A 57,671-nucleotide genomic window follows, 5' to 3' on the forward strand; every position below is an offset into this window, starting at 1 on the left:
TTCGAAGCTCTGGAATGCCATACTTGCTGCACAAGAATACACTTTTTGTATTGATCTGAAAAATACGATCCCACTCTTCAGCGCTTGTTTGTTCCACAGTCTTAGGCATGATCATGGCAGCATTGTTGACGAGTACATCCAATGCTCCGAAATGCTCTAAAGTAGTATGCACCATATGGATTATTTGTTGTTCATTCGTAACATCCGTTTCTACCGAAATGGCTGATCCGCCTTCGGTTCGAATGATATCAACGGTCTCCATAGCCGCCATTGGGTTTAAATCAGCAATCGTTACAGAAGCCCCTTCCTTGGCAAAAGACACAGCGACCGTACGTCCGATACCACTGCCGCCACCCGTTACGATTACAGTTTTCCCTGAAAACCGCATCTTATTTCCTCCTCGTTAAAGGCATCCTGCCAATTTAAAACCAACCATGTTTATAGTAGGATTCCAATGGATGGACACCGTTCATTACATCATTGCGGACATGATTTTCCGTGCTGACAAGGGTTTCCGCTTGCTTTAACACTTCATAGGCAATATTCTGTGGAACGACAAGCACGCCATCTTTATCTGCCACAATGATATCCATGGGATGGATGTCTACGTTCTTGATTCGTATCGGTACATTATATTCTTTCAGACACCAACGGCCTACGACGTCAGCAGGCGTTGTATACAAATGGAAAACTGGCAAATCTAATTTATGAATATAACCAACATCACGTATGCCGCCATAAATGACCGCTCCGACCCCACCCCTAGCTTTAATCGTTGTGGCAGATAATTCGCCAAGATGGGAGCACGTATCGTCATTTGCTTGCGTTACCACGACATTATACTGCTGTACATCACCCAGCATTTTCAGCAAGGGGACAAAAATCTCGTTTGCATCATCCACATGTGTCGCTTCGCCTCGCACGGTAAGCGCAGTTCCTACAAACTTGGCATCAGGAGTCAAACCCTTCAACTCTTTAGGCAGAACCTGATTCCGATATCCCATCTGATCTAACGAATCGGAAATGGCGCCTGTATAAACTTGAGAAAATCTACTTATTAGTTCATCCATCGTTATACTTTCATTGTTGCCGACTACAGTCTGGTTATTTGTTTCCATTTCTTCAACACCTGCCTATTAAGAGTAAGGGTCGCATGCTCTGCCTGGCTTATACGGAATTGCATATTCTTTGTGTCCTAGCGCTTCCGCTTTCGATTGCTGACCATTTGCCACATTGTAAATGAGTTCCAGTAAAGATTGCCCCACAGACTCCACCGAGTCTGTGCCTTCAATGATACCGCCTGCTTGAATATCTATGTCATCCGCCATACGTCTACATGTTTGCGGATTGCCGCACACCTTTAATACCGGAGCTAGCACAGATCCAACCACACTGCCACGGCCTGTCGTAAAAATAAGCATTTGTGCACCTGATGCGAGCAACGTGACCAATCCGTCACTGTCGTTTTCCTCGTAAAGGGTCAGCTGGTTCGTATCGAGCAGACCCACTTTATCGAGTACATACAACCCAGCTTCAGAAGGCCTTTGTGCTGGTTTCAGAATGCCTTCAATCGGCTTTGTCCCAGCCTTGCACAGAGCACCAAGCGATTTCTCCTCGATGGTCGTCAGCCCTCCTTCTTCATTACCGACTGAGACCGCGAATGTTTTCAATGCGTTCCCAAGCCCTCGCGCACGCTCTAATCCATCTACAAGCTGTGACCTTACACCTTCATTTGAACAGCGATCTAATAAGTAATCATTGCAGCCAAGTAGCTCTGGCAATTCACTAAAAACCACCCTCGCTCCCTGCTCAATAAGACGATCAACTGCCCAGCCAGTTGCAGGATTGGCAGACAAACCCGACGTCGCATCTGAACCTCCACATTCTACCCCAATGATCAAATCTTTTAAGTCAATATTAACTTTGGGATAGGCTTCAGCTTGTTCGATCATACCCGTCGCTAATTTCTTGCCAAGTTCAATAGATGCCTTCGTACCGCCAACCTCTTGAATATGGATTTTTTCAACACTCTTACCGCTTTCAGAAATTTTGGATACTAGCAAATCGACATCAGTACTCTCGCAGCCCAGCCGTACCACGATGACACCTGCCACATTAGGATGTCGCCCTAACTCTACTAAGATTCTGAACGCATATGGATCTTGATAGCATCCAGCAAAACCAAATACCTCGCAACCATCAACACTTCGAGCGATCTGATCCGCTACATGATGTGCACACTCCACGGTATATATAATCGCAACATTATTACGTATTCCGATTCTTCCATCCAATCTCAGATATCCCTTCATCCTTGTTATCCTCCTGTTGCAGACTTCGCAAATTATGCAAATGAATATGTTCTCCGATCGCGATATCCGAGATAGCCTTACCGATTGCAACGCCGTACTTGCGTACAATGGTCCCTTTGGGTATAGGGTGAATAGCAAATTTGTGGCCAAATTTGATATCCTCTTTTAATAAAACCGGTTCACAATTGCTCAGTAGAGCTATCCCATCTTTTTCAAGAAAGGCAAGCGCTGTCGCGCAATTATCTTTGGCGTGCAAGAGGATGGCTTTTTGATTTATGTTGTCGATATCCATATTCCCACTCCCACTCCATTTTTCATAATAGTATTTCTGACCTAGATATATACAATTAAGTTAGATCAGCCTCAAATCTGAGACTTTCTCCCTTATCGGTTTTTAAGGAAATAATCTCTCCTTCTAGCACGTTCTTGCCAGATGAGCTAGTCACTATTACTTTCCCTGCCCATGGATTATACAATTGCAAGCCAGAGCCTTGCTCACTTATGATCTCAATCCACTGGACATGGCCGTCCTTTAAGCTGGCGCTCACGAGAAAGCCGCCAACGGCGCGAAGCGTCGCATACGCTGCGTCTTGTTGCTTGGGCCAGTTCGGGAAAAACCGCAGGATGCCAGTATAACTTTGCAAAAGACATTCGTTAATGACAACGGGAAGTGCAAAGTTCTCGACCCAAATCCCCATATTAGCCATAAAATCGAACGCCAGCGAATCATCATATCTTCCGCCTGTCTGCAAAACCATATCCGCACAAGTACCGTTCGGAAGTAAGCAGTATTGGATTCGTCGTTTGAATTTCTCTATGTCCAACACACCGAGTCGCGCGCCTTGCAAATGATAAAACACAAGTTCATTGCCGCCTTCTACTTGTTGATTGCGGTACGATCGAACTGACAATTCATACTCTGCCTGAGTGGAATGTAAACCAAACTCCTCGCCTGGAAACACCGGCATGCAGCTGTTGGGAACGTTATACACGATCTCCGGATTTTCGCCAGGCACGGAAACGAATACTTCTCCATGTTTCACCGACTGCGATTTGGGATAATCAGGGAAATGCTGCAGCAGGTATTCGACCTGATCTGTCAGTTCCCGCTCTTCGTATTCGACCTGTAAGATCTGGCAAGCTTGCAAATAGGCCCCAAATGCAAATTTGGTTAACGTGAGTGTTACGAGGCAATCGGCATTCATCTTAAATCCCGTTGTGAGCCCATAGAGCTCAGGGGTTACAGTCGGGAATATATGATGCTTATCATCTCCCCATTGTTCTCCGAAGGCTTCAGGTCGATTCATATAATCTACCATAAATAGTACGGCTTCCTTGATTGGTCCGAACGCTCTATCGCGTAGGAAGTCAACATCCAGTGTATACGTATAGTGCCACCATAAGCTTTGAACGGCCCATGGGGTAACGCATGTTTGCCACCCCCATGTTGGAACTGGGTAGGGATTCGTTTTCATTTCTAATGGATATACGGAAACGGGAATATAGGCTCCTCTTAAACCGTAATATTCCTTCGCCCATTTCTTGGAAACACCCATGATGTGGTCGATCATATCCACGTAGGGCTCATGTCGATCGATATGGTTACTAGAGAAAGCAACCCAGAATGGTTGTTGAGTATTATAGTCTAGGTGATAATCTCCATGCCACACGGAGCCGACTTTCATATAGCACCAGTTGCCATAGATGCCAGGGCATGTCACGCCAGGTTTCACTGAACAATAGAAAAAATAAAGATTGCGATACCACACGCGCTCCAGAAATTCATCTTCGAGTGCGACACCCGAGCGGTTCCAGAAATCATCAAGTTTCTTGCGCGTCAAATTTGATGCTTCATGAAAGCGATCGCTGGCCGGAGTTGGAAGTTCCGGGCAGCTAGGCGTAATCTCGACGCTTAAGCCTTCATCCAGCTGAATACAGGCAATAAACTGATTATGATCCGCGATTATTGCGTCCAAAGTATCCATCCTAAGTTGGGCGTCCGAGATCGGATCATCGCCACCCGTATGGACACCGGCATACAAATCAACCTCATCTTTAATGCTCAGCGTACATGAGGTTCTCGCCGATAAACGGAAAGCTTTGTCTTTGTCTGGCTGACCGCTCATTTCTTTCCAGCGTTCTCCATAGGGCAGCCGCTGCTTGAACGATAAGGTGTGAGTATGATACTCTGACGAAAATTCCGCTTTCGGCATATCCTGGGAGGCTACAGGATCTAGAATGAACCTCATTCTGTTAAATGGCGAAGACGTATCCTCTCCCTGTCCGTTCATCATTCTCATCCAAACCCGATCTTGATCCGGTTCAACGACAATCTGCAGCTTATGCTTCTCGTCCCCAACAAGAAAACTTACCTCACACAATCCGGTGGAAACATCCAGCCGATGTCCCAAAACTTCAGCTTCCCTACGATCAAACCCAAGGAGCAATGTGCCGCATGCCATTGGTCTAGGATACGGCTTCTTGTAGTTTTGACCCATCTTCTCGCAATATTCACGGAACCATGGATTGCTGGTCAGATTCTCATTGTTCTCGGAGATCAACATTATTTTTTCATAGATTTCCTGAAAGGTACCAATGTCTTCCGTATGCTCCTCTGCAATACGAATATCCCACACATTGTTATGTCCGAAATGAAGAGCTACCGCATCGGGACGGGTTGTCACTACAATGCCTAACCCTCCATTTCCCATTAAAGCGCCTTCAAAAAAATCGCTTGCCGGCCCTTGATGCGTTATCGGGTGCTTGGCAGCCTGTTCTACTGAATTAAGTTTATCTGATATTTGATGAAGCATTCTGAAATCCTCCTATAAATACGCCATCCACATGATATCCATATTCCTTTATGATATAAGCTTAGCCTTTAATTGCTCCTGCGGTCATGCCGGAAATAATATATTTCTGACCTAACAAATATACGATTAAGGTAGGGATTAACGTCAATGTCGCACCTGATAACAATAAATCCTGTCTGGAATAGTATTGGCCAATAAACTGATATAACAATAGAATAATTCCCCATTTATTAGATTGATTGATAAAATATAAAGGGAAGACGAAATCATTCCAACAGAGAACAAAATTAATGACCATCGCCGTAACTGAAACCGATTTCAATAATGGAAATATAATTGAAACAAACTTACGGATTGAATTTGCCCCATCAATGACGGCAGATTCATCCAAATCCACAGGTAAATTGCGAATAAAGCCATTGTACAGAAAAATTGTAAAAGGCATAAAACTTGCTGCGTATAGCAAGGTTACTCCGTAATAAGTGTTAATCAGATGTAGTGATTTCATCAACTTAAAGGTGGTTACAATATTCATCGGAGCAATCAACCCGATTAAAAATAAATTGAAAATTACCCCATTCACCCAAGTTCTTCTTCTTACCAACACATAGGAAGCCATTGATGAGAATACAGTAGAGATGACAATGGATGAAATGCTAAATATGGTACTATTCATAAACGCTCTTGGCAAATTGGCTGTTTTCAGCACTTCGCTATAGTTCTCAAAATGAAACACCGTGGGCAGCTTGGAGGTCATCAACTGCACTTCGGTCTGAGACTTCAATGAATTAACAATAACAAAATACAAGGGGATGAAAATCACTAGAGTCAAACACCATAGTGCCACTTCAATTAGGAAGTTAGATTTGGATTTCTTTTTCATGATACATCCACCTCGAACTTCTTGAATATGAAATTGATTCCAAGATAAGCAAGTGTGACAAACAAGAATAATATCAAGCCCAAAGCCGTCGAATAACCATACGAGCCTTTTGAAAATTCATTTAGAACCGTCACATTGAGTACTTCTGATGATCGTACGGGACCGCCATTGGAAATGACATAAACCAGATCAAATACTTTTAAACCGCTGATCATACCAAACAATGTGTTTAATACAATCGCGTTATATAAGTAGGGTAGTGTAATGTAGAACAACTTTTGAAATGTGGAAGTCCCGTCTATGTCCGCTGCTTCGTATATTTCCTTAGGAACGGTTTGTAAAGCTGCCAGAAATATCGCCATCGCAAATCCGGATGCTTTCCATACCTCAACTGTAGCAATAGACCAAATGGCGAGCTTCGGCTCTGCAATCCATGCATGTGCGTAATCGCTTAAACCGATAAGTTTCAAAATGTCATTTAAAAGTCCATCGGGACTATAGATTTCCGAAAACATGATGCCAGTAAGCACAACTGACATTGTGATCGGTAGAAAGAAAATCGTTCGAAGTATATTTTTAGTGCGGATCCCTTCATTTAATAAAAGAGCGAGAATTAAACCAAAAAATATTTTCAAAACAGTAGTATATACGGCGAATATGGTTGTGTTCTTAAACACGTCGCCATTGCCTGCAGCATGGCTGAATATCTCTTTGAAATTGTCCAAGCCAATAAATTTGACTACACTACTGTATGCATTCCAATTGGTAAAAGCATAATAAAAGCTTGCTAGATTAGGGACTAAGAACAGCACAAAATATACGACCAATGCGGGCATCAATAAATATTGGGGAAACATCTTCTTTGTTAATTTGCTTACATGCATGGCTCTCATCCTTTAATGTATTGAAACTCATTGCAGACCATTGCCACCTGCCTGCAATGAGTTTTCATTTTATTTAGCTTGAGCTGAGAATATTTTCTTGCGGTCATTATCAATAGCTTCAAGAACTTGTTTAGACGTTTTCTTATTCGTTAGGAATTCCTGTACGTAATTACCGACACTTGTACTGTCCCAATATTTAACACCGGTTTCCATAGTCGTGTAGACAGTTCCATCTGAGTTAGTTCTTAGTGATTTCTCAAGATCCCCTTGAATCGCTGGTAAAGCTTTAAAGGCAGGATTCAAACCCGAAGCGGCATAAAATTTAGCTAATACATCAGGTCTGCTAATGTAGCTTAAATATTGCTTCGCTGCATCAATGTTCTTGCTATTCTTATTAATTACACGAATAAGTGAACCATCGTAAACGGCTAGCGTTTTATTGTCTGCAAATGGAACTGGAAATTCTCCCCATTTGGAGAAATCGAAGTTTGGATACTGTGCTTTATTTGCAATGTCCATATTCGCTGTAGCCATAAACATCGCATATTGCCCAGATTGCAACGACGGAATCGCTTTGTCCCACGTATCCGAAAACGTATTTTTACCAAAATACCCTTTGTCATAGAGGGTCTTATATTGTGTTAAGAACGTTTCAAATTGGCTCACATCTGCAAAGTTACCCGTATTTTGATTCAGCTTGTCAAACAATCCAGCATTGTTTTTCTCTCCGGCCGGTCCCATTAATGCAAGCCAAATCCCTGAGTGCCAGGTATCTTTTAACGGTTCGTAGATTGGCGTTACACCGCTTGCCTTGATTTTTTCAGAAAGAGCTACAAAATCATTAAATGTTTTCGGTACCTCTAAACCGAGCTTGCTGAATAATTCCTTATTGTACATAACACCCCAGCCAGCATTTTCACCTTCTGGATTCCACCCAATGAATCTACCATTAAATGTTCCATCTCTTTTTGCTCCGTCAGTCAAGGTAGATACCCAAGGTTCTTTGGAAAGATCAAGGAAATTCTCATCAGGCAGGAACTGTGCGGCATTCGCTTGCGGCCAAATGAGGGATATATCTGACCCTTCATGGGCAGCAAGCTTGGACTTAAGAACGCTTGCATATTGATCAGCAGGAACGATCTGCAAATCAACTTTAATCCCTGTTTCTTTCGTGAAATCCGCAATAATTTCTTGGTCTACAGGCCTAATCCAAGTATTTCCGCTTGCCGATGTAATGGAAATCGTCACATCTTTTTTTGGAGCCGCTGTTGCAGATGCTGCAGGGGAACCTACAGGGGATGCTGTTGATTTATCCGTATTATTGTTTGTGCCGCTACCACAGCCAGCGAGTACTCCCATACATATCGTTAAAATTGTGAATGAACTTAAAACGGATAGACCTGTTTTGTTTCTCATATAAAACCCTCCTCTAATTTTCAAAACATGATGTAGTGATCTAGATATAAACTCCTCCGGAAGAGTTTACATTTCGCAAACGCTTACAACCTTAGTATAATGACAACAAACATCAGGGTAAATGTAGAAAAAAGATAGTTGCATGTGTAAATTTTTAACCGAATTCGACAAATAAAAATGGCAGCCCCCGCAAGCGACTGCCATTCCAACGTTATTAGGGCTATTTATAATTTTCCTTAAATTCTGTAGGAGTTATGCCAACATTATATTTAAATACTTTACTAAAATAGTGTTGGTCGAAATATCCTACCATTTCAGCAATGATTTTTAGATCAATTTCTTTATGTTCAATAATAAGCCGCTTAGCTTCCTCAATTCTCAGATTAATCAGATATTTTAAGGGCGTTTCGTTTTTATACTTCTTAAATATTTTAGTAAGGTAGGCTGAAGAGAAGTTAAATTGTTGAGCAAGCTCCTCGAAGCTTATATCCTCTGCGTAATGCTCCAAAATATAATGTTCAAGTTTATCTGAAATCTCTGCAGCTCCATCAATTATTGGTTTTTTTTCCAAAAAACATTCTAATATCCCCCATACATTGGAACATACAATTGCGTAGTCAACAGATATACTGATTGAATCAAGAATTTGAGCCTTCACATCATTCCATTCCTCTTCCCTCGATAAAAGGGTGTTCCTCCAAAATATATCCACTAGATCTCCAAGGCCCTTTTCAATTAACCTTTGGGGAAACGCAGCTCTTTCCCAGGATTCTAATAAATTAAATATGACAGGTCGCAGTAACTCTCTATTTCCCGCAACCAGGAGAGACGTGATTTTACTATTCATGCTGGCTGGAATCATTGAGGCAGAAGCTTCTTTCTTAATCTCCTTTGAGTTGCAAATGATACCTGATTTGCCTATCACCATTTCTTTCTCAAGCTGACTTCTAAGCTCTTGTGCCACCTCCCACAGTTCCTGAGAAGTAGTGTGGCCGGAATGGATACTGATATTCAAGGAATACGGCTCCACCACTGCAAGGAGTGAAGCTTTCAGCAATTCCGCTGAGAATTTAATATCTATATCCTCATTTTCTCCTGCAGCAATAATAAGGAATTTCTGGTTAGACAACATCTCATCAATTAGCCACCAGTTTTGCAATTCATATGGGAATTGTTCCACTGTTTGTTCCCAATCGATCTTTCCCCATAAATGAGAATAATGTTGGGCGCGATTAATAGAAGTCACATGATTGCATAAGTTCCCCAAACAAAGCAAGTACATTTGAAATCCGGAATGACTTAAAAAGGCGGATATCTCCAGATCATGGTTTTGACCCAGCAATTCGGAAGAAATGATACTTCTTTCGAGTAGATTACTTTTAGGAAAAACCACGTTGCTGATACGATTCAAAGCCTCCAATAGTGCTCCTGTTTCCAAAGGTTTTAGTAAATATTCCATAACTCCGAACCTCAAAGCCTGCCTAGCATACTCGAAATCGTCATATCCGCTTAAGATGATTATGGGCATATCAGGAAACAAGAACCTAACATTGCGAATAAGCTCAATTCCATCCATAATGGGCATCCGGATGTCGGTAATTATCATATCTGGTTTATGCTGTTTGATTAAGTCTAGGCCACTTTTCCCATTATACGCTTTAGCGATAACTTGGAAACCAGAATGGTTTTCTTCAATTTTCTTTATAATATTTTCCTGGATGATCGGTTCATCCTCAATAACGATGATTTTCAAGCTCTTTACTTGCTTCATGCCTTATCCTCCTTCGTATTTTTGTAGTCCTCCTATCGTCACGGAAGATCCTCCAGCTTTATTGTTTTTTATATCAAAGATCATCTTATCTTCATTAAAGATTTTAAGTCGCGAATAGATGTTGATAAGCCCCATTCCATTCATATTAATTTCTGGTATTCCTTTTAGACCATCAATTTCACGAAACTTATTGTTCAGCTCATGAATTGTTTCTGGATCAAATCCACTGCCGTTATCCGAAACCGTGATCATCCAACTATCCGAGAGCAGCTTTCCCGTAATGCGGATCACCCATGGGGGCTCAACATGAATCGCATATTTGATGCAATTCTCAACAAGCGGCTGAATGACAAGTTTAGGAATTTGCAAATCCATCATGGCTTCCGGAATATTCAATTGAAATTCGAGAAGCTCTCCATATCTTACTTGCATCAGAGAAATGTAATCCGCTGTATGCTTAATTTCATCAACTAAGTTGACTGCATTAAAATTAGTCGATGAAATATAACGAAGTATATTAGAAAGGTCCTTACAGAATCGAATGGCATCCTCATTTCTCCGTTCTTCACACAGAATACTGATAACAGATAGCGAATTGTGGAGAAAGTGAGGATTCATCTGGGCTTGCAACGCTAACAATCTAGATTGAATTTCGTGTGATCTAGCAGAAACCACTTCTTCCAGCGATTCCTTTAATCTATCACGCATCTCTATAAAGGTCTGATTCAATTCCTCAAGCTCATCAAAGCTACTGTTCAGGGCAGACATTTTTTTCGGGTATAGGGAATCTAACTCCAAATTCTTCAGTGACTTATTCATACTTTTAATTGGTCTTGATAAGCTTCTTGATACAAAGTAGGTCATAATTAATGTAATGAATAAAGCGATAACTCCTAATACAATTATATTTCTATTAAAAATGATGACGGGTTTGGTTAACGAGGCTTCTGACTCAAGTAAAAGGACTAGCCACCCAGAAAGATCTGATTGGGCATATACTCCGATGCTTTTTTCATGATCGATTGGGTTGATAAGGGAAATCTCTCCCACATTAGATGGCGACCTTAGCGCAATGTCACGTAAACTTTTGATAGTTTCCCTTGTTTTAACGTCATCTTTGTATGGAAAAATCACATTCCCCTGTTGATCAAAAACATAGACAGATTTGGTCTGCAGAAGATCAGAATTCGGAGAGATTACTGCTTTTTTTATAATATTCTCAAAAACACTATACTTTTGCTCAATTTCCACAATATTATTGCTTTTCATGCCATACACTTCTGCGAAAGACATGCTAACCGATATAATTGTTGTGGATGAAGGATCGCTCAAATCTTTATGTGGCGGGGATATATACCTTTTTCCGTTCTGATTTAAGGTTTCCTTTACCCATCCCTCTTGCACTAACTGTTGTTGATCTACAAATCTAGAGAAAAATTGATTCCCGTATTCAAACGTATAACCGTCATTTCGATATAGATTGAGTTTAAAGAAATTTGGCATGAGGCCATTAATCGATAATACAATACTGGCTAGATTATTAACTTGTATGCTCTGTTCAGCTGGATCATTGGTATTTTTAAAAAAAGCATCTTTTACCGGATTTGAGGAAATAACCTTTAGTGCTGTGGAATAGATGCTGTTAATTTCCAAGTCAAGTGTATCCAGTACATTTGCAGAAATTTGATGCATCGATTGAGAGGATTTCGATCTTAGAATAGGAGTCATATAATCACTGAATGCAATTAAAAAAATGATAATAATAGAAGCAATAAGAATTGAATAGCGAAAAAAAATTTTTGCATGAATTGTTTTTAATTTCAGCATTCTTTTACTCTCCATTATTTCATCCTGGTTTTCGTGGTTTTTTCTCTATGTTACCACACGATTTCGAATTTGCACCAGGCGTTTTCTAGTTTTCCACCCTATAAATAATGGTAAGCGATTTCCATTTATGCAATGCTTAAATCACAAAAACGGTAATATCATCTTTTTGTGATATGGCTCTTTTTGAGTTGTGATGCAAGAATATGTCTGGAGGCTAAGGATGAACTCCGCAAGTACTGGGAAAGCAACATAAAGTCATGAGATAATAAAATGGACGAAACCGCACAAGTTCAACCTGTGCGGCAGAAAAAATTTAATTTAACGAACATGTATTTGATCTGTTTTCTGTAAGAAGCCGCTCAATGAGCAATTTGTCCTCCATCGTACAACGATCGATCATACCCGTCGGATTTAAAATCAGATCATATGCCACAATTACGGGCGGAACTTCAAGGAACGATGTTACCAAATCCATATCGATTTGTAACCGGTATGCCTTCACGATGATGGCGAATGAGAACAAATTCCTCTAGCTCAAGATCATCAAGTTTCAAGAACTAGCATCTTCAGCTTCATAAGCATACATAGATCGTTCAAATTCATAATAAAACCCTCCCAAGTTTCGTTAACTCTAGTTTTGCTAGAAAAAAGAGGGGTTATTCTAATATTCCAATTTAAAGATATCATTCACCGTCCTTTAACAAAAATAGGGATCGTCTGGCTGCGCAACGCCTAACCCTCCGTTTCCCATTAAGGCGCCTTCGAAAAAATCGCTTGCCGGCCCTTCATACGTTATCGGGTTCTTGGCGGCTTGCTCCGCTGAATTAATTTAAATAATTGAATATTCATATAAAATCGCCCAATAGAAACACTGTAGCATAGCACAGAGGTGCAGTTTGCGATCCAAATCTGCACCTCTGTCCCTTTATTAAATTTAATTAGCGAGCGATTAGTTATAGATATTCAACGCATCAAGAACCATATAAGTACCCGTTTTCTTGACGGCCTTTATCATGTGATTGCCGCTGCTCAGTCCGGATATGCTATATACCGTTTGTAATGTTCCGTTTGGGCTATCCAGCCTCACCTCTGCTCGTTTACCTGCATACTGAACAGGCATGCCGGCATTTGCCGTAAACACGTTATATCCGCCCTTGAATACAATATAGACATCATGTATTCCGGCTGCGTTCGTCAAAGTGGTCGACTGTTGGGTATATATAGAATATCCGCCTGTAGCCCGGATAGCTAACGCACCTGCTAATGGTCCGGTTGGACTGTCCAGCCTTACTTCGGCAGTTTTACCGGTATTCGGGGTCCCGTGGCGAGACCTTCGAAGAGTCTCGGTACATTTTGGAAGGTGAGCGGCGCTGCAGCGCCTTTCTTTTCTTTAAATGCTTTCAAGACGGTCTCACAGTGAATAAGTCGAACCACTTCATCCGCAGCGTATCATATTCGTCAGAAGCGGCGGATGCTTTACCTGTGAATGTAATAAATTGTTCTTGTGTCATATATTTGAATCACCCTCCCGATTGAATAAAGAACGATTCATTACTTCAACTACATCTCTAATCCTCTTAGATCGGAGTTAACATGAATCCTGCCCGGGCCAGGAATCAGATTGGCAGTGAATTCGTCATTGACTATCACACTGGCAGTCGTATTTACTTGTATTTCTTTATTTTCCACACTGTTCTCGACTAAATCCATTAAGCCTTCATGGTTAAAAACGCATCCGACCAAGTTGATTCTCGTTTTATAATACTCTGTCATGTCCTTGTTTCCATGGAACGAGATCCTATTATTTTTAAAGCTGGAATTTGTAATGCTTATCACATCAATCGGTGTATTTATCGAAGCGAAAGGAATCTTTTGATCATGCAGCACACGAATATTATCGAATAACAGTTGCTCTTGGCGAGGGACAGGTGCTCCAGGATAATACGAACGACTGTACTTGCCACTATCAAAATGTACAGAAAAACCCGTTCTCGCTTTATGCAAGAAGATACTCCTGAACGTCACATTTCGAACCCCCGCAGTGTAGGTCACATCATCTTGAACTACGGTCCAATTGATATCGTCCAAGACCATCGAGCCACTCTGTTGAACGGGCCGAGTATTCGATACGTATGCCTTATTATCTGCGTCTGCTTTGACACGGTACAGGCGGCCATTCGATACAACCGTATCCGACTTTTGAACAACCATTCCCGACTCCCAGTCTTTCCAAGCCCCAGCCAGGATTCGGCAAAAATAGCCCACTGTTTCATTATTTTCCTTGCTTCGAGACAAGTCATAACAATTCTCTACAACACCATCCTCAATCCAGCCGAGTTCCGGATTTCCGACGTCGTAATCATGTGCATTTAGCGCTATGGCATCGTCATAGGTCTCAAAGACTCCCTTGAAAATATGAAAGCGTTTTCCTCTTCCGAGATGGACCCCGTCCTTGTCACCTTTGATCAAGACATCATGGATGATGATGTCTTCAAATGTGCATATCTGTATGCCGTACTGCGCTTTACCTAAGTCCATGCAGCGAAAACGCTCAATTCTCGCATCTTTTACATAGAAAAGAGCTAGTTGTCCATGCAAGCCAAAGACGTCATCAAACGTACGAACATCTATCCCGTTTACAATAATATGAAGATTCTCGATCGAGATGTGCTCGTCGTATGTTTTGGTTAGAGCCCCTTTGTTCAGTATGACATGAGAGAATGGGCCCTCTTCGTCTTCCTTTTGTACAAAAACATGATTTCCCATAATCAAAGTCGTATAGCTTCCAATGTAAACGGTCCGTGCCAGCTTGTAAGTACCCGGACGACCTACCGTGATCGTTCCGCACGCATCCAGAGCTTTTTGAAGAGCAATGGCGTTTTCGATCCCCGTCGATTGAGGCGAGAATCCAAAGTCAGCTGCATCAATAAATTGACTCATATTTTTTTCTCCTTTTAGTCAGTCATTTATATGAATAGCAGGCTCTATCTATGTAGTACCTGCTATTCTTTGGGCTGCTTCTGCAGCTTATTCTCCCGCAATCTCAAACCGAATATCGCATTGAATCACCGGTTTCGGTTTTTTAAGATGAAGCAGCAATCGGTAAAACGGTCCGCACCCTCTTCTCGGCAGGTTTTGAGGCAGCTCTTCCATTTCGAAGTCCCATTGCTCCGGATCGTAGAATATTGTCACCGTGTTCATGGTCAACCGACCAAGCCCTGCTACTTCCGGACGAACACTGCAGATGAACACTTCCTGAAAGGTTGTCGGTGCTTGAGTAAAGACTGCATGATCCGTAATCGTCAGCATCGGGTTCTCGTTGTTCAGGCGACGCCAAACAAAATCTCGGGTCAATCGCTGCAAAGAGGCACATGGATAAGCTTTCGTTAAGTCGAGCCTCATCCACACTCCCTCATCCGTAATCTCATCATGCAGGATTTCCGCCTGATACTGCTTCCCGAAGCCTTGCCTGCAGCCGTCTACGATCGGTACAGAATGTCCCTGAGAACCTGCATTCATCATTTCGTACCGGAATCGGGGTTGAAAATACTGCTTGGTATAGACGCCTACCCCCAAGTCCGCCAATACGTTTTTCCCGTCCACATGTAGAATAAAATGCCCCAAATCGTTATGGTTGTGCGGCTCTTCATTGTGGCCGCCTTTTGCCGCGAACGCATACATTCGGCCGTTCGGCTTGTGGACCTTCGAAATGAGCCACTGATTGCCTCTGAAAATTTGCTCCTGAATCCCTCCCTCTTCCACGGCTTCTGGTTTTGCGAAAGGAGACCAAAGCATCGATCGGGTACCGTCCAGCCAATTGACAGGTATATCCGTCATTAAATGCTCATCCGAAGGCAAACCTAGGGATGGATCATAGTCTCGCAATCGGTGAATAAGGCCCGGAATTAGTCGGACTTCATCCGCAGAATCGGAGAAGTTGACCAACTTGCCGCCAGACAGCATGCAAAAAAGCGGGAACCACGCGATGCGCTCGATCTTCTCTTCCTTAAGCAGCAAGATTCGCCCGCATGTGCGTTCCTTAAGCAATTCGGCAAAGTAAACAAAATAGGCGAAGCCATATTGCCAGTACGCCGGACCTTCAGCCGTCGCTCCATCTTCGTCGAATCCGGATAAGTAATTCCGCAATACGCCAAGCACACGCCATAACATCCCCGCTAACTCTTCGCTGTCCTCAATCAAGTATATAGCGGCGGCTCCGATGCAGGAGGCGCAAACGGCTGGCCAATTGTTCGTTTTCATCTCCCAGTTTTGCGGAACTGGACTATGGAAATAGACTTGAAATATGCGTCGACCAATTTCCGTCTTCGCGCGATGGCTTACCCATGTATGCAATCTAGATCCTTGCATATGATCGATTTCCGCCAGGGTAAATGCGGTTATCGCGGCAGCAATATCTACCGTTTCACGAGGAGGGGCTGCCTGATCCCAAATCCCATTCGGGTAATCGTTACGGTATAGCCCTACATGCGCCGGCAATACCCATGTAAATTCATTGCAAATCGCCCATATCGCGTTCTCCAGACCCTCTTGCCACTCTTTCCTCTCCCCTGTCATAGCAAGCATGCTGAACACATGAAGTCTTTTGCTCATTTGACCCAATTTGTCTTCATACGTCCTCCTGTCGCCCGTTTCGCCGAACAATGTGAATTCTGAGAAAAGCGGCGGACATAAAGGGCTTTCCGCCAATTGGGCCGCTTGCGCCTTCAACCCTTCCCAAAACGACGAATGTTTCGCATCATCACAGACTTGCGCCAAACATTCGGGAGTGTTAGCTTCCTTGAAGAGCGTGTAGGGGAGGTTTCGCGTTTCTTCCAAATCTTTCTTTAGCTGTCGCAACGTTAAATGATTCAGCATGCTTCGGAATCCCCCTATTTAAAATCTTGCATCATTTTGATGAGTGAATGGTCGATGAAAACCTTTTCACACCGCTTACGCCCGCCAATTTTCAATTCTTCAACCTGGATGCCTTATTTAGCAGACAATAGATATTGAGCATCCCGTTTCAAGAAGTTTGCGGCCTGTTCTGAAATATGCTTGCCGCTTTGCGCCTTCACTTCGCTTACAAAATCAACCAGATCGTTAGTGGCCAATTTACTCTGCAAGCTGCTGGCGATACCCAAGTTATCAATCCACCCATTATTCACAAAGCGTGTTACTAATGTCTGCATAGACGCGATGCTTGTCGTGGTCTGGAACGATATCGTTTGATTGNTACCCAAGTTATCAATCCACCCATTATTCACAAAGCGTGTTACTAATGTCTGCATAGACGCGATGCTTGTCGTGGTCTGGAACGATATCGTTTGATTGCCCACATTCCCTGCCATATCGCTCGACGTTACGACATACGTATGCGAACCAAGCGGCAGCGTATAGAGAGGAATTGTTACCCCTTGCTGCAACCCAATCGTATCCAGCGTTATCGTTGTTTTGCTGTTATCGCTCCCGGACAGATTATCGCTCAGCGTAATGAAAGGNGGAATTGTTACCCCTTGCTGCAACCCAATCGTATCCAGCGTTATCGTTGTTTTGCTGTTATCGCTCCCGGACAGATTATCGCTCAGCGTAATGAAAGGCGTAATATCCGTAGAATCGCTGTAAGACCCGTACACGAGTCCGGTAACGGAGATTGCCGGCGGAGTCGAATCCAGATTAAAGCTGATCGTTTTTGCCGTCTCTACATTCCCGGCATTGTCCGTTGAACGGTAGCTGACGGTATATATGCCATCCTCTTTAAACGTTACCGGCACCGTATACGCTTGCCATGTCGTCCCGCCGTCCATGCTGTACTCCGTCTTCACTACACCTGACAGATTGTCTGCAGCGCTGAGGCTTACCGATACTGGCTGTACATACCAGCCATTTTGCCCGCTCGTTCCGCTTGCTGTCGCATTCGTTATCGGCGCCGTCTTATCGATAGGAGCTAAATAGGTGTTATTCGTTTTGCCGCTGGATAAAACCCCAAAATGTCCGGCATCCGTAATCGGAGTATCGCTGTCAATGAAATCAAAGACGCGGACAGTGCCGTCATAACCGAGCAAACGGACTCCTTCAAGAGTATCTACGGCTCCCAAAGTTAAGGAATGAGGCGCCCCTGAGGTCCCCCAAACATTCGGGAAAGATTTGAACAGGGTTTGCTTTCCGTCGACCCATTTTTGGGCTTCCCACGAGTCCCGTTTGAAAATAAACAGATAAGTCGTATCCCCTCCCGTTCCCCAGGGAACCTTTACACCTTTTTGGGATCGAAGCAGCACAGACGTCCATTCCGTTCCCGCAAACGTATATTTCATGTCGAACTGAAGCAGCTCATTCTTGTTCAGCGTCCCCGAATACCTCGTGGTGGTGGTAGCCGGGAAAACCGTATACCCGTCTACTTGTTTGATCGTTGGCGTTTCATTCGCAATCGCGTTAAGCAAATTAGCCGTGTCCACTTTCGGCATGGCGGCTAGATCCGTCGACTTGGGCCAGTTTCGTTTGCTTTTGAACGCTTCCTTGGCAGCACTCAGTACATGCTCCGCTGCAATCACGTCATCTTTGGTTGCGTCAATATCCCGATAGACCGTATACAGAGAATTAATAGCTTCCAGAAAATCCGCCTTGGATCCTATGGCATATTGATAGTCGTCTGTGCCTTCAACGGATTCGTTATACAACTTTTGAGCATCGACTGCAGCAGGCAGCCCGGCTACTTTCTCCTGGAACGCATCATAGATGTTCTGAAGCTTGAATGCCGTGAAATCCGGGTTTACAGCCGCCGCCTTGACAGAGTCGATCACTTGGAGAAACATGTTCTTGACCTCCACAGGCATAGCGCTATTCAATGCGGTGGTTTCCGCTTTTGTCGCTGCATTTAAAAGAACTTCACCCGGAGCCCCATTGATTCTGGCCAATGCTCCATCGCTCTCCCTGCCATTGGCTCCTACAGCCGTTACTCGAAACGTAGTCCGAACTTTGCCTATATCCGGGGCATCGAAAATAAACGAAGTTCCGACAACGCCAGATTTGATGAGTTCATAGTTTGGAGCATCGCCGATAGCCTGATACACATTGTAAACGGTTTTATCCGTCGCATCCGCGCCGGCTGTCCAGTCCATCTTGATACTGCTGTCAGACGCGTACACAAATTTGAAGTTAGCTGGTTTTTCTGTTTTCGAATAGGTCGGTATGGAAGAGATGACATAGGTTTCGCCTTGTACCGTGGGAAAGCTGATGACATCCGTTCCTGTCGCCGTATAGGTCACCGGAGCGCCGTTTGCAGTCGTTACTACGGCACTGCCAAGATTGTAGTATTTGATTTTCAACTCGCCGCCTGCTTTGGAGGTGATTTCGAATCGATTCGCCTGGCCGCCCGACCATGAAGCGGAAACTTCAAAATTGCCCCGAGCCACAAGCCCTGTATAGCTGCCTGTCGACCAAGCGTCAGGTCTTGCCGCCAGCGGTTCGATATACCCTTCGTGACTTTGCAATAACATTTCGGCTACGCCGGCCGTACCGCCTAAGTTGCCGTCAATTTGGAATGGTGGGTGTGTATCCCACAAATTATTCAACGTGCCTTGTTTGAGCAGGGTCTGCAATAAGGTATACGCTCTATTCCCGTCTTTCGCTCTTGCCCACAGGTTTAGCCGGTGTGCCATCGCCCAGCCCGTGGATTGATCGCCCCGCAAATTCAAAGTGACTTTGGCTGCATCCAACCATGCGGGCGTGTTCGAATTAATCGAGGTACCGGGGTAAAGCCCAACTAACTGAGAAATATGTCGATGGTTATACTCGCCGATTTCTCCGTAATTTTTTTCTTCCCGGTATTCCTTGACCTGACCCGTCCATCCTACCTCCACAGGGTCCAGCTTATAAACTTGCGAAGTTACGGTGTCGACAATGGGCTCGTGGATATTGAGGATTTGGGCCGCCTTCAAAATATCGCCGTGGTTTTCGTAAATCATCTGTTGGTCGAACGCCGTGCCGACGGTTCGATAATATTGGCCATTCACCATTTGTTCAGGCGACTGCGAAGGATCAGCCAGTAAGTAGCCCCCGTAATCTTTCACCACTTTGGAAAGAAATTTGCCCATGCCGGAAATCGCCGGATACGTGATATTTTGCAAGATCGCTTTATCTCGGGTGAAGTCGTAATAATCCCAAAACAGCTTACTGGTTAGTCCTCCAGTCCCCGGACCCGAATGCGAATTTCCACTCGGCGCTTCAATCGTATACGGCCACCCGCCAGTACCGATAGCCCAGCCGTTTTCTCCTGTACCGCTCGCTAGAGCCGCACTATTATTGGTACTGATATAAGAAGTAGCCCCCTGGTACGCCTTTTCTCGATAAGCCTGGTTATAGTCCGCATACGATTTAAACATATCCGCCAGGTTGGTGTTGAAGACCGGCCAGTAATTCATTTGGACATTGATGTTGTGCCAATAGCCTGCGCTCCAGGTGGATTGTTGATAGGAATTCCAAACCCCTTGCAGGTTGGGCGGCAAGGTGCCTTCCCGCGAAGATGAAATCAATAGATAACGGCCATATTGAAAATACAATTCTTCCAGGTACGAATCATAAGTACCAGCTTTGTATCGCGCTAACAATTGATCCGTTGTGTAACTGGACGCTTGACCGCCTAAATCCACATTCACCCTGGAGAAATACGTTTGATAATCATTTTTATGATTTTGCAATAATTGCGAATACGTTTTTTGCGAGGCGTCATTGATCCGCTGTGTCACTTTATCATGGGGATCGGGATAGCCCGCCAGTTTTTTCTTCGGGTCATTCTCGGTGAAAACCCGGCTCTCCATCTGATAATTGGTGCCAACCGCTATCAGGATCAGTACGTTGTCCGCATTGCTTATCGTAATTTTCCCGTTGTCGCCGTTTGCGTCATTCACGGCCTGCATGCTTCCGCCAGAAGGAATCACTTTGACCTGACCTTCGAAATCAATATTGTAATACTTCATATTTCCCTTTAGGGTGACCGTATCTCCGCTGGCAGTTACTTTACCGGTTTTGCTTATATCTTTTGTTCCATCCAGAAGATTCGGGTTGATATAGGGAATGGCGGGACGTAAAGTAAAGGACAGCTTTCCGGGTTGATTGGCGGTCAGACGGATGGCCATCACTTTATCCGGATAACTGGTGAAATATTCACGGTTATAGGTAACACCGTTATAATCGTATTGCACGTGCGCCACAGCGTCGTTCAGCACCAAATCCCTCGTATAGTTGGTCGGGTTGCTTTGATTGAAGTCAAGATACACTTCGGAGAAATTGTTCAATCCGTAGGGATAAGGGTTTGCCAAGCTGTTTTCGGTGATCTGAACACGTTCGGTATCCGTCCGGCCAAATACGTTCGCCCCCATGTAGCCGTTGCCTAAAGGAAGCGACCAGTTTTGCCAGTCTGAATCTGTTTGCAGGCCTGACGAGGTATTCGTACTGTTAGGAGCGGGTTTGTCGTACCACAGCTTTAAGGTTTTGGCGGCAGGCGCAATACTCGTATTACTCTCCGCCGCCGCTTTGGACATCGGGGCAGGAATAGTTAAAGCCTGCACCGTCAGTACTGTGGCAATCGTTGTCGCATATACCTTTTTGGTTAACCTTCTCATCATTTGTGTTCCTCCCTGAATATGTTTAGCCTCTCGGCATTGCCGAGGCAGACGGGGTAAGGGTTCCTTGGACCGTCAAACTTGCATCCCTTCTACTTTCGTAGGGGGATTTTTAATTTAACGAAGTGCCGTTATTGAAATCACTCCCATTCGTTGCCAGTACTCCCCCCCCTGCGTCCAACCGGTTACAAGGTCTGCGCCGCTAACGACGACCGCCTCGCCGTTATAGTTTTGAAACTTGATCTTGTTTCCCGCCGTGCCGGAATTGGCGGGCGTAACGGTTTCCCGGTAGGTTCCGCCCCGGATATTTACGGTATCTCCGGCTTGTGCCACACTAGCCGCGTTTTGAATCGTTTGGAATGGCGTGCTTCATGACATTCCATCGTTGGAATCGTTTCCATTTATGTCTACATAATAGGCGAATCCTGCCGCTTTCACGACAGTTGTGCCGATGGAAACTGCTGCTACCAACATGACAATTCCGGCAATCAGCATAACTTTCATCCATCTGCTTCTTACTGTTTTAGTGAGTAGATACATGAACAATCCGATCACTCCTCCATAGAAATCTACGTTTTCAAAAAATTACTGCATAACCAAACTACCCTCGAATAGGTCTACGTTACGTAAAACCGCTTCATCCCTCCGTTTCATAAATCAGTATATATGCGCTAGGACACTGCTTTTCATATTCCTCAGGATATAAAGATAAATCGCCTTTGATCATTAAATAATATCCGTCAATGTCTTCTCCCGTCCCAATCAGAGCAGGGTTCGTCCAGTTTTTCAGTTCGATCTTCGCAACATGGCGGCAGCATCCATTCCGTTTCCTTTTCTATATCGAGTCGAAAAGTATTCAAATACATACGATCATCCTTTCATATCCAAGCGCAATTGTTTGTCTTCGACGAGTCAATTCGTAAAAAAGACATACAGGAAAATCTCATGCCCCCTGTATGTCTTCTGTTTTTTTAACCTATTTCAGCCATTGCTTTAAGTAGAGACGATTGGCGGCTTCCGTCATATCAATCCCGACTTCTTTCTTATATTGTTCAATGAATTTATCGAAATCTTCGAGAGATTTGGTTCCGATAACGACTTCAGCAAACATCCGCTTATATTCTTCAAGTTTGGCTGTCCCTTTTGTATCCAGATTTTCTCCGGAAGGCGAGATCAGCGGACCATTAACCTTATTGAAGGCCCACTCATTGTTCTCTTTTGAATAGAGTCCGCTTGCATCTTCCACATATTTTTTCAAATTATCGATGTAAAATTTCGCGCTTAATGATTTCTGAATATCCCAGTTAGTTCCGCCAGGAATACCCCAATTGAACCCTTCTTTCGTTTGGGCATCCGCATTGTTAAACTCTTTCTTGACGCTAGGCACCCCATCTACCATGTCATATGTTTTTCCTTCAATACCAGTACTCAATAGCTTATACAGTTCTGGATCAGTCTTTAAAGCATTTACAGCTTTCATAACGGCGTGCAGCTTATCCGGATCTTTCTCCAATTGCTTACCGAAAGCAAGAGCTTGGTTCACTATCCCTTCATAGGTGATAAGAGCAGGCTTAATGTTATCTTTGGCTTTCGGGAACGGAACATAATCCAACTTGGCCTGAGGATTTTTTACTAATTGCCGCCCATTCATAGAGGCATCCCCCTCAGGCAGATCCTGAATTTTTATGTTCAATCCCAAAAATTGATAATAAATCGTATTTCCGTTGATCCATTCATTGTTCACTGTATTATTATCCATCGTGATCCATTCCGGATTAATGTAGCCAGCTTTATACCACTTGTTCAGGGTAGCCAGCGCCTCCCGCATCTCCGGCATAAATGGCGCATACACGAGTTTGTTGTCCTTCAATTGCCAGTTGTTATAAGTTACGCCGTTAGCAGCAAGTACCAGATAGAACGACTGTTGAAAAGCATCTTTCCCTCTTGCTGTGATAGGGTATTTGGTCGGATATTTCTCTTTGTAGGCTTTAAGAATGGCTTCCCAATCGTTCAACGTTTGTGGAGTTTTTAAGCCGAAGCTGTCAACCATATCTTTTCGCAAAACGAGCCCGTAAGGATGTGAGGTTGATGTTTGACCCATCATCACTCCAGCCAGTTTGCCGTTTACCGAGAAACGATTAAAGGCGGCTTCTTTCGACACGCCATAATCCTGGTATTGCTTCAAAGCCACTGCATAAATATCCGGCATATATTTCTTGAACTCGTCCTCTGTGAATTTCGCAGTTGCATTCTTCAAGATCTCGTCGTTGCCGTTAACATTAAACACATCCGGCAAATCATTGGAGGCATATAGCAAGTTCATTTTATTATTATACTCTGCATCGGGTGCTGCCGTTACGATCAAGTTCTGACCCAGCTTTTCCTGAACCTTCTTCATGACATCCGAATCCGGATTCGGCTGAATGCGGGTTGTAAAAACTTTAATGTCGTATTTCTTCTGAACAGCCGCTGTCGGAGTTGCTTCGGAGCCTTTCGTTGAGGTCGATGATGTCACGCATCCCGCCAAAGTTCCTGCAACAAGCATCGACGCAAACGACACTGCAATCAATTTTCTTTTTGCCATTTTTGTTTCCCCTTACATATTTTTTATTTATATAAAGGCTATGCCCTCATATCCTTATGAGATTTTCTTCAAATCACCCTTTTACGGCTCCAACCAAGATCCCCTTAACAAAATGCTTTTGCAGGAATGGATATACACAAACGATCGGAAGAATAACGACCATCAGAATTGCCGCTTTAATGTTTTCAGGAGAATATTGCTCTCCCTGCAAATCCTGTTCATTCGGTACCAACAGATTGCTTGCTCCAGACATTTGGTTGGCATCATTCAACACTTCCCGAAGCAAGATTTGCAATACCTTAATTTTGTTTCCTGTTATATACATGAGTGCGTCGAACCAGGCGTTCCAATGGCCGACCATCGTCCAAAGCGTAACCGTTGCGATGACTGGAGCGGATAGCGGAATGACGATTCGAAAGAAAATGAACAAATCGTTCGCCCCGTCCATCCGAGCGCTTTCCTCTAACTCCTCCGGAATGGAGTAGAAGAAATTTCGTAAGATGATTATATACCAAGCACTGCATAAACCAGGCAGAATAAGCGACCAAATGGTATTGGTTAAATGAAGATCTCGAATCAATAGGTAGGTCGGAACCAAGCCGCCTCCGAAGAACATGGTAAACACCACAATCCACAACCAAAACTTGCGTCCCCATAAATAGGTTTTCGCCAGCGGATAGGCAAGCATGGAAGACACGGTAACGGTCAAGATCGTACCCACAACTGTGCGATAAACAGTCCAATAATACGCATTAAAAATCACTCCGCCAAAGAAAATGCGTTTGTAGGCATCTAGCGTCGGGTCAAGCGTATAAAGATGTAATCCAATCAATCCGGCCTCTGCCGGCTTGCTGAACGACAGTACGATTTGCTGCCAGAATGGATACACGATTGTGAGACAGAAGAGCAGCAGTACAGCGATATTAACGAATTCAAAAGCTTTCTCCATTCCCGTTTTCTTGATATTCATCGAAAGTTCCTTTCTACCAAATCGAATGGTCTGAGAATCTGCGTACAATCCAGTTCGTACAGACGATCAGGACAAGTGCAACTACTCCCTTGCAAAGCCCTACTGCGGTACCGAAGCTATACTGAAAGCTCTCTAACCCTATGCGGTAAACATACGTATCAATAATATCCGCCACTCCGTAAACGAGCGGATTGTATAAACTCAGGATTTCTTCAAACCCTGCATCCAACACATGTCCAAGCCTCAATATAAACATGATGCTGATGATGGGAAGAAGACTAGGCAGCGTGACATATTGAATTTGTTTAAATCGGCCTGCACCGTCGATTTTGGCTGCTTCATACATCTCCGAGCCTATGCCTGCAATTGCGGCCAGATAGATGATACTTCCATAACCAACTTCTTTCCATATCTCCGAAATGATCAGAATCGAGATAAAGGGACTTTCCTGCGTAAGCAATACTTCCGTTTTCCAGCCAAACAACTCACAAACGTAACCATACAAACCGTAGCTGGGCGAAAGCAGCTGGAAAACCAAGCCGGATATTACGATCCATGATAAAAAATGGGGCAGGTAGGTTACGGTTTGAACCAGTCGTTTGAGTTTGTTCCCCACGATTTCATTCAGCATAAGCGCGAAAACAATCGGTGCTGGAAACCCGAATACGATTTTCAGAAAGCTGATCCGAAGCGTATTAAAGACGACTTGCCTGACGCCATCGGTGTCAAAAATACGCTGAAAGTATTTCAGACCCACCCATGGACTTCCCATAATCCCCTCTATAGGATTAAATTCTTTGAAGGCTAGTAAAATGCCGTATAAGGGAACGTATTTAAAAACAAGAAAATAAAGTATGCCGGGCAGCATAAGCAGGAACAAAAACTTTTGCTTCCTTATTTTGGAAATTATTTTGGCGAATGCGCTTTTCGGAAGGTTCTGCGTTCGTTTACCCGTTTCAGCTATAGCTTGTCTCATTCAGTTGTCTCCTTTCCTTGGTACTTAAATCCCTAAAGCTTTCTTCCCTGGAGCAAAATGTTCTTTTTACGATCTGACCAAGGTATATCATAGGAAGGTGGAGATTTGATCATCTAGCCTGCCCTTAAGTAATCGGGTCATTTTTGAATTTCGTATTTTTCTCCATCTATTCGTCTTCGAACCGACCGATCTTGTCGAACGGGATCGACTCGAAGCAAGAAACCTTTTTATATACTGGGGAATCTTCAGTCAAACTGAAATCCCCGTTAGTTTCATCGACAAACGACAAATCGTCATGAAACACGAAGTTCATCTCAATCGTTCCGTACTCACGACCAGAAGGGACAATCGCCATTGTATCGTCGTAAGACGGATGATTCATATATGAAGTCGGCCCTGTCCTGTACAAAATGTTTCTAGCCACCGTGTTGTACTTTGGCTTGCCCGGTTCATCCTGCAAAATTGTCAGCAAGTTCGGATACTTGCTTCGCCACGGCTCTTCTCGATACGGCACCGCTTCGAGCCTTTGCTGCATAGTCCCATCCTCAACATGATAAGCTGCCCAACAGCCCGGCATTGCGCGATCGTCAAGATGCACCGACCTTGGACAATCAACAATCAAATTGTTCGTGATTGAATTATTCCGACCTCCGCCAATCAAGAACGGGAAATCGACGTTATGGAACACATTGCCGAAAACAGTCGCTCCTGAAGCCATATCGTCAAGGTAAACGCCAACCTGATCTTCCGACTCATCGTTATTAATATGGTGGATGTAGTTGAAGCGAACCACATTCCCCTGATCCGACCAGTCACGCCCTTGATAGATTGCACCGGCGTCGCCCGTTTCCGTCAACACGCGGTAAATATTGTTGAATTCAATCAGATGCTCGTTCCCATGGAAATAAATGCCTAAGTGCGGCGCGTCGTGAATCTCGTTGTGCGCAGCGATGTTACCTACTCCCCTTAATTGAACAGCCGCACTATATGTCCGCTTCAAACGGCTATAGTTGAAAATCTCGTTATTCTTGGCTTCGTTGCGACCTGGTGTTAGTGTTGTGCGGTCGCCTCCGCCCAAAAATATTCCCCCGACTCCTGTGTCGTAAATGGTGCAGCTCTGCACGAGGTGATCGGTTCCGGCATTCGCACCAGTTTGGGTGTCCTCGCCTATTACGACGGCAAAACCGCCTAGCCTGCACAATGTGCACCCGGTAATACGATTATGTGATCCACCTTTGATGTGAACGCCCTGTCCCCGCGATACTTCTAACTTCAGCTTGCGTAACGTTACATGAGAGACCCCCTCCAGGCGGACCATTGAATCGTCGAGCAGAGATAGTTGAACCTGACAGTCTTCGGTAATCGGCATCGGCGGGTAATAGTACACAATTCCGCTCATCCGGTCCAGATACCATTCGCCGGGCGAATCAAGCTCTTCCAAAATATTGTAATAATAATACCGCTGGCCGTCGCGTATTGAGTAATGGCTTGCTTGCTCCGTACACAGCTGCCCTTTGGCCGCATCAAGTGAAGCAATCCGCAAATTGCCGTCTGCCCAATCCCAATGCCAGTATCCGTACATCCACAGATCGCCGGTGTTTTTCCAGCTGAATGGTCTCGGATCTGCTATTGCGAGCGTGGCGCCTCTTAGCCTTTCTTCAGCCATACGCTCAGGATCCGTATCAACCAGTCGCGGATTGCCGCCGGGATCGACGACATGTTCTATTTTTACGTAACCGTTGCTTGGATATCGAGCAAGAGTCATCGACTGACCGTTAAAAAAAAGTTCCGGAGTCGCAACAGAAGCCGGAAGTCCAAATCCAGTCTGCACGATTCGGCCATAGTCGACAATCCCAAGCTGCTTCAAATCGATTTGTACAATCTGTTCTCTCGCTTGCACATTCAAACGATCACGTACTTCAGGGTCGGTAACGGGACCGAAGCGGTCCGCAGGCAAGTCAATGCCACCTAACAGTCGAACGTTTTCGTCGCCGTATGCCGTGTACACGATCGGCTTCTCCGGAGTCCCGGAGTCACATTCCTCCAGCAAAAACGTTTTCGCCAACCGGTATACGCCTCCCCGGATGAAGATGGTAATGCCGCCTTCCGGAAGACCGGAAGCATTCTTCAGAATCCGTATCGCATCTCTTGCGCCTTCTAGCGTAGCGAACGGGGACTCCTGCGTCCCCGGATTGCCGTCATTGCCGTTCGCGGCTATATAGAAAGTATTCTTTTCCATCTTAGTACCCCCTTCCTTTTACTCTGCCCGGTTCATTTCGTCCGCGTGCAGTTTCCCCTTATAAACCGAGCCGCCATAACCAATAACGGCGCTTTGCAGTATTTAATTGTTCTTTCGCTTGATTGGCGGCGGGATTTATGAAGTTGATATTAACCCCATTACGAAACGTGTTACGACAAGGGACGAACCCTATACCTTTTCCCCGCTTCCGTTTGAAAACGCAGAATTGGATTTGACATTGAGCTTTCTGCAATAAAAACACCCGAATCATGCGATATGCTGATAGGTATTTTGCTTCTAATTATGCATACCTTACAATGCTCGGCATGAATGATTGCTTCCGACAATAATCCGTCCTTCCATGCTATAATGATTTCGAATCCGCCACGAGCACGTAAACCTGAGACTCGTCCGTTTGCCCATGCGGTTGGAAGTGCCGGCAGTAGTATAATCTCGTCCCTATGAGACTGCAGAAGCATCTCCGCAATTGCTGCTGTGCCTCCAAAGTTGGCATCGATTTGAAACACAGGAAGCTCACCGGGATGCTCACCGAACAAATTCGGATGAACGGAATGTTTTAGTAATGCCAGTACGTTGTCATATGCTTGTTCCGCATCTTGTAGACGTGCCCAGAAATTAATAATCCAAGCGCGGCTCCATCCCGTGTGGCCACCTCCGTGAGTGAGTCGTCTTTCCAAGGTCAATCTAGCTGCTTGTGCCAGCTCCGGCGTATGATCCAGCGTGATTTGTTCACCGGGATGAAGAGCGAACAGATGAGAAATATGACGATGCCCCAGCTCCACTTCCTCATAATCGATTGACCACTCCATCAATTGGCCATGCTTTCCAACCTGAGGATCGGGAAGCCTAATGAGGGCTTCTTCCAGCTTCCTCCGAAAACTCTCGTCAAATTCAAGAAGCTGGCTGGCTTCAATACAGGCGCCAAACAAGGTATAAATAATTTGGGAATCCATTGATGGACCTATACAGAGACAGCCTTCGTTACCATTTGGCAAGAGATACCGGTTTTCTGGAGACAATGAGGGTGCTGTCACAAGACGTCCGTATTCATCTTCAATGAGGAAATCAAGAAAAAATTCCGCTGCTTCCTTCAGCATGGGGTATGCACGATCCGATAGAAACTTCTTATCTAATCCGAATCGGTAATGCTCCCACATATGCAGCGAAAGCCAAGCCCCGCCCATTGGCCAAATAACCGCTGGAACATAGATACCGCAAATATCCGTTTCTGCCCACAAATTGGTAGCGTGATGTGCAACAAATCCACTTGCGCCATACATCTTTTCAGCCGTGATGCGGCCATTTTCCCGAAGCCTTTCAAGCAGATCGAATACCGGAAGATGGCATTCCGCCAAGTTGCATACTTCGGCAGGCCAGTAATTCATTTGTAAATTGATGTTCAGATGATAGTCGCTTTCCCAAGGAGGAGTATGACTTTCATTCCAAATGCCCTGAAGATTAGCGGGGAGCGATCCTGGACGTGAGCTTGCCATTAATAAATAACGCCCATATTGAAAGAAGAGTGAAATCAGCCCCTGATCCTTCTGACCTTCTCGTACACGAGAGAGTCGTTCGTTCGTCGGCAGATCTTCCGAGCATCCTCCTTCGGTATCCTCCAATTCTAGCGATACGCGCCCAAAGATGGATCGATGATCGGTAATGTGATCCTTGTATATCGCAGAGTAACCTTTAATCGCGGCAGCTTCGACCCTCTCTAGACAGACGCTAAAAGGATCATCTTCGCGAAATGTAGTCGCCGCCGACAAATATAATGTGACATGGTCAGCCGCTTCCACGGAGACGAAATCACCGATGCACGATACGGTTCCTCCTTCTTGAACTGCCTTCAGCACCGCTGCGAATCGGACTCCATCAGGTCCACACTGCCCACTCATTACCACTCCGTCACTACCCGTTTTAGCTGATGTACCTTCAAAAGGACGACGACTCAAACTTGCGCTGAAGGTCAGACTTCCCGGTGTATCAGCTTCCAAACGAACAGCGATAATGTGGTCGACCGGACTGGCGAATATTTCTCTGCGATAAGACACGCCATTCATTTTAAATGATACGCCAGTAACACCTGAGTCCAGATCCAACTCGCGAACATACTCGCAAGCCTCCCCGTCCTTGCCGTAAAAGAACAGCTTCAGATCTCCTAACGTCTGGTATGGACCGAGAAACTTCGGTGCCGCCGTAAGTGACATTCGAGCCAAGTGCTCCGCTTTCTGCGGCTCTCCTTCAATAATCAAGCGACGAATAGTACCGAGTTGGGCGAATGCATCCGGATACTCCCTTTGTTTCGGCCCTCCATACCACACCGAGTCTTCATTTAGTTGAATCCTCTCTTCTTTCACCCCGCCAAACACCATAGCCCCAATTCTGCCATTTCCGATGGGTATCGCTTCTAACCAAGTATTTGCCGGCTTGCGATACCATAACTTATTGTTTCTATTCAATGGTAATACCGTCCTTTTTTTTATTTCCGTGCGGTAAATCGGTCATCTTGTATATAGAGCTGCAATCCAGGCGAATAACGACTATTCATTACTTCAACTATTTTTTTACTTTTATTTTAACATTCAATACCCATTCATAAGAATGATCGCATTGTACATTTCATGATCAAATCATAACTGACTTCGAATATCCCCAAAAAAATCCGCCCCCCAAACCTGATCCAACTATAGTTCTCGGCTAAACATTTTACGGAGTCGACAGATGAGATTATTGCAATAAATGCGCCGACGAATGCCGCAAAATGTCAGCATAAAAAAAATGCAGACTTAGGCGATTTCACACTAAGACTGCATTTTTACATTTCAGGAGGCCGATTATGGGCTATATGTCGGGGAAACAGGACAAATGAGCGGAACGATGATTGCCCTTATGGGATTGTGTATCGGTATTGGGCTTGCAATAGCTCTATCGCTTGAGCAGATTCGCTATCAGCTATTCATTTGCCGCATAGTGCAAATATCAGCTGGAAAATTTCAAAGGACTGAACCGGACAAAGCGATTATGGCAGCTTTTTCAAACCAAAATGCCACTGTACTTCGCTGAACGTTGAAGGAAACGATGCTTCATGCCCGGTAAGTGTCCCTGTCCAGCTTCCGTCAGCGGAGCGTCTGACTTCCGCTTTTCTCCAAACGGATTCGCCACGCTCAAAGGCGAAGCTCTCCCCGTCGTCGTCATAGAGCGAGCAGCTTCCTTCCACTTCGCCGAAATGACCCAGGATGAGCGGCACTTGCTCTCCCTGCCGCGGCGCATACGCTCTCCACGGCATCATCGGAATGACGGCGCCTTCCCGAACGAAGACCGGAATCTGCTCGATTCCCGGAGCAACCCGGACAACGCTGCCGCCCTCGTACGCTTCGCCGTTTTCCAGACCATACCAGCGTCCTTGCGGCAAATAAACGTCACGCGCCTGCTCGCCGGCAAACAGCGGGGCCACAAGCAGCGAATCACCGACCATGAACTGATCGTCCCATTCCTTCTTCTTGTTCCCGCCGTAGGCAAAGTCTACGGAATCGACTTTCATGGCTGTTGCCTTGCCGCCGTCGAACTGGACGCTGCCTGTCACAAGCGGCATTGCGCGGAACGGAGGCGTACCATCCTGATGGTACTTTGCAAAGGCGGTGTACAAATAAGGCAGCAAACGCATACGCAGCTGGATATAGTGGCGGACGATATGCTCCACTTCCGGGAAACTCCAAGGCTTCGTCCCGTCGGCCCATGCGTCCAGCATCGCTAAAGGCGAGAAGCAGACCGATTGTAAACGGCGTACCCAATCCTCCACACTTGCAGATTTCCGCACCTCCGGCGTCCAAAGCAGACCGCTGAACGAACCGTTGCAAAGCGCACGGATGAACTGCCTGTGATCGTATAAGTCCGAATAAAGCACATATGGCATCGAAGAAGCACCGGCGCCGGAAGCACGGAGCAGACCATAAGTCCGCTTATTCTCCTCCCGGTACAGCTCGGTCGTCATTTTCTGGAACATCAAGCCGTACATTTGCCTCATTTGCTCTCCGTCATGTCCGGAAGGAAACTCCGCGTGAGCCGGGAACATCCACGAGTTGCCCGTTAATTCGCTGCCGTCGCATTCATCTAGCTTATAGCCGGAAACTCCAATCGAAAGGTGTTCGCGGCGGTGCTGCTCCTTGTATGCGTCTCTCGCTTCTTCCAGCGAATAATCCGGTACTAGACCACCCCACACCGAATACGAACCGGATAACTTGCCAAGCTTCTCGTAAAGTCCGGATTCCGGCGATACGTATGGATTCTCCCACAGATTGATCCGGAATCCTTCTTGATCCATTTTCGCCACAAAATGCTCGGGATCCGGATACCGGCTCTCACACCACTCGTAGGTTACCGGATAGCTCTTGCTATGCCAGCCCGGTTCAAGACCGATCACGTCGCACGGGAATTCACGCTTGCGGTATTCCAGCGCTTCCTCCATGACCTCCTTGTCTGTAAACAAGGTCGGTACCCGATGCCAAAATCCGAGCCCCCATCTTGGTGGAAGTGTACCTCCGCCGCACAACAGGTTGTACCGACGAACCACATCAAGTAGGTTGTTTCCGGCGATCACATAGACATCCGCTCCTTCCGATGGCAATAAAAATTCCATCCGTTCGGATGTAGGTGTAGCCTTCCAAAGCCCCTTTTGGTTATTTCGGTCGAATATTTGTTCTTTTCTCGTTTCTGCAAGGCGCACAGTGGAACCGAGATGAACCGTTACAATACGCGACGTATCGATCAGTATGCCGTAACCTTGATCGGAAACGACAAATGGAATCGGCGCATGGCTTTCTCCCGTATCTTGCTTAGGATCGCTGTTGACCCGAAGATACCGTGTGCGGCCCCGCTGATTCATTTTCATAAACTGCAGGCCGAGACCATACAGCTTCTCATCTGTCGTAAGCGGCGTGCTGAACAGTGTGCCGTGGTTCTTTTGCTCCAGTGTAAAATCGTCGCTTCCGAACGGAAATCCGATCTCTCCCATCTGCTTCAGCGCTTCTCGTTTCGGCTCGCTACCGATGAAGTTCAGCGGCGACAATTCCGAGGGATTGCCGATCGTTGTTTTCCAAATGCCAGGAACATGCTCCGTCCATTTCAATGTTGAGGTCATCGTTTAACCCACCCTTTTATTAAGATTTTCTATACCTCGATTTAAAGTATTTGATATCATCATAACAAAGAGAAGATGAAACCGGCTTTACCATATGGTATACTTTTTGCACTATCCTAGGATAGATTCTTTGAATACCGGAGATGGAATACAGATGACAATGCGCACAATTGACTTTAATAATATTTGCACACGTATTCTCGGCGCCGATGTTTACCCGTTTCGCCCGAACGCGAACAATGGCCCACGGCTTAACTATGCGTACGCATTCATTTATATAAAGAGCGGGAACGGCTTTGTCATCATCGACGGGAAGAAATATCGGGCGGGGCCACGGGACTTGTTCTGTATCGAGCCGGGTACGGCGCACGCTTTTGCGGCTGATGGGCTCGATCCAATGGTACATGCTTCCGTTTACGCGGACCTCGTATGGGATAGCACGTCTATGCAGAAGGGCGACAAATGGTTGAACGAATACCTCTTTGATAAATATATGCCGCATCTGTGTGCGGATCGGATCCGGTTTGCGGACGGAATTGAATTCCCCTTGCAAATATCGATTCCAACCGGTGCGGACTGGCTGGAGCCTTTTCTTTCTGTCATCTCTCACTTTGACTCGCAGGAGATCGGCGATGCGGTTCGTTTGCGTTCGTTGTTCGAGTCGTTTCTGACCGGATTTGCACGTTTCTTGGCCAATCCATACTCACCGAGCGACCTGCGCATCCGAAAAATGATCGACTGGATGCAAAACCACCTGCTTGAATCTTTTCTATTGGCCGAATGGGCGGATTCCTTTCAGTTAAGCCAGTCGTATTTGTACGAATTGTTCCGCAAAGAAACCGGCGTCAGTCCCGGTCAATATTTTATGCGGCACAGGCTGGAACATGCCAAAACCGAGCTTCGCGAATCAAACAGATCGGTTACACAAATCGCGGAAAAGCATGGTTTTGCGTCGGTGCACTATTTTTCGAGGCAGTTTTCAGCTTATTACAACGAATCCCCGAACAAATACCGGAAACGGATCATGGGAACTTATGATGCCTGACAAGTGTTGGAGCTATGTTTTGGCAATAGAGGTTACGGCTAGGATACGGCGCATTAGTATGGATGCGATGTACTTTCGAAGATGAACGACCGCATTCAGCGGAAGTTTTATCGCCAATAGGAAAGTTTGTTAAACACTTTAGTGCTTTAACAAACTTTCCTATGTGGCAAGAAAGCAAGCTGGCGCCGCTTGAATACCGCCGCCAGCTTGAAGTCCTTTTTTTCAATGCCTATATAGTAGTTTATTGAGCTCCTATCATTTTTTCGTTTACTCGCCTATCTGATCATGCGGCAACGGAATCCGTTGCGGTTGATTGATTACTGCGTTTCTTCCTGTAGATCTTTCCTCGCTACCCTCACAAGAGGAGTATAATGGGACAATTCGAATATGCCAATGTTAAATTCTTCAACCTGGATGCCTTATTTAGCAGACAATAGATATTGAGCATCCCGATTCAAGTAGTTTGCGGCCTGTTCTGAAATATGCTTGCCGCTTTGCGCCTTCACCTCGTTTACAAAATCAACCAGATCGTTCGCGGTCAATTTACTCTGCAAGCTGTTGGCGGTACCCAAGTTATCAATCCACCCATTATTCACAAAGCGTGTTACTAATGTCTGCATAGACGCGATGCTTGTCGTGGTCTGGAACGATATCGTTTGATTGNATACCCAAGTTATCAATCCACCCATTATTCACAAAGCGTGTTACTAATGTCTGCATAGACGCGATGCTTGTCGTGGTCTGGAACGATATCGTTTGATTGCCCACATTCCCTGCCATATCGCTCGCCGTTACGACATACGTATGCGAACCAAGCGGCAGCGTATAGAGAGGAATTGTTACCCCTTGCTGCAACCCAATCGTATCCAGCGTTATCGTTGTTTTGCTGTTATCGCTCCCGGACAGATTATCGCTCAGCGTAATGAAAGGTGTAATATCCGTAGAATCGCTGTAAGACCCGTACACGAGTCCGGTAACGGAGATTGCCGGCGGAGTCGAATCCAGATTAAAGCTGGTCGTTTTTGCCGTCTCTACATTCTCGGCATTGTCCGTTGAACGATAGCTGACGGTATATATGCCATCCTCTTTAAACGTTACCGGCACCGTATACGCTTGCCATGTCGTCCCGCCGTCCATACTGTACTCCGTCTTCGCTACACCCGACAGATTGTCTGCAGCGCTGAGGCTTACCGTTACCGGCTGCACATACCAGCCATTTTGCCCGGTCGTTCCGCTTGTTATCGCATTCGATACCGGCGCCGTCTTGTCGATCTGCACCGTTACGGTATGTGCGGCTTCCACATTGCCTGCCGAGTCCACGCTCCAATATACTAACGTATGCGTTCCCTCGGTAGTCAAGGTAACCGAGTTCCCGGTTTGTTGCGCGCCGCCGTCTACTTTGAAAAAGGTTGAGGCAACGCCGGAATCTGCATCAATCGCATTGAAGTTTACCTTCGTATCCTTGTTGACCCATCCCTGCGGCGCATCATCCGTTGTAACCGGAGGCGTCAAGTCTGTTGATTTCACTGCCCCATGCAATCTCAGCTCAGCCATATTGCCATACCATGCATTAGGATTGTACATACGGATATAACGGTACGATTCGGAGCCGCTAATCGCCAATGTTTGCCACTGCGCTGTAGACACCGCTGCTGTCGAGAGAGTCGTCCAATTCGCGTTATCGTTGGATCCCTGGACCACTGTACCATTAAGTCTGGTATATAAATTTTGGTCTTGCCTTCCCAGCACCTCTACACTCGAAAGCGTGGCTTGATTGCTTTTCTTAAAGTCAAAGGTAATATAGCTTCCCGATCCGCCGCCATTTAAGCGGAAATCGGAATTCGTACTTGAATTGTAATCGAATAAATAATTCACCTGTTGCAATGTTTGTGCTGCAGTTCTTCCTGAAGTAGAATCGATTAAATTGGCGATTTTCGACACATTAATCAAATCCGACTCGTCGGCAAGGTACAGAGTGGCGTCAGCTGCTGTAGAAACCGCCGGGTATCCATCCGTTCCATCTTGCAGCTTGTAATTAATAGCGTATGTTACCGGTCCTTTTGCTGCATTCGGATTCAAGGTCGCCACTGCGGTCCAGTAGATATTGTCTTGCGTGCTGACTGTTGCGTCTTGGCCTTGGATCGCAACCTTGACTTTATTAATAGCTTCTCTTGCTTTGAAGGTTAGTTTTACCGTGTTGCCTGGAACAATCCTGTTTATGACGCTCTGATCCGAACTCATCTTAGCCCATTCGACTTTGTTGTGGAATGTAACAATGCCATGCAATCTCAGCTCAGCCATATTGCCATACCAAGCATTAGGATTGTACATACGGATATAACGGTACGGTTCGGAGCCGCTAATCGCCAATGTTTGCCACTGCACTGTAGACACCGCTGCTGTCGAGATAGTCGTCCAATTCGCGTTATCGTTGGATCCCTGAACCACTGCACCCTTAATTCTGGTATATAAATTTTGGTCTTGTCTTCCCAGCACATCTACACTCGAAAGCGTGGCTTGATTGCCTTCCTTAAAGTCAAAGGTAATATAGCTTCCCGATCCGCCGCCGTTTAAGCGGAAATCGGAATTCGTACTTGGATTGTTATCGAATAAATAATTCACCTGTGTCAATGTTTGTGCTGCAGTTCTTCCTGAAGTAGAATCAATTAGATTAGTGAGATAAATCGGTGCATTAATTAAGTCAAGTGTACTGATGGTTTGTCCGCTAATCGTAATCGTCGCGGAGCCTTTTGCATCGCTGCCGTCAAGGGCTGTTGCAACCACCGTCACTTTCCCATCATTTGAAGCTGTTAGCAATCCATTGGCATCGATCACTGCTTTATCTGTCGCCGTTGTACCATCTTCTTCGTAGACGCTCCATTTGACAATTTGGTCCACGCCAGCAGGCAGAACATTAGCCTGCATTTGCAGCGAGCCATTCTTGGTAGAGATCGCATTCGCGCCTCCTGCACCATTTACAGAGATCGAAAGATCCGGAGCATATTTGGCTTTCAAGTAAGCTTCTACACGTTGCATATCTGAATCCAATAGGGCTTTATTGTAAACAAGCACCTCCGCGATATCTCCGTCTATTGTGTTACTATTATTCTGACCTAGTACAAATCCAGTCCATGGTTGAGCTAAATTTAAAAACTTATCTGCTATCTTAGTTCCATTCTTGTATAATTTCGCTTTTCCGTTGTTTGATACATACGCAATTCTATACAATCCATTCGGGACTAATGTATTAGCTACGGGTCCATCTGAAGGAATGATCCTCGGACTGATTCTGGGCCCGGTGTATATCTCCCCATTGGCTGAAGTAGTAAATAAATATTGTCCCCAGCCGCCTGCTGCACCAATGGTCTGGTTAAAACTCTTCACCGTTCGAGGTTTAAGCACAAATATCACTGTAGGTGAATTCATATTCCCCGTAACACCATTGGATAACAAATTGTCATCTACGCCATCAAACCGGATGACCGGTTTACTATTCAATCCATTGCTTACTAAGGTGGGCTGATACCCGGCAATTGCTTGAACCGCATCGTTCGCATTTCTTGATTGATCTGCCCATGCACTTACTTTGCCATACCCATCAGTTGTAACTCCCTCATCGGCTTTTAGCCATAGTTTGAGATTAGAACTTGCAGGAGGTACATATGGAGTCACTTGCACTTCAGCCAATGACAGATAGTTGGAGCCGGTTAGTTGAATTTTAACATATCTACCTTTAGCCCCTATTGCATTTACTGTCGTGCTTGGATTCGGATAGGTCGTCTGATGGTTGCTCCAGACCACATTTTGGTTTTGATCCAAGATCGAGACCACGTAATCGCCCAGCTGGTTCATACAACAAACATCGGTTCTATTGAAAATTTTAATATTGCCAATACTATAATTGCTTCCAAGATCAACCATCCACCATGGCTGGGCTTCATATGTCGTTTGTGAGACCGAACCGCCGCTGAAAGTACTGTCCGTATTTCCATCTACAGCAAGGCTTGCATTGCCATCGAGTGTTGAGCTTTGGGTGGCTGTTTTGCCATAAGCTAAATTTATAGAACCTGTAACAGCTGCGCTCAGTTCGTTCGAATTGGCACTTTCCCCGGCAGTGCTGATGGCAGAAATAACAAAATAATAATTGCCGGATAGCAGGTCCGAGAAGGTGTAGTCTGCACTTACATACGGTACGGTGATCGTATAGTTGTAGTTTCCAGGTGTTGTGCCGTACTTAATTTTATAACCCGTAGCGTTGCCGAAATTGGACCAATTCAACGTCATTTGCCCGTAATCCGATGTTGCCATGTTTAATGTAGGAGTAGCAGGCGTTGCTGCGGCTCCATAATTGAATTTGGCATTGAACGTTTTACCAAGTGAACCGTTTACTTGCACCGTCATCTTAATTGTTGGGCTCAACTGGGTTACCTGGATTCCCGGATCCAGCGAGATGATGCCTGTAGCGCTCTTATTGATCTCGATGTTGATTGTTCCCATATTGGCCTGCGTTGGATCAGAAATCCCTACATCGATAGTATTTGTCGATTGCAGTGTCGTGACAGATGCTTTTTTATCGCTTGTAATGAAGCTCGATCCGTTAACGTTCACGGATTTGGTGATATCGTTCCAAAAGTTCGCTCCTACTGCGTTCAGCGTAGTATCCTGCACAGCCTGCACATCCGTTGAATTTTCCAGGATGTTGAAATCCGGATTGCTTGCATAACTGGCCATATCCGCGGCGCTCTTATTCGGCAGCACTGCATAGGCGTAGGATGCGTTCATAGGGTTGGAGCCGTGTTCGAAGGCGAGACTCATAAAATTATTCGTATACTGCGTCGTGTTACCATATAATCCGTTTATATCGGACCACGCGCCCGTTCTTGACTCACGCAACCCGTAAAGGGCAGCCGTTCCAGGGAAATAGTAGCCGATATCGGATCCGGGCACATTCCCTTCCAGATGCGCCCATTTCACACCGCTCATCGATTCCGACCATCCGAGCGCATTCGATTTGGCCGTTCCGTTTACCGTCAGCGTGTTGTTGCCGTTGCTATTCAGCTTGCGGTTTTCTACGATCGTTTCCACATTTGCGTTGTTTGTATTCGTAATACCTGTGCCAAGAGCGACCATTTTATCTCCGAACATAAACCATGATTTCTTCCCCTGCAGCGGGCTGCCCGTAACATTGGAAAGGGAAAAATTCATGCCAGCCGAACTGTAAAGCCCATCAACTGAAGATCCCCCCGCCCAATTATCAGTGTTAAAATAAGGGGTCGATTGTTTCGGCACCCCGCTCGTGCCATCCGTTGTGGTTCCCGGCAAACGATAACTATTAACAGTCGGCCAGTAATTGCTTGAATATTGAGTCAAATCATTGTTATACAGGTTTGTCATGCCAACGCCGGTCCAATAGCCTTTAAGGTTCTCGCCGTTCATAACCTCTGCAGCAGAAATACGGTCCGAAAACAAGCTAAGTCCGAATGCAAATCCTGGACGTTGATGAACTACTCGACTCATACTCGCAAATACTTTGCTTCGGATCAACTCGCCGCCCGGCGTAATCGAAGAATCGCTCATTGTCGATTTCAGAAGCGTAGTATCAGAAATAGAGCCGCTATACAAGAAGGTGGTATCCTCCTGAATCCATGCTTTAGCCATACTTTTGAATAATGCCGCTTTATCAGGTGGCGCTGATAGAGCCAAGCGTAAAATCGAAATGATTATCCCTTTGCCAGCCCCATGATCTCCCGATCCTGGTCTCGATATCGACCTCCCACTTACCATGTCCATCAAGGCACCTTTATACATTAGAGGTTGAATGGATTCAGTGACAAATTTATAGACGTTATTGACGACATTGGGATCGATAATTGCCCATGTTGAACCATTTAATAGAAAAAGTAATTTAGACATATCATCTAACAATACAGTCCCGTAGCCCCCCGTATATGCAATAAATTGGTGGAAAACGTATGAGCCGTCCGGATAAGGTCCTTCAGATGCGGAAACAGTGTCGAAAATCTCGCTGCTGAGTGCATCCCGGGCAGCGCTGATTTTGTCACTGGACTTGCCGAGGATACCCCGAAGCGCTACAATTAATGCTCTATCCGCTCGGTTTGCCCCTGTAGATACATATCCTATCCAAACGGTCGGATCGGGTGCAAATCGGTCAAGCGCCTTAACATAATTGCTAACTTGCGTTGCCGTTAATTGATCATACATAAGAATCGTGGCATTTGCCAATGTAAGAGGAGCACCAATTTCCATATCCCAGCCGCTACACACACTATCGCTCACAGGTGGTGTATTCTCATTATATTTATTCGTATACATCCAATCCAAACCATTGACAATGTCAGTCTTTAACGCCTCGTTCTGATAGAGGGCGGAGCCTTTTGTGGAGTAGGCAAGCGCCATTCCTCTCAAACGCGAGAAATTAGAAAGAGGCGAACAATTGGCTGCTGTATCGCTCCATAAATAAGTCCTGTTCGAATCTTTATTCAAGGTATCCCAGGACCCAAAAGCGCCATCGGTGATGATTTGGATCCTATCGGCAATATCCGGATCCGTAACAGGTGTACTATAGCCGGAGCTCCCGGTGAATAAGTCGAACCACTTCATCCGTAGCGTATCATATTCGTCAGAAGCGGCGGATGCTTTACCTGCGAATGTAATAAAGGGCAAGAAAAAAGCCGAAAGCATCGTGATGAGAAGTAAGATATTGATCCTCTTTATTTTTTTGTGTGTCATAATTAAACCACCTCTCGATTTTTAAATAAATTTTACCCTCAACATGCGCCGAAGCAGATGAGACATAGGTATGTCGCAAATATGGAAGCGCTTTCCTAATTTCCCATAATCAAAGTCGTATAGCTTCCAATGTAAACGGTCCGTGCCAAGCTGCATCAATAAATTGAACATATTTATTTCCTCCTTTCAGTCAGTTATTTATTAGAATAGCAGACTCTACTATGTAGAGCCTGCTTCTACCGCTACTTCAAGTAAAGACGATTAGCTGCCTCCGTTGCATCATTGCCCCATTCTTGCTTCCATTGTCCGATAAATTTATCGAAATCGTTAAGCGTTTTGGAGCCAATTATCACTTGGGCAAACATCCCACCCCACTCATCATACTTCGCCTTTCTTTTAACATCCAAATTCTCTCCCGATTGGCTAATAAGGGGGCCACTCACCCAACTGATTGCCCAATCTGTGTTTTCTCGAGAATAAATACCGGAAGGATCCTCGGCATATTTCTTAAGATTATCCGTGTAATTCTTACTCTTGATTGTTTTCACTAAATCCCAGTTAACACCAGGACTTCCAGCTGCTGTGAACCATTCAAAACCTTCCTTTACTTTGCCGTCCGAGTTGTTGAACTCTTTCTTGATAACAGGAATTCCATTAACGATATCATACGTTTTTCCTTCTATTCCGTAGCTTCTAAGCATGTAGATTTCTTTATCGTTAAACAATTTGTCAACGACACCCATTACGGCATGCAACTTGTCCGGATCTTTCTCAAGCGCTTTGCTGAAGCTGACTCCTTTAATGCCAACAAGTTCGTAAGCGCTAAGTGCCGGCTTAACATTATCCTTCCATTTAGGAAAAGGAGCCCATTGAATCTTGAGCTTTGGATTTTTTGCAGCTAATGAATCGAAGATGGATCCCAAGGACCCTTCCGTATAAGGTGCATTGATAACATTGTCAAGCTTTGCGTATTGGTAGGAAACCGTATTCCCGTTAATCCATTCATTATCAAGTGCAGCTTTATCCATGGTAATCCACTCGGGATTAATATAACCCGCCTTGTACCAACGTGATAGAAGTTCAAGCGCATCGCGCATTTCGGGCATATAGGGTCCAAATACCAGCTTGTTGTCCTTTTTTTGCCAAGAATCGTAGGATGTTCCGAAAGCAGCGATGAACGAATAGAACGATTGGTATATCAAGTCTTTGCCTCGAGCGGTAATGGGATATTTGTTAGGATATTTTTGTTTATATGCTTTAAGAAACACTTCCCAATCATTAAGAGTTTTGGGCATCTGTAACCCAAACTCATCCAACAAGTCCTGACGGATGACAAGTCCATAGGGGTAAGTCAGCTCTTTATTACCCATTGAGATTGTTGCCAATTTTCCGTCAACAGAGAAACGATCGAACACGGTCTGTTTATCGTAACCTTGTTCTTTATATTGTTTAATCGCAGCCTCATAAGTAAGCGGCATGTATTTTTTCAGATCATCTTCCGTAAATTTCGCTGTCCCGTTCTTCTTTATATCTTCTGTATAGGGACTGAAAACGTCCGGCAAATCGTTCGAGGCATAGTAAAGATTCAACTTCTGTTCGTAATCAGGGGCATCAGGGACTGCTGTAACCTTCAAATCCTGTCCCAGCTTTTGTGAAATGGTCTTCATGGCCTCCGAATCTGGATTCGGTTGAATACGTGAGGTATAGATATTGATCGTATACTTTTTCTGTCCCGCCGGCTTATTTGTTTCTTGAGTCTTGGGAGCAGATGATGTTGAGCAGCCGGCTAACATCCCCGAGACGATTACCGTTGCCAGTATTGCTGATAACCCATTTTTTTTCTTCATTGCTTGACACCCCTCAATTGATATTTTTATATAAAGGCTTTGCCCTTACATACTGCTATACTGCATGAACCAGGACAGGATTCAGCCTTTGACGGCACCAACCAAGATCCCTTTGACAAAATATTTTTGCAAGAATGGATAGACGCATACGATCGGCAAGATAACAACCATAAGAATTGCCGCTTTAATCGATTCGGGCGTATACTGCTGACCTTGCAGATCAACAGCAAGTTGAGGATCCAGCCCCGACGTCTGATTGGCATCGTTAAGCACTTCACGCAATACAATCTGCAGCACTTTGATTTTGTTGTCTGTTATATAAATAAGGGCATCAAACCATGCGTTCCAATGGCCGACCAGCGTCCATAATGTAACTGTCGCAATGACAGGAGCGGAAAGAGGGATAATGATCCGAAAGAAAATAAACAGATCATTGGCTCCGTCCATGCGCGCGCTCTCCTCTAGCTCATCCGGAATGGAATAGTAAAAATTTCGTAATATGATGATATTCCAAGCAGTTACTAGACCAGGCAGGATAAGGGACCATACAGTATTCGTCAGGTGGAGGTTCTTAACCAAAAGGTATGTCGGGACCAAGCCGCCTCCGAAAAACAACGTGAAAACCACGATCCACATCCAAACTTTGCGCCCCCACAAATATACCTTTGCAAGCGGATAGGCCATCATCGAGGTCACGAGCACAGTGAGCAGCGTACCTGCAATGGTACGATAGGCCGTCCAATAGTAAGCCTTGTAGATCGTATCCCCGATAAATATTCGTTTGTAGGCGTCAAGCGTTGGATGCAGCGTATAGAGATGCAAACTAATGAGCTGCGCTTCCGCCGGTTGGCTAAAGGACAATACCAATTGCTGCCAGAAGGGATAAAGTATAGTAAGTGACAAGACCATAAGAATCGTAATATTCATGAAATCGAAAGTCTTCTCTGATCTGTTCTTTTGTATTGTCATCGTTTGCTCCTGTCTACCAGATCGAGTGGTCAGTAAATTTACGGACAAGCCAGTTACTTGATACAACAAGAATCATTGCAACGACCCCCTTACACAGTCCTACTGCCGTGCCGAAGCTATATTGAAAATCAGCAAGCCCAATACGATATACATAAGTATCGATAATGTCCGCCACGCCATAAACGACCGGATTGTATAAGTTCAAGATTTGATCAAAGCCAGCATCAAGCACATTCCCAAGCTGCAATATAAACAGGATGCTGATTACGGGAAGCAAGCTAGGCAAGGTGATATGCAGCATTTGCTTGAATCGACCGGCCCCATCCATTTTTGCTGCCTCGTAAAGCTCCCCGCTTATTCCGGCAATAGCCGCCAAGTAAATAACGCTTCCATATCCAAACTCTTTCCAAATATTTGAGGTCACTACAATGGCAAGAAAAGAACCGGGTTGCGTTAGAAGAACTTTCGTTTCCCAATCAAAAAGCTTAGAAATCAATCCATAAAGACCATAGCTTGGCGATAATAATTGAAAAATCAATCCAGAAATAACGACCCAGGATAAGAAATGGGGCAAGTACGAAATGGTCTGGAAAATCCGTTTTGCTTTCTTGCGCGTCACCTCATTTAACAATAATGCAAACACGATAGGCGCAGGAAAAGCGAAAAGCAGATTTAACATACTGATCCTTAACGTATTAAATAAAATGTGCATGACGGCATCTGATTGAAATATCCGATTGAAATATTTCATCCCTGCCCAAGGGCTCCCTAAGATCCCATCCATCGGATTGAATTCCTTAAAAGCTAACACGACTCCGTACATTGGGATATATTTAAAAACAATAAAATAGATCAATCCCGGTAGCAGGAGCAGAAACAGGTACTTTTGCCTGGCAAGCTGGATACATGTTTGGGCTAGCTTCGTCTTGGGCACAACCATTATCTGTTTATCTACCTGTGCCAGTTGTTGGTTCATCAGCGGTTCCTCCTTAACTCCTTTTTGTACTCTTATTTTAACAACCAATACCTATTCATGAGAATGATCGTATTATGTATTTCATGATCAAATCATACCTAACCGCATTCATTTTGCAAGTTACGACAAAAAAAGACCCCCTATGGAGTCTCATTTTCGAGCTATCTTGTTTTTCCCGTTGAGAATTCTTTGGGACTAATACCCGTTACCTTTTTGAACATTCGGCTGAAATGCTCGGTGCTTCCGTAACCAACCGCTTCAGCGATCTCGTAAATTTTAAGCATGCCTTCCGTCAGCAATAATTTGGATCGCTCAATCCGGTATTGATTCAAATATTCCGAGTAATTCACACCCAGTTCCTTCTGAACCAGTCTGCCTAAGTAAGCGCTGGTTATACCGAGCTGCTCTGCAGCAGATTGTAAAGTGATCTGATCTTTGAAATGTTCTTGTACGTACTTGATTAGTTGCCTTACCTGACTGTTCCCGGTTTCCATTTCCTTTGCGATTCTTTCCAGAATTTCTTTCAGCCGGCGATTCAATTCAGGTATGGCTTCTTGATCGTAAATATATTCGTTAAAACTTTGAATCAGATCATCACATGCATTTCTCATCCCATACTTTTCAACGAAATCCGTAAGAACAAAGGTGTATTTCTCATAAAGTCTGAGTATCTCGCGAAAGTTCTCCGGAGTCACATGATCAGGATGTACAATTAAAGATTCGAGTGTTTTCAATAACAGCCCAGGCTGGAACGCAGACAATGCATTGCGCAAAAGATCCACTCTTTCATAACTATTAAAGGGAGCAGCAGCATTTGTCCTTACCCCGGTTTTTTGAATATCCTCCTCAAAAAACAACTTGCCTTTTCCCTGAGTAAATCGGAATTGACATGCCTCTATCGCTTGTGCATATAACTTCGGAATTGTGTCTGCTCCCGGTTTCTCCATAGCGAATCCGCCCGAGATTCGAAGGCGGAAGTAATGTTCGAGTGAGGACGAAAGTCTTGAAAACAGCTGAACCCAACTTGATCGTTCCGGGTCACTCTTTCCATTCACTATGGTAAGCAGAATAACGAACGTTCCGGATCCGTTGTAGAAAAGGTCTGCTTCCCCTTCAGTATTCTCCAATATTTCTTCTATCACATTCGAAGCCGCAAAAGCTAACAGCTGTTCATCTCCATTCCATCTTAGTTCAAGCAGTTTATGAAAATTATCTGACGCCACGTATAATATGGCATGGCAACCTCGGTCATAACGAATATTTAAATAGTCCTTCCTCTGTGCCAGAAACTGCTCTTCCGTAACATAACCAATACAGAATCCGCGAAGAAGCTGCTCTCTGATGTGTCTCCGATTGCGGAACAGCTCATTGTCCGCATCCTTCAAGCGGTTCAAATCCGACTCCGAAAAACCTTCCAGCTTCACAAGCTGCTCCAGTTCCTTGCGCTCTGTTTCTAACTGCCTCGTTAGAGCGTTCAACAAGGTTATAAAGGATTTTGGATCCAGTTCCGTCTTTAAAATGTATTCCGAAGCACCCAATCGCAGGGCTTCCCGAACCAGTTCAAAATCATTATAAGAACTCAGCACCACTACTTTGGCATCACAACCAATCTTCCTTACTTGTCGAATGAGTTCGAGACCATCCATGAAGGGCATTTTGATATCGGTCACGAGAAGATCTGCACCGTTACTTTTTACCGCCTCCAGTGCTTGCACCCCATCAAAAACTTGTGCCGTAACCACATAACCATATTGTTCCCACGGAATAAGCTGATATACTGCCTTCACCACCATCCGATTATCGTCCGCTATAATGACTTTTTTCAAGGGATGACCTTCCTTCCTTATCTAAGTAGGGCAATCTAACCAAAGCCTCTGTCCCCTTACCTGGGACACTGAGTAACGTTACCCCATACTGGGGGCCGAAATACAATTTCAAGCGTTGGTCGACGTTCCGGACACCGATTTTGTTTAAACGGTCTGGCAGTCGATCCTCCCCTGACATAATTTCCTCAATCATATCTTTACTCATTCCTACTCCGTTGTCACAAACTGATATAAGCAAATCTTCCCCCACCTTCCTTACCTTTATGGACAAGATAGGATCTGCTGGGGCCGAATTTAAACCGTGAAAAAGCGCATTTTCTACAAGCGGCTGCAAGAGTAGATTCGGCATATACACATCCATTACCTCTTCATTTATCTCGACCTCAAATCCCATCTCGCCCATATATTGCATCTTATGAATCCGAATGTAATCTTTGATATTGGCTAATTCCGATCTAACGCGAATCAGCTGTCCTGAGCTTCCAAGGGTCCTCTGAAACAACCTGGCCAACACATGCAGCACCTCGGCTACCTCACTGGCTCCTTGTGTAAGGGCATATAATCGAATAGAGCCAATTGTATTATTCACAAAATGAGGATTGATTTGGTACTGAAGCATATGCAGTTCGATCTCCCCTCTCCGTTTCTCCTCATCGATAAGCTGTGCAACGGATTCCTTCAACCGAACGGCCATATAATTAAAAGAATTTGCCAGAATATTAAATTCATAATCAAAGTTTGGCTCGATCTGAATATCAAATTTCCCATTCTGTATCTGCCTCATCGCCTCTACTAGCTTTCGTACTGGTCTTGAGAGCTTTCGTGAGATAAACCAAGATAAGAATAGTAAAATAAGAAACAGTAGGACGCTGAGAATCACAGTCGAATTGGCAATAAGCTGAATTTTTCCTATAAATGCCTCCTGGGGAATGATCTGAATGACCTGCATATCCCATTGAGGAAGACGGTAATACCCAATCATCACCTGTTTCCCATTCATTACAGAGGGGTAGCTTCCATTCAGTGTATTTTCAGGTAATTCCGTTACTCCCTCAATATTAAGACGACTTCCAATTCTCTCACTATCCGTATGGGAAAGAATTTGTCCTCTTAGGTCACTAATCATAACGGTATCCTTTCCTTGTTCATTTCCATTTCGAAAAATATCCGAAAAAAACTTTTCTGGAACAAATAAGAATACGCCTGCTTCTTCATTATGAATATCCATATCCATATTATTGTAAAGTCTTCGTCCGAATACAAAGTAGTTTTCCTTTACTCCAGAATCCTTATTGATCATCTGCATCGCTTGCACCTGAACACTGCCTTTGTGTGCCATCACGGTTTCGTACATATTTGTATTACCAAGATCCTGCAGATAATTGCTTTGAACTCCCCTAAAGCTGTATACCAACTGTTTATTTTTATAAAATGCGACCGCTGCGACAGAATCTTCGCGTAGAAATAGACCGTTCATGATGATGTCGAATTTTCGGTAAACATCCCAGGTCTGAACCGTTGTCCGGTTAAAATCGTTATTGAATAAATACGCATTGAGTTCAGTCGAGGAGACCATAAAATCCATATATTTTAGGTACGTCCGTTGTTGAAAATCAAGGTTCTTGCCTATTTGTTCGAGGGTTGTCTGCATCGCTTGTGCGGAAATCTGCTTCGCGGCGTTAACAGAAATGCGATAAGCGTACGTCCCCATTGTAATTACCGGCAGTAAAGACACTAATATAAACATAATCAACAATTTGGATTGAACCGTTTTCAAAACGCAGCTGTCCTCCCATCATAGGCACCATGATAAGGTTATCATTGTTGCCATACATGCTATTTGGTGAATTGTTTCCCCAAACACCATTCTATCAAGGATTTGAACCTTTTTGTTAAAAAGTTGAGATGATTGACGCTCTGTTTCGTTCTAATTTATTTTCATCACAAAATGAGTTTGTTGAGTTTTAGCAATTCCGAAAAAGGGAAAGATGGTAAGAAGACCACAATTAAGGATGCTGCTCCATGTCGGAAACCCTCATATCAAAGACGATCTTGTACGTTACTTTATTGCTGTTAGTTATTCAGATATTGACAGAATGTCAATCATTTCTTCCAAAATATGATTTTACATTTATTGCTTGAGCAAGCAAGTTACTAGTACTATTTCTCTGAGCATCATTTACTTAAATAACAAAAGAAGCCCTGAGCTGCATTTTATGCATTGATCTAGGCTTCTTTTGTTTATATTATTATTCAACGTTCGCGCAATAGCAACACGCTGCTGCTGTCCGCCGGATAACTCCGATGGAAAATGCCTCTTGCGATCCAGCAAGTCCACCGCTTCCAGTGCATGTAAAACAAGCGGCTCTCTTTCCTTTTTGCTCAGTCCCCGATAAATCAAAGACAACTCCATATTCTCATAGGCACTTAATCTCGGCAGCAAGTTAAAGCTTTGAAAAACACCATCCAGGTCATAGATACCTTTATCAACAACATCCAAAAACCCAATGATGTTCATCAGTGTGGATTTGCCGGAACCTGAAGGCCCCATGATGGCCACGAACTCTCCATGATCAATATCTATCGAGACATCATCTAATGCTTTAATCGTTTCCTCGCCCATTATATAATACTTACTGGCATTCTCGATATGGATTAAAGTCATTCATTTCGCCTCCATTACTTGAACCCAAATAAATGAAGTATCGATTCATAACCCTTACCTTTTTGCCTTATAAAACTCATGATACAGCTTCATCAGCGCCCGCTTCTCAATCCTCGACACATAGGAGCGACTGATCCCGAGCTCCTTCGCAATCTCCCGTTGCGTGCGTTCTTCCCCGCCAAGCTCCAGACCAAACCGGCCAACGACGACTTCCTTCTCGCGATCATCCAAGATTTCCAAGTTCCGATAGATTTTGCTCTTCTCTATCTTGAGCTGCACCTTATCCACGACGTCATCGGCTTCCGTGCCGAGGATGTCGATCAAAGTAATTTCATTCCCCTCTTTGTCCGTTCCAATGGGATCATGCAAGGATACATCTTTGCGCGTTTTCTTCAACGAGCGAAGATGCATAAGTATTTCATTCTCAATGCAGCGAGCCGCAAACGTCGCGAGCTTGGTCCCTTTGTTCGGCGAAAACGATTCGATCGCTTTAATCAATCCAATCGTCCCAATCGAGATCAAATCCTCGAGATCTTCTCCTGTATTATCGATTTTTTTGAGGTTGTGAACACAAAGCAACGTAAATGTTCCCTAATGATTTCCTTATTCAGTGGAACTTTATGTTTTCTTGGAGCCTTTATTTTTATTTTGAGGGTAAGATTGGATGCAATGGTGTCAGTGTTTATAGAGGAAGCCGAATGAAACAAACACCCTATCTCAAAAATCGTATCACGCGATTTTCAGATAAGGTGTTTAGATGTCAGGGCAATTTTACCCCAGATACAATGTAAAGGGATGTGTGGCACCGCATCCATTGAACACCTATTGTGCAACCTCAGTCTTTTTTTTTATCAGTATCTTCACTCCGTAAGGGGGGAGCTGAACCGATTGATTCAGCATTTCGCCACTCAGCAATTCCTTTGTCTCCTGATTGAGCCCAATCTCCTCCGAGTTATTCCCGTAATTCAATAGGAATATATAATCCGTATATTCCGAAGAACGGATGCCGAGTTCGACCTGGGCCGGAAGCACCAACCATTGCTCAACGAGTGATTTCAAACCAAGATAACGAATAAGCTCTTCGACGACCGGTTCACTAAAGGCCGCACCGTAATACCAGGCTTCACCTAAACCGACATTGCGTTTTGTCAAGGCAGGCTTGCCTTCATAATATTCTGATGCGTATACCGCAACGATCTCGACGTCCGGATCCTCCACCTTTAAAATATCGTTAAACGCCTCCGTCCTCAATACCGTCGCCTCGGACGAATCTGTCCATTTCAGACGAGCCGCAGGAACCGTTCCTTTGATTAGGGTGAAGTCTTCGACTGTAATCCCGCATAAGCCTGCTGCCGGACCTGGTAAAGGACTCATCAGACAGTGTCCGTGCTTATTTTTATAGCCCGTGCGCGCACCGAAAATGATCTTTCCGCCCTGCTCAGCAAACCCGGTCAGAAGTTCCGCCGTCTCCTTAGTCATGATTGCCGGGTGCGGATAAATCAACGTTTGATAAACTAGCAATTCCTCCACTGTTGAATCGCTGCGCAAATAGAGAACATCCACCGGAATATGCAGATGTTGTAGCTGCTTGAACCATCCGCGCTCACTCATCCCAGTTAAAGGTCCGTGCCACTTATCAAGCTCGCCGTCCCACAGATTGTCATAGTCGCGTAAGATAGCGACTTCGGCTTGATATTTCGTTCCGGCAATCGCTTCACCAATGGCGGCAAGTTCTTGGCCAACCTGTCCCGCTTCTTGGATTCTCCGATTCGGCCTATTATGGTAATCATTAATACCATGCCAATAAATTTCTGTTCCGACGGTTGCGGTACGCCAGCGAAAATAAAGCAGCATGTCCGCGCCGTGCAGAATCGACTGATAAGTCCATAAGCGCATCTGCCCCGGTCGGGGGGAAGCCATCTCGATGCGATTGACCCAGCCACCCGGACCCGACTGCTGTTCCATTACACAGAAATTCGGTGATACGGAACGGGAGCTGCTCAGATTCAGGCTCCATGCCCGGTCCAGCAAAGGATTCTCCTCGGTGCCCGGAAAAATTGTTGAAAATTGCGGATAAGAATCATAGGAGAAAAAGTCCAGCATTTGATCGGTCAGCTCATGGCTGTCCAGATGTCCGAACATGCCATTTGTTGTAATCCAATGATCCGGCGCTTCTTCACGAATAATGTCCGCTTGAAGCTTGGCGAAGGAAATCGTATTATCCGAAATAAATCTCTTTTCATCCAGAGCCTGATGCGGATTCGGGCTTTCGGATACCGTCGGACGCGTCAGATGCACCTGTTCCCATGCCGAATAGGTCTGATTCCAGAAAACGGCACCCCAGGCCTTATTCAACTGGGTTAAACTGCCGTATTTGGCCTTCAACCATTCTCGGAAAGCTTGGTGATCCGCTTCGGCGTAGAACACATTTATCTCACAGTTTAATTCATTATCAATCTGCCAGCCGACGACGGCCGGATGATCTTTGTAATGCTCAGCCATTTTCCGTGTAATACGGGCGCAAAGCTCCCTGTACTTCGGACTGCTGTAGTTATAATGACGCCGTGCGCCGTGCGTATATATGATTCCCTCTTGGGATACGTTAAGCACTTCCGGGTAACGCTGTGTAAGCCAAGCAGGCGGTGTTGCTGTAGGTGTTCCCATGATGACCTGCAAATCGTACTTGTTCGCCAAATCCAATACCCGATCAAAGAAATCAAATCGGAACACGTCTTCCTCCGGCTCAAAAATGGACCACGCAAACTCGCCGACGCGAATGACAGACATATGCAATTCACGCATTCTGCGGAAATCATCTTCCCAAATCGATTCCGGCCAATGCTCCGGATAATAACAAACGCCTAACTGCATTTGCTCAAGCTGTATTGATTTGCTCATAACGTGCTGCTCCTCCTGACATGTAGAATTAGCCTTTAACCGAACCGGCAGTTAAACCGCGGATGAAGCTTTTGGAGCCGACGGCAAAGAGAATCAGCACCGGAAGCGTACCGAGGGTCAGACCCAATATTTGTGCAGCCAAATCGGTGCGATAAGCGGTTCCAAGTGAATTAATGCCGAGTGGTATCGTGAACAATTCCGGTTTGTTAATCATAATGAGCGGCAGCAAATAGTTGTTCCACGACCACAGAAACACGAGCAGGGACAGGGTTGTGATCGCCGGAAAAATAAATGCAAGCACTATCCGGAAAAATACCCCGATATCAGAGCAGCCGTCCATCCGGGCGCTTTCGAGCACTTCGGTCGGGACTGCGCCCCGTATAAACTGCGTCATCCAAAAGACGCCGAAAGCATTCGCCATCCATGGCAAAATCAGCGGAAGCAGCGTTCCGGAGAGGCCAAGACTTCGCATTTCGATAACAAAGGCGACAAGGCCGAGCTGACCTGGAATCATCATTGTCAGCAGGACGCCGGCGAATATTTTTCGCTTGTATTTAAACTCATGCTTGGCAAAAGCAAAGCCGGCGAAGGCGCTAACAAAAACCGATAACAGTGTGCTGGCGATCGAGACAATCAAGCTGTTTAAGTACACGAGATCAAATCGGCTGTCCGCTACAGTCTTCAAATTTTCAAGTAAATAATTGCCTGGAATCAGGACGATTTTCTGAAATAGATCTTCATTCTGATAGGTACCCATGATCGTCATGATATAAAACGGCAGAAGAGCAATTAAAGAAATAATAGCAATAGCGGTTGTGGCGGCCGTTGTTCGCAAGTAATTGCTCATGATTGCTCCCCCCTTTGAAATCTGGCGCCGATAAATGAAAAGACAGCAATAATCAAACAGAGTCCATATGCGATTGCTGCTCCTAGTCCGTATCGGGTTGTACTGCCGTAAGCGGTATCGTACATATTCCAAACGGTCGTCAGACAGCAACGGTCCGGGCCTCCGATCACGGCTGTGCTGGAACCCATACCAGCCCCGCCGAGCAGAAGCATCGGTTCCTCCAATAATTGAAATCCACCGATGATGCCGGTAATGACAATAAATATCGTTATTGGTTTGAGAAGAGGAAGCGTAATCGACCAGAAGGTTTGAAGAAAGGTAGCTCCGTCCACCTCAGCGGCTTCATTCAAATCCTTCGGAATGTTCGCAAGCCCGGCCAAGAAAAAAATCATGGTGTAGCCGAAGCCTTTCCAAGACATCATCAGCACGATGACCATGCGGGCGTAAAATGGATCGCCGAGCCAGTAAATACCTTCGTCAATTAAACCAAGTTGAAGAAGCAATTTATTCACAAATCCGGCTTGCCAGTCGAATAGCAGATTGAACATCAAGCCTACCGCAACCGGCGTGACAATGTACGGCAAAAAATTGACCAATTGAAAGAAGCCCTTCCACTTGACCCATCGGCTGTACAGCAGCGTAGCTATGCCTAAGCCGAAAATAATTTGCAGCGGCAGTGTCAAGACGACAAACAGCATCGTATTGCCGACCGACTTAAAGAAGTAGGAATCAGGATTAAACAGAAACTTATAGTTTTCCAGGCCGACGAACGTTTTGCCACTGATTCCGTCCCAGCTCGTCAAGCTAATATAAAGCGAGAATAGAATCGGAATGAATCCGAATGCAATATATAAGATCAGGTAAGGTGATAGAAAAAAATAGGGCACCCACCTTCTTTTTACGCTATTCATCACGCACACCCCCAGTTTAGAGTTGCTTGTTAATCGAAGAACGGCCATTGAAGCCAGCCGCTCTTCGATCTTTTCTCTTCAGTTGTTACATCGTAATATTCGGTCCTTTTGCTTTCAGCTCTTTTTTAATTTTTTCCATCGCCTGATCTACGCCAAACGAATTATCCTTCGCGAGTGTTTGCAAAATAATGTTCATCACATCGTTAAGCACTAAGTCGTTCACATTTTCGGACACGTCTTTTGTTTTTGTTGAGATATCTACAAAGAATTTTTTTCCGATATCCTGACTGCCGAAGCTCGGCCAGGTCCAATTCGTAAATGACGGGTCATCATAGGCCTTCTTATAGTGAGTAAAGACACCGTCCTTATGCTGTGAGGCGGCTCCCTCTTGCGTCATGGATGTGAATTCAATCCATTTCCAGGCGAGCTTCGCATTTTTCGCTCCTTTTGGAATACCGTGCGAAGAACCTCCGGCAATATAACCGCCGCCAGGAGCGACCATTAATCCCCATCGTCCTTCTTTTTTATCATTCGGCGAAATCACATATTGCGGTCCCCATACAGGTGCCATAGCAAATATGTATTTCTCCTGGCCGAACGTTGCGTTCCAAGCAGGGGTCCATTGATCCAGCTTATCCACTGTGCCGGAATCGCGGAATTGAACGAGACTTGTAACAACTTGCTGAACAACATTAGTATTCAGTTTGTCGCCGTCAAAGTAGGAGTTAGGCCGCTGACCTTTGATGAATGTATAGACATCCCCTAGACCAGGGAACATTTTGACCTTCCCACCGCTTTTCTTGACGATTTCCTTTCCCTTTTCAATGAAGGTATTCCAATCGGGAAGCATCGCTTCCAGCTGCTCCGGATTGTCAGTTCCCAGATATTCTTTCGCCAACGGTTTGATATAAGCCATCCCGGCTACGCTCATATCGTCAGGGATCGCAATTAGATGCCCGTCTTTTGAAAAGGTGGGTATGTCGTAGTCAAAGAGGATTGATTTATCCGCGTTATACGGTGCCGCCTCCAAATTCTCTATAACGTTCATGTCAAAAATCTTTGCTTTTTGACCGCGCTCGATCCGGATCACATCGGGCAGTTCTCCTCCTGAGGCGATCGTCGTCTGCAATTTTTTCGTAACATCTGCTGCAGCGACATTAACGCGCTTCATCTTAATGTTCGGATATTTTTTATTGAATTCTGCCAATGCATCCGGATGCTCAGGCTCCCAGGTCCATAACACGAACTCACCCTTTAAATCCTCATTGCCTTTCGCGTTTGCATCTGTACCGCCGGCATCTTTTGTTACACTGCTGTTCGTTTCTTTTGCTACTGCAGCGGAAGTTTCTTTTGCAGCAGGCTTGGCCGCAGTGCCTCCGCTGCTGCATGCTGCCAATGAACCAACCAGTACAATCGCCGACATGGTTGCGCCAAATTGCTTGATCCAATTTTTCCTTATCATTGAATGAGCCTCCCTTTAAGTGCAACTCTTGTATTCGCTTTCAATCATACACAGAAAAGTATGTAAGCGTAAACATTGCAATTCTATTATTTTGGTCGCAATCCTACATTATTTTAACAGTCTCTTCACGTAATACTTTATACAGCTTATAATTCTAGAAATAGGGGGGAAACGCATGAAACTCGTTTTGGTCGACGATGAACGCATTGTAATCGAGCATATCATAGGTCTTGTCCCGTGGGAGAAGTATGGCTACGAAATTGTCGCTACCGCCACGAATGGAAAGAGCGCTCTTCGTATTTGTGAAGAGAAGCGTCCGCAAATCGTGATCGTAGATATCCGCATGCCAGTCATGGACGGTCTCCAGCTAATTCAAGCCGTTTCTGAGAAGCAATTAGGCATAAAATTCATCGTGCTAAGTGCTTATGAGGATTTTAGCTTTGCCAGGCAAGCAATTTCACTTGGCGGGGTCTCCAGCTATTTAATTAAGCATGAAATTGACAGCGATAAGCTTTTACAAGAGTTGAATAAAGCGAAATCAGCATGGGAAACGGACGAGAAGCAGCGCCGAATGCTGAAAAATGAGTATATAAAAAACCTCGTTACCGGAATGGAACACAATCCCTCTGTTTACGAGATTCATGGTATGAAACCGCTCTTTGGTCTGGTGCTTATACAGAAGGACTCCCCGTTCTCAGCCGGTCACTTAACGGCAGCGCAAGCCGAACCTTCAAATACGGCGAAATGGATCTGGGACATCGCCAAGCTTTGTTCAGATAACGGGCATTGGCAATTGATTGGTGAATTCTCTGTCCATGAGGCTCAAGTTGTGCTGTTGTTTTCCCAAAGAAACAAAGTGTCAGGACTTATGCGTGAACAGCTACGAGAGCTTTTATCACCAATACACTCGCATTTATTCACTGCTTACAACCGGGCATTTTCGGTCTTTTATACATTTCCGACGAGTGATCCGGCTGCGCTTCACACATCTTTTCACCAAGTAACTGAAGCGGCACGGCATGCCGTTTTTTGTGGGCGGGAGGCTTTGGCCTGTGCAGGCGATCTCCCATTACCGATTGAATCCGCTTCCACATCTGGCCGCAGCATACGTTTCGATGAACTGAACGAGAGCTTGGAGCAGCAAAACATCCAGATGATGGAGACCGCGGTGAAGGAGCTCTTTAACCGTATTTGTACGCCAAAGTGGGACTTGCGGGGTTTATTCGATCTTATCAATGGCCTGACCATTCTTGTGAATGAGCCCGCCGCAAAAAATGGCATGGCAGAGAGCGATCCTTTTGACATGCAGGTCTATAACCCTGTTTATCAGATTGATGATCTTATCGATCGGTTCACCCATCTTCTTTGCGGACGTATCACACAAATGAACGAGACCAGCCAATTATCAAATAAAATGATGAAGGCTCTCCGTTATATTCATGAGCATTACCACGAAGAAATTAGCATCGAAGGCGTCACATTTGCAATTGGCATTAGTCCCTCCTACCTTCATCAATTATTTAAAAAAGAATTGGATCGAACGTTTTTGGACTATGTAACGGAGTACAGGATCCAGCAGGCAAAACGAATTTTGCGTCAGGAAGACGCTAAAATATCGGAAGTCGCCGCAAGAATCGGCTATCGTTCGCCGCAGCATTTTACCCAAGTATTCAAAAGAGTGACCGGCATCCTCCCCCATCAATATCGGGAGGTGGGCAGCCGCCAATGAGAAGCCTGCGTTCTGTTATATTGATTCGGTTAGTCATCGTAGCGGCTGTCAGTTTCCTGCTCGCCGCAGGCTTCACCTACTATTTCTATCAAAAGATTCTCCTCAAGCAGATGATTCATGACGATAATACAAGGCTGGGGCAGACGGCCAGGCAGCTGCAGTATATGTCGGATGATGTTGTGAAATTTTCATCTTCCCTGATTATTTCGAATCAACTGCAAATGTTTTTTAAGAGCTACGAACAATTGGATACGTTTGATAAATTCTCACTCCTGCAAGATACATTTAACTATTTG

General features: G+C 45.0%; 35 protein-coding genes and 4 pseudogenes (2 of these 39 cut by a window edge). 3 read left to right on the forward strand and 36 right to left on the reverse strand.

Features of this window, described 5'->3' with window-relative positions; translation table 11 throughout:
• From ASG93_RS24060 to ASG93_RS24165, 23 genes and pseudogenes are all read right to left on the reverse strand, one after another.
• Positions 1-388: the 5' end (the start) of an SDR family NAD(P)-dependent oxidoreductase gene (locus ASG93_RS24060; RefSeq protein ID WP_056836039.1), read on the reverse strand. 413 nt of this gene lie to the left of the window's left edge; only the first 388 of its 801 coding nucleotides appear in the window; its start codon is at positions 386-388; the stop codon falls past the left edge of the window.
• 34 nt (positions 389-422) lie between these two features.
• A complete protein-coding gene (locus ASG93_RS24065; protein WP_056836041.1) occupies positions 423-1,118 on the reverse strand; it encodes an RraA family protein in 696 nt (231 codons plus the stop codon).
• Between the two features lie 18 nt (positions 1,119-1,136).
• Complete coding sequence (locus ASG93_RS24070; RefSeq protein WP_056836042.1) at positions 1,137-2,312, reverse strand: UxaA family hydrolase; 1,176 nt, start codon at positions 2,310-2,312, stop codon at positions 1,137-1,139.
• On the reverse strand, positions 2,269-2,604 hold the full coding sequence (locus ASG93_RS24075; protein ID WP_082615060.1) for a UxaA family hydrolase: 336 nt from the start codon (positions 2,602-2,604) through the stop codon (positions 2,269-2,271). Before ASG93_RS24075 ends, ASG93_RS24070 begins: the two co-directional genes overlap by 44 nt.
• A 55-nt stretch (positions 2,605-2,659) precedes the next feature.
• Positions 2,660-5,125 carry a glycosyl hydrolase family 95 catalytic domain-containing protein gene (locus ASG93_RS24080; protein ID WP_056836044.1) on the reverse strand — a complete coding sequence of 822 codons (2,466 nt, stop codon included), beginning with the start codon at positions 5,123-5,125 and terminating at the stop codon, positions 2,660-2,662.
• A 61-nt stretch (positions 5,126-5,186) separates the two neighbouring features.
• Positions 5,187-6,008 (reverse strand): carbohydrate ABC transporter permease, encoded by an 822-nt coding sequence (locus ASG93_RS24085; RefSeq protein ID WP_056836046.1) that lies wholly within the window; start codon positions 6,006-6,008, stop codon positions 5,187-5,189.
• Positions 6,005-6,892: a carbohydrate ABC transporter permease gene (locus ASG93_RS24090; RefSeq protein ID WP_056836048.1), complete on the reverse strand. Its 888-nt coding sequence runs from the start codon at positions 6,890-6,892 to the stop codon at positions 6,005-6,007. The genes ASG93_RS24085 and ASG93_RS24090 overlap by 4 nt, the downstream gene beginning before the upstream one ends.
• A 69-nt stretch (positions 6,893-6,961) precedes the next feature.
• Positions 6,962-8,308 (reverse strand): ABC transporter substrate-binding protein, encoded by a 1,347-nt coding sequence (locus tag ASG93_RS24095; RefSeq protein WP_056836051.1) that lies wholly within the window; start codon positions 8,306-8,308, stop codon positions 6,962-6,964.
• Between the two features lie 220 nt (positions 8,309-8,528).
• Positions 8,529-10,079: a response regulator transcription factor gene (locus tag ASG93_RS24100; RefSeq protein ID WP_056836053.1), complete on the reverse strand. Its 1,551-nt coding sequence runs from the start codon at positions 10,077-10,079 to the stop codon at positions 8,529-8,531.
• A gap of 3 nt (positions 10,080-10,082) precedes the next feature.
• Positions 10,083-11,906: a sensor histidine kinase gene (locus ASG93_RS24105; RefSeq protein WP_056836055.1), complete on the reverse strand. Its 1,824-nt coding sequence runs from the start codon at positions 11,904-11,906 to the stop codon at positions 10,083-10,085.
• A 949-nt stretch (positions 11,907-12,855) separates the two neighbouring features.
• Positions 12,856-13,047 (reverse strand): hypothetical protein, encoded by a 192-nt coding sequence (locus tag ASG93_RS36560; protein ID WP_235550960.1) that lies wholly within the window; start codon positions 13,045-13,047, stop codon positions 12,856-12,858.
• A 12-nt stretch (positions 13,048-13,059) separates the two neighbouring features.
• Positions 13,060-13,206 (reverse strand): annotated as a pseudogene (locus ASG93_RS37260) (carbohydrate-binding protein); the annotation flags it as partial.
• A 260-nt stretch (positions 13,207-13,466) separates the two neighbouring features.
• The gene (locus tag ASG93_RS24120) at positions 13,467-14,846 is read right to left on the reverse strand and encodes a hypothetical protein (RefSeq protein ID WP_056836060.1); all 1,380 of its coding nucleotides are present in this window, start codon (positions 14,844-14,846) and stop codon (positions 13,467-13,469) included.
• Between the two features lie 87 nt (positions 14,847-14,933).
• Positions 14,934-16,781: a heparinase II/III family protein gene (locus ASG93_RS24125; RefSeq protein ID WP_056836063.1), complete on the reverse strand. Its 1,848-nt coding sequence runs from the start codon at positions 16,779-16,781 to the stop codon at positions 14,934-14,936.
• A gap of 624 nt (positions 16,782-17,405) precedes the next feature.
• A pseudogene (locus ASG93_RS37265) lies at positions 17,406-21,526 on the reverse strand (glycosyl hydrolase family 95 catalytic domain-containing protein); the annotation flags it as partial.
• Between the two features lie 114 nt (positions 21,527-21,640).
• Positions 21,641-21,856, reverse strand: a complete 216-nt coding sequence (locus tag ASG93_RS24135; RefSeq protein WP_056836067.1) for a hypothetical protein — start codon at positions 21,854-21,856, stop codon at positions 21,641-21,643.
• A 36-nt stretch (positions 21,857-21,892) separates the two neighbouring features.
• Positions 21,893-22,069 carry a hypothetical protein gene (locus ASG93_RS35390; protein WP_156411023.1) on the reverse strand — a complete coding sequence of 59 codons (177 nt, stop codon included), beginning with the start codon at positions 22,067-22,069 and terminating at the stop codon, positions 21,893-21,895.
• A gap of 430 nt (positions 22,070-22,499) precedes the next feature.
• Positions 22,500-24,107 (reverse strand): hypothetical protein, encoded by a 1,608-nt coding sequence (locus ASG93_RS24140; protein ID WP_056836069.1) that lies wholly within the window; start codon positions 24,105-24,107, stop codon positions 22,500-22,502.
• A 73-nt stretch (positions 24,108-24,180) separates the two neighbouring features.
• Positions 24,181-25,077 (reverse strand): carbohydrate ABC transporter permease, encoded by an 897-nt coding sequence (locus tag ASG93_RS24145; protein WP_056836070.1) that lies wholly within the window; start codon positions 25,075-25,077, stop codon positions 24,181-24,183.
• A gap of 13 nt (positions 25,078-25,090) precedes the next feature.
• Positions 25,091-26,053: an ABC transporter permease gene (locus ASG93_RS24150; protein WP_063891956.1), complete on the reverse strand. Its 963-nt coding sequence runs from the start codon at positions 26,051-26,053 to the stop codon at positions 25,091-25,093.
• 166 nt (positions 26,054-26,219) lie between these two features.
• Positions 26,220-28,292 (reverse strand): right-handed parallel beta-helix repeat-containing protein, encoded by a 2,073-nt coding sequence (locus tag ASG93_RS24155; protein ID WP_056836072.1) that lies wholly within the window; start codon positions 28,290-28,292, stop codon positions 26,220-26,222.
• A 170-nt stretch (positions 28,293-28,462) separates the two neighbouring features.
• Positions 28,463-30,772 (reverse strand): glycosyl hydrolase family 95 catalytic domain-containing protein, encoded by a 2,310-nt coding sequence (locus ASG93_RS24160; protein WP_056836074.1) that lies wholly within the window; start codon positions 30,770-30,772, stop codon positions 28,463-28,465.
• 560 nt (positions 30,773-31,332) lie between these two features.
• The gene (locus ASG93_RS24165; protein WP_056836076.1) at positions 31,333-33,450 is read right to left on the reverse strand and encodes a TIM-barrel domain-containing protein; all 2,118 of its coding nucleotides are present in this window, start codon (positions 33,448-33,450) and stop codon (positions 31,333-31,335) included.
• 154 nt (positions 33,451-33,604) lie between these two features.
• Between ASG93_RS24165 and ASG93_RS24170 the strand changes: the two genes are divergently transcribed.
• Entirely contained in the window at positions 33,605-34,495 is an 891-nt protein-coding gene (locus ASG93_RS24170; RefSeq protein WP_056836078.1) for an AraC family transcriptional regulator, read from the forward strand.
• A 664-nt stretch (positions 34,496-35,159) separates the two neighbouring features.
• On the opposite strand, the pseudogene ASG93_RS24175 reads toward ASG93_RS24170, so the two are convergent.
• The 13 genes and pseudogenes from ASG93_RS24175 to ASG93_RS24230 form a co-directional block, all read right to left on the reverse strand.
• Positions 35,160-41,245 (reverse strand): annotated as a pseudogene (locus ASG93_RS24175) (polysaccharide lyase family 8 super-sandwich domain-containing protein); the annotation flags it as partial.
• A 21-nt stretch (positions 41,246-41,266) separates the two neighbouring features.
• Complete coding sequence (locus ASG93_RS35400) at positions 41,267-41,416, reverse strand: hypothetical protein (protein ID WP_156411026.1); 150 nt, start codon at positions 41,414-41,416, stop codon at positions 41,267-41,269.
• A 71-nt stretch (positions 41,417-41,487) separates the two neighbouring features.
• Positions 41,488-43,092 (reverse strand): hypothetical protein, encoded by a 1,605-nt coding sequence (locus ASG93_RS24180; protein ID WP_056836081.1) that lies wholly within the window; start codon positions 43,090-43,092, stop codon positions 41,488-41,490.
• Between the two features lie 81 nt (positions 43,093-43,173).
• Complete coding sequence (locus ASG93_RS24185; protein WP_056836083.1) at positions 43,174-44,061, reverse strand: carbohydrate ABC transporter permease; 888 nt, start codon at positions 44,059-44,061, stop codon at positions 43,174-43,176.
• A 13-nt stretch (positions 44,062-44,074) separates the two neighbouring features.
• Positions 44,075-45,037 (reverse strand): ABC transporter permease, encoded by a 963-nt coding sequence (locus ASG93_RS24190; RefSeq protein ID WP_082615065.1) that lies wholly within the window; start codon positions 45,035-45,037, stop codon positions 44,075-44,077.
• A 161-nt stretch (positions 45,038-45,198) separates the two neighbouring features.
• Entirely contained in the window at positions 45,199-46,863 is a 1,665-nt protein-coding gene (locus ASG93_RS24195) for a response regulator (protein WP_056836085.1), read from the reverse strand.
• Entirely contained in the window at positions 46,835-48,640 is a 1,806-nt protein-coding gene (locus tag ASG93_RS24200) for a sensor histidine kinase (RefSeq protein WP_056836087.1), read from the reverse strand. Before ASG93_RS24200 ends, ASG93_RS24195 begins: the two co-directional genes overlap by 29 nt.
• A 468-nt stretch (positions 48,641-49,108) precedes the next feature.
• Positions 49,109-49,528 (reverse strand): annotated as a pseudogene (locus tag ASG93_RS24205) (ABC transporter ATP-binding protein); the annotation flags it as partial.
• Positions 49,529-49,582: 54 nt separating this feature from the next.
• Positions 49,583-50,107: an RNA polymerase sporulation sigma factor SigK gene (gene sigK / locus ASG93_RS24210; RefSeq protein ID WP_082615066.1), complete on the reverse strand. Its 525-nt coding sequence runs from the start codon at positions 50,105-50,107 to the stop codon at positions 49,583-49,585.
• Between the two features lie 243 nt (positions 50,108-50,350).
• Positions 50,351-52,426, reverse strand: coding sequence for a beta-galactosidase (locus ASG93_RS24215; RefSeq protein WP_056836091.1), 2,076 nt, complete (start codon positions 52,424-52,426; stop codon positions 50,351-50,353).
• 28 nt (positions 52,427-52,454) lie between these two features.
• On the reverse strand, positions 52,455-53,273 hold the full coding sequence (locus tag ASG93_RS24220) for a carbohydrate ABC transporter permease (RefSeq protein ID WP_056836092.1): 819 nt from the start codon (positions 53,271-53,273) through the stop codon (positions 52,455-52,457).
• Positions 53,270-54,184 carry a carbohydrate ABC transporter permease gene (locus ASG93_RS24225; protein WP_029193288.1) on the reverse strand — a complete coding sequence of 305 codons (915 nt, stop codon included), beginning with the start codon at positions 54,182-54,184 and terminating at the stop codon, positions 53,270-53,272. Before ASG93_RS24225 ends, ASG93_RS24220 begins: the two co-directional genes overlap by 4 nt.
• 85 nt (positions 54,185-54,269) lie before the next feature.
• Positions 54,270-55,646 (reverse strand): ABC transporter substrate-binding protein, encoded by a 1,377-nt coding sequence (locus ASG93_RS24230; protein ID WP_056836094.1) that lies wholly within the window; start codon positions 55,644-55,646, stop codon positions 54,270-54,272.
• Between the two features lie 175 nt (positions 55,647-55,821).
• Between ASG93_RS24230 and ASG93_RS24235 the strand changes: the two genes are divergently transcribed.
• Together ASG93_RS24235 and ASG93_RS24240 are read left to right on the forward strand one after the other, a co-directional pair.
• Positions 55,822-57,375, forward strand: coding sequence for a response regulator transcription factor (locus ASG93_RS24235; protein WP_056836096.1), 1,554 nt, complete (start codon positions 55,822-55,824; stop codon positions 57,373-57,375).
• Positions 57,372-57,671 carry the beginning of a sensor histidine kinase gene (locus ASG93_RS24240; RefSeq protein WP_056836097.1) on the forward strand. It continues 1,449 nt past the right edge of the window, so 300 of the gene's 1,749 nt are visible here — the first part of the coding sequence; its start codon is at positions 57,372-57,374; its stop codon lies off the right edge, out of view. The genes ASG93_RS24235 and ASG93_RS24240 overlap by 4 nt, the downstream gene beginning before the upstream one ends.

This window comes from Paenibacillus sp. Soil787 (assembly GCF_001429545.1).
In the GTDB taxonomy this organism is placed as follows: Bacteria; Bacillota; Bacilli; order Paenibacillales; family NBRC-103111; genus Paenibacillus_E.

Excerpts from the sequence above, each read along its gene's own strand:
- ASG93_RS24215 (WP_056836091.1), bottom strand. The coding sequence starts at position 52,426 with ATGAGCAAATCAATACAGCTTGAGCAAATGCAGTTAGGCGTTTGTTAT.
- ASG93_RS24080 (WP_056836044.1), bottom strand. The coding sequence starts at position 5,125 with ATGCTTCATCAAATATCAGATAAACTTAATTCAGTAGAACAGGCTGCC.
- ASG93_RS35400 (WP_156411026.1), bottom strand. The coding sequence starts at position 41,416 with ATGTTCAATTTATTGATGCAGCTTGGCACGGACCGTTTACATTGGAAG.
- ASG93_RS24225 (WP_029193288.1), bottom strand. The coding sequence starts at position 54,184 with ATGAATAGCGTAAAAAGAAGGTGGGTGCCCTATTTTTTTCTATCACCT.
- ASG93_RS24170 (WP_056836078.1), top strand. The coding sequence starts at position 33,605 with ATGACAATGCGCACAATTGACTTTAATAATATTTGCACACGTATTCTC.
- ASG93_RS24120 (WP_056836060.1), bottom strand. The coding sequence starts at position 14,846 with ATGAGTCAATTTATTGATGCAGCTGACTTTGGATTCTCGCCTCAATCG.
- ASG93_RS24190 (WP_082615065.1), bottom strand. The coding sequence starts at position 45,037 with ATGAACCAACAACTGGCACAGGTAGATAAACAGATAATGGTTGTGCCC.
- ASG93_RS24145 (WP_056836070.1), bottom strand. The coding sequence starts at position 25,077 with ATGAATATCAAGAAAACGGGAATGGAGAAAGCTTTTGAATTCGTTAAT.
- ASG93_RS24085 (WP_056836046.1), bottom strand. The coding sequence starts at position 6,008 with ATGAAAAAGAAATCCAAATCTAACTTCCTAATTGAAGTGGCACTATGG.
- ASG93_RS24075 (WP_082615060.1), bottom strand. The coding sequence starts at position 2,604 with ATGGATATCGACAACATAAATCAAAAAGCCATCCTCTTGCACGCCAAA.
- ASG93_RS24140 (WP_056836069.1), bottom strand. The coding sequence starts at position 24,107 with ATGGCAAAAAGAAAATTGATTGCAGTGTCGTTTGCGTCGATGCTTGTT.
- ASG93_RS24185 (WP_056836083.1), bottom strand. The coding sequence starts at position 44,061 with ATGACAATACAAAAGAACAGATCAGAGAAGACTTTCGATTTCATGAAT.
- ASG93_RS24235 (WP_056836096.1), top strand. The coding sequence starts at position 55,822 with ATGAAACTCGTTTTGGTCGACGATGAACGCATTGTAATCGAGCATATC.
- ASG93_RS24105 (WP_056836055.1), bottom strand. The coding sequence starts at position 11,906 with ATGCTGAAATTAAAAACAATTCATGCAAAAATTTTTTTTCGCTATTCA.
- ASG93_RS24125 (WP_056836063.1), bottom strand. The coding sequence starts at position 16,781 with ATGCTGAATCATTTAACGTTGCGACAGCTAAAGAAAGATTTGGAAGAA.
- ASG93_RS24155 (WP_056836072.1), bottom strand. The coding sequence starts at position 28,292 with ATGGAAAAGAATACTTTCTATATAGCCGCGAACGGCAATGACGGCAAT.
- ASG93_RS24230 (WP_056836094.1), bottom strand. The coding sequence starts at position 55,646 with ATGATAAGGAAAAATTGGATCAAGCAATTTGGCGCAACCATGTCGGCG.
- ASG93_RS24100 (WP_056836053.1), bottom strand. The coding sequence starts at position 10,079 with ATGAAGCAAGTAAAGAGCTTGAAAATCATCGTTATTGAGGATGAACCG.
- ASG93_RS24165 (WP_056836076.1), bottom strand. The coding sequence starts at position 33,450 with ATGACCTCAACATTGAAATGGACGGAGCATGTTCCTGGCATTTGGAAA.
- ASG93_RS24090 (WP_056836048.1), bottom strand. The coding sequence starts at position 6,892 with ATGCATGTAAGCAAATTAACAAAGAAGATGTTTCCCCAATATTTATTG.
- ASG93_RS24070 (WP_056836042.1), bottom strand. The coding sequence starts at position 2,312 with ATGAAGGGATATCTGAGATTGGATGGAAGAATCGGAATACGTAATAAT.
- ASG93_RS24180 (WP_056836081.1), bottom strand. The coding sequence starts at position 43,092 with ATGAAGAAAAAAAATGGGTTATCAGCAATACTGGCAACGGTAATCGTC.
- ASG93_RS24095 (WP_056836051.1), bottom strand. The coding sequence starts at position 8,308 with ATGAGAAACAAAACAGGTCTATCCGTTTTAAGTTCATTCACAATTTTA.
- ASG93_RS24220 (WP_056836092.1), bottom strand. The coding sequence starts at position 53,273 with ATGAGCAATTACTTGCGAACAACGGCCGCCACAACCGCTATTGCTATT.
- ASG93_RS24065 (WP_056836041.1), bottom strand. The coding sequence starts at position 1,118 with ATGGAAACAAATAACCAGACTGTAGTCGGCAACAATGAAAGTATAACG.
- ASG93_RS24150 (WP_063891956.1), bottom strand. The coding sequence starts at position 26,053 with ATGAGACAAGCTATAGCTGAAACGGGTAAACGAACGCAGAACCTTCCG.